54 protein-coding genes and 2 pseudogenes (2 of these 56 running past the window's edge) are annotated in these 56352 nt (G+C 57.8%); 25 read left to right on the top strand and 31 right to left on the bottom strand.

Going from position 1 to position 56352, the window contains the following annotated elements:
• The 3 genes in view from ACNAZS_RS09880 to ACNAZS_RS09870 are tightly spaced (at most 18 nt apart) and all read left to right on the top strand, a layout consistent with a single transcriptional unit that may run on beyond the window.
• On the top strand, window positions 1-480 hold the 3' portion of the coding sequence (locus ACNAZS_RS09880; protein WP_415788697.1) for a branched-chain amino acid ABC transporter permease. 501 nt of this gene lie to the left of the window's left edge; 480 of the gene's 981 nt are visible here — the last part of the coding sequence; its start codon lies beyond the left edge, outside the window; it ends in the stop codon at window positions 478-480.
• Entirely contained in the window at window positions 470-1213 is a 744-nt protein-coding gene (locus tag ACNAZS_RS09875) for an ABC transporter ATP-binding protein (RefSeq protein WP_415788695.1), read from the top strand. The genes ACNAZS_RS09880 and ACNAZS_RS09875 overlap by 11 nt, the downstream gene beginning before the upstream one ends.
• Window positions 1214-1231: 18 nt before the next feature.
• A complete protein-coding gene (locus ACNAZS_RS09870; protein ID WP_415788693.1) occupies window positions 1232-1936 on the top strand; it encodes an ABC transporter ATP-binding protein in 705 nt (234 codons plus the stop codon).
• Between the two features lie 89 nt (window positions 1937-2025).
• Here the strand turns inward: ACNAZS_RS09870 and ACNAZS_RS09865 are convergent, their stop codons facing one another.
• From ACNAZS_RS09865 to ACNAZS_RS09850, 4 genes are all read right to left on the bottom strand, one after another.
• Window positions 2026-4332 (bottom strand): xanthine dehydrogenase family protein molybdopterin-binding subunit, encoded by a 2307-nt coding sequence (locus ACNAZS_RS09865; protein ID WP_415788691.1) that lies wholly within the window; start codon window positions 4330-4332, stop codon window positions 2026-2028.
• 112 nt (window positions 4333-4444) lie between these two features.
• Window positions 4445-4933, bottom strand: a complete 489-nt coding sequence (locus ACNAZS_RS09860; RefSeq protein WP_415788689.1) for a (2Fe-2S)-binding protein — start codon at window positions 4931-4933, stop codon at window positions 4445-4447.
• Window positions 4934-4961: 28 nt separating this feature from the next.
• Entirely contained in the window at window positions 4962-5816 is an 855-nt protein-coding gene (locus tag ACNAZS_RS09855; protein ID WP_415788687.1) for an FAD binding domain-containing protein, read from the bottom strand.
• Between the two features lie 35 nt (window positions 5817-5851).
• Window positions 5852-6595, bottom strand: a complete 744-nt coding sequence (locus tag ACNAZS_RS09850) for an SRPBCC family protein (protein WP_415788685.1) — start codon at window positions 6593-6595, stop codon at window positions 5852-5854.
• Between the two features lie 106 nt (window positions 6596-6701).
• Here ACNAZS_RS09850 and ACNAZS_RS09845 point away from each other — a divergent pair, with 106 nt between their 5' ends.
• Window positions 6702-7373 (top strand): TetR/AcrR family transcriptional regulator, encoded by a 672-nt coding sequence (locus ACNAZS_RS09845; protein WP_415788683.1) that lies wholly within the window; start codon window positions 6702-6704, stop codon window positions 7371-7373.
• Window positions 7374-7395: 22 nt separating this feature from the next.
• On the opposite strand, the gene ACNAZS_RS09840 is transcribed toward ACNAZS_RS09845, so the two are convergent.
• On the bottom strand, window positions 7396-8358 hold the full coding sequence (locus ACNAZS_RS09840; protein ID WP_415788681.1) for a LysR family transcriptional regulator: 963 nt from the start codon (window positions 8356-8358) through the stop codon (window positions 7396-7398).
• Window positions 8359-8488: 130 nt separating this feature from the next.
• On the opposite strand from ACNAZS_RS09840, the gene chvE reads away from it, so the two are divergent.
• The 8 genes from chvE (at window position 8489) to ACNAZS_RS09800 (ending at window position 18071) form a co-directional block, all read left to right on the top strand.
• A complete protein-coding gene (gene chvE / locus ACNAZS_RS09835) occupies window positions 8489-9541 on the top strand; it encodes a multiple monosaccharide ABC transporter substrate-binding protein (protein ID WP_415788679.1) in 1053 nt (350 codons plus the stop codon).
• Window positions 9542-9580: 39 nt separating this feature from the next.
• Complete coding sequence (gene mmsA, locus ACNAZS_RS09830) at window positions 9581-11101, top strand: multiple monosaccharide ABC transporter ATP-binding protein (RefSeq protein WP_415788677.1); 1521 nt, start codon at window positions 9581-9583, stop codon at window positions 11099-11101.
• 7 nt (window positions 11102-11108) lie between these two features.
• Window positions 11109-12299 carry a multiple monosaccharide ABC transporter permease gene (gene mmsB, locus ACNAZS_RS09825; protein ID WP_415788675.1) on the top strand — a complete coding sequence of 397 codons (1191 nt, stop codon included), beginning with the start codon at window positions 11109-11111 and terminating at the stop codon, window positions 12297-12299.
• A gap of 3 nt (window positions 12300-12302) precedes the next feature.
• The gene (gene araD1, locus ACNAZS_RS09820; RefSeq protein ID WP_415788673.1) at window positions 12303-13292 is read left to right on the top strand and encodes an AraD1 family protein; all 990 of its coding nucleotides are present in this window, start codon (window positions 12303-12305) and stop codon (window positions 13290-13292) included.
• A 13-nt stretch (window positions 13293-13305) separates the two neighbouring features.
• Window positions 13306-15048 (top strand): L-arabinonate dehydratase, encoded by a 1743-nt coding sequence (gene araD, locus ACNAZS_RS09815; RefSeq protein WP_415788671.1) that lies wholly within the window; start codon window positions 13306-13308, stop codon window positions 15046-15048.
• Entirely contained in the window at window positions 15048-15968 is a 921-nt protein-coding gene (locus ACNAZS_RS09810) for a Gfo/Idh/MocA family protein (RefSeq protein WP_415788669.1), read from the top strand. Before araD ends, ACNAZS_RS09810 begins: the two co-directional genes overlap by 1 nt.
• A 5-nt stretch (window positions 15969-15973) precedes the next feature.
• The gene (locus ACNAZS_RS09805; protein WP_415788667.1) at window positions 15974-16822 is read left to right on the top strand and encodes an SMP-30/gluconolactonase/LRE family protein; all 849 of its coding nucleotides are present in this window, start codon (window positions 15974-15976) and stop codon (window positions 16820-16822) included.
• Between the two features lie 289 nt (window positions 16823-17111).
• Window positions 17112-18071 carry a hypothetical protein gene (locus ACNAZS_RS09800; protein ID WP_415788665.1) on the top strand — a complete coding sequence of 320 codons (960 nt, stop codon included), beginning with the start codon at window positions 17112-17114 and terminating at the stop codon, window positions 18069-18071.
• A gap of 94 nt (window positions 18072-18165) precedes the next feature.
• Here the strand turns inward: ACNAZS_RS09800 and ACNAZS_RS09795 are convergent, their stop codons facing one another.
• Window positions 18166-19077: a LysR family transcriptional regulator gene (locus tag ACNAZS_RS09795; protein ID WP_415788664.1), complete on the bottom strand. Its 912-nt coding sequence runs from the start codon at window positions 19075-19077 to the stop codon at window positions 18166-18168.
• A gap of 180 nt (window positions 19078-19257) precedes the next feature.
• Between ACNAZS_RS09795 and ACNAZS_RS09790 the strand changes: the two genes are divergently transcribed.
• Both ACNAZS_RS09790 and ACNAZS_RS09785 read left to right on the top strand, forming a co-directional pair.
• A complete protein-coding gene (locus ACNAZS_RS09790; RefSeq protein WP_415788662.1) occupies window positions 19258-20547 on the top strand; it encodes an MFS transporter in 1290 nt (429 codons plus the stop codon).
• Window positions 20548-20560: 13 nt separating this feature from the next.
• The gene (locus ACNAZS_RS09785; RefSeq protein WP_415788660.1) at window positions 20561-21487 is read left to right on the top strand and encodes an SMP-30/gluconolactonase/LRE family protein; all 927 of its coding nucleotides are present in this window, start codon (window positions 20561-20563) and stop codon (window positions 21485-21487) included.
• Window positions 21488-21527: 40 nt separating this feature from the next.
• On the opposite strand, the gene ACNAZS_RS09780 is transcribed toward ACNAZS_RS09785, so the two are convergent.
• From ACNAZS_RS09780 to ACNAZS_RS09760, 5 genes are all read right to left on the bottom strand, one after another.
• The gene (locus tag ACNAZS_RS09780; RefSeq protein WP_415788658.1) at window positions 21528-23117 is read right to left on the bottom strand and encodes an N-acyl-D-amino-acid deacylase family protein; all 1590 of its coding nucleotides are present in this window, start codon (window positions 23115-23117) and stop codon (window positions 21528-21530) included.
• 42 nt (window positions 23118-23159) lie between these two features.
• A complete protein-coding gene (locus tag ACNAZS_RS09775) occupies window positions 23160-24137 on the bottom strand; it encodes a Bug family tripartite tricarboxylate transporter substrate binding protein (protein WP_415788656.1) in 978 nt (325 codons plus the stop codon).
• Between the two features lie 27 nt (window positions 24138-24164).
• Window positions 24165-25154, bottom strand: a complete 990-nt coding sequence (locus tag ACNAZS_RS09770) for a D-cysteine desulfhydrase family protein (RefSeq protein WP_415788654.1) — start codon at window positions 25152-25154, stop codon at window positions 24165-24167.
• A gap of 13 nt (window positions 25155-25167) precedes the next feature.
• Window positions 25168-26067, bottom strand: a complete 900-nt coding sequence (locus ACNAZS_RS09765; protein ID WP_415788652.1) for an amino acid ABC transporter substrate-binding protein — start codon at window positions 26065-26067, stop codon at window positions 25168-25170.
• Window positions 26068-26192: 125 nt separating this feature from the next.
• Window positions 26193-27605, bottom strand: a complete 1413-nt coding sequence (locus ACNAZS_RS09760) for an aminotransferase-like domain-containing protein (RefSeq protein WP_415788650.1) — start codon at window positions 27603-27605, stop codon at window positions 26193-26195.
• A gap of 129 nt (window positions 27606-27734) precedes the next feature.
• On the opposite strand from ACNAZS_RS09760, the gene ACNAZS_RS09755 reads away from it, so the two are divergent.
• From ACNAZS_RS09755 to ACNAZS_RS09735, 5 genes are read left to right on the top strand one after another with little or no spacing between them, the layout of a single operon-like run.
• Window positions 27735-28136 (top strand): RidA family protein, encoded by a 402-nt coding sequence (locus tag ACNAZS_RS09755; RefSeq protein ID WP_415788894.1) that lies wholly within the window; start codon window positions 27735-27737, stop codon window positions 28134-28136.
• Window positions 28133-29023: a dihydrodipicolinate synthase family protein gene (locus ACNAZS_RS09750; protein WP_415788648.1), complete on the top strand. Its 891-nt coding sequence runs from the start codon at window positions 28133-28135 to the stop codon at window positions 29021-29023. Before ACNAZS_RS09755 ends, ACNAZS_RS09750 begins: the two co-directional genes overlap by 4 nt.
• 50 nt (window positions 29024-29073) lie before the next feature.
• Window positions 29074-29838 carry an amino acid ABC transporter permease gene (locus ACNAZS_RS09745; protein WP_415788646.1) on the top strand — a complete coding sequence of 255 codons (765 nt, stop codon included), beginning with the start codon at window positions 29074-29076 and terminating at the stop codon, window positions 29836-29838.
• On the top strand, window positions 29831-30517 hold the full coding sequence (locus ACNAZS_RS09740; protein WP_415788644.1) for an amino acid ABC transporter permease: 687 nt from the start codon (window positions 29831-29833) through the stop codon (window positions 30515-30517). The genes ACNAZS_RS09745 and ACNAZS_RS09740 overlap by 8 nt, the downstream gene beginning before the upstream one ends.
• 3 nt (window positions 30518-30520) lie before the next feature.
• Window positions 30521-31246, top strand: a complete 726-nt coding sequence (locus tag ACNAZS_RS09735; RefSeq protein ID WP_415788642.1) for an amino acid ABC transporter ATP-binding protein — start codon at window positions 30521-30523, stop codon at window positions 31244-31246.
• A 91-nt stretch (window positions 31247-31337) separates the two neighbouring features.
• On the opposite strand, the gene ACNAZS_RS09730 is transcribed toward ACNAZS_RS09735, so the two are convergent.
• From ACNAZS_RS09730 to pdxR, 13 genes and pseudogenes are all read right to left on the bottom strand, one after another.
• Window positions 31338-32006, bottom strand: coding sequence for a GntR family transcriptional regulator (locus ACNAZS_RS09730; RefSeq protein ID WP_415788892.1), 669 nt, complete (start codon window positions 32004-32006; stop codon window positions 31338-31340).
• A gap of 3 nt (window positions 32007-32009) precedes the next feature.
• Window positions 32010-32861, bottom strand: coding sequence for an urea carboxylase-associated family protein (locus tag ACNAZS_RS09725; RefSeq protein ID WP_415788640.1), 852 nt, complete (start codon window positions 32859-32861; stop codon window positions 32010-32012).
• A 21-nt stretch (window positions 32862-32882) separates the two neighbouring features.
• Window positions 32883-33266, bottom strand: coding sequence for an ectoine synthase (locus ACNAZS_RS09720; RefSeq protein ID WP_415788638.1), 384 nt, complete (start codon window positions 33264-33266; stop codon window positions 32883-32885).
• Window positions 33253-34336, bottom strand: a pseudogene (locus ACNAZS_RS09715) (amidase); the annotation flags it as partial. The pseudogene ACNAZS_RS09715 and the gene ACNAZS_RS09720, both read right to left, overlap by 14 nt.
• Before the next feature lies 1 nt (window position 34337).
• Window positions 34338-34608, bottom strand: a 271-nt coding sequence (locus tag ACNAZS_RS09710) for an amidase family protein (RefSeq protein ID WP_415788636.1), incomplete at its 3' end; no start/stop codon positions are given.
• A 9-nt stretch (window positions 34609-34617) separates the two neighbouring features.
• The gene (locus ACNAZS_RS09705) at window positions 34618-36141 is read right to left on the bottom strand and encodes an amino acid ABC transporter permease/ATP-binding protein (RefSeq protein ID WP_415788634.1); all 1524 of its coding nucleotides are present in this window, start codon (window positions 36139-36141) and stop codon (window positions 34618-34620) included.
• A 32-nt stretch (window positions 36142-36173) separates the two neighbouring features.
• Window positions 36174-37055, bottom strand: a complete 882-nt coding sequence (locus ACNAZS_RS09700; protein ID WP_415788632.1) for an ABC transporter substrate-binding protein — start codon at window positions 37053-37055, stop codon at window positions 36174-36176.
• Window positions 37056-37216: 161 nt separating this feature from the next.
• Complete coding sequence (locus ACNAZS_RS09695; RefSeq protein ID WP_415788630.1) at window positions 37217-38131, bottom strand: LysR family transcriptional regulator; 915 nt, start codon at window positions 38129-38131, stop codon at window positions 37217-37219.
• A gap of 51 nt (window positions 38132-38182) precedes the next feature.
• Window positions 38183-39661 (bottom strand): FAD-dependent oxidoreductase, encoded by a 1479-nt coding sequence (locus tag ACNAZS_RS09690; RefSeq protein ID WP_415788628.1) that lies wholly within the window; start codon window positions 39659-39661, stop codon window positions 38183-38185.
• Window positions 39662-39712: 51 nt separating this feature from the next.
• Window positions 39713-40507, bottom strand: a complete 795-nt coding sequence (locus tag ACNAZS_RS09685; RefSeq protein ID WP_415788626.1) for an SDR family NAD(P)-dependent oxidoreductase — start codon at window positions 40505-40507, stop codon at window positions 39713-39715.
• Window positions 40504-41091, bottom strand: coding sequence for a cysteine hydrolase family protein (locus tag ACNAZS_RS09680; RefSeq protein ID WP_415788624.1), 588 nt, complete (start codon window positions 41089-41091; stop codon window positions 40504-40506). Before ACNAZS_RS09680 ends, ACNAZS_RS09685 begins: the two co-directional genes overlap by 4 nt.
• Before the next feature lie 134 nt (window positions 41092-41225).
• Window positions 41226-42245, bottom strand: coding sequence for a Bug family tripartite tricarboxylate transporter substrate binding protein (locus ACNAZS_RS09675; RefSeq protein ID WP_415788622.1), 1020 nt, complete (start codon window positions 42243-42245; stop codon window positions 41226-41228).
• Window positions 42246-42559: 314 nt separating this feature from the next.
• Window positions 42560-44044 (bottom strand): MocR-like pyridoxine biosynthesis transcription factor PdxR, encoded by a 1485-nt coding sequence (gene pdxR, locus ACNAZS_RS09670; RefSeq protein WP_415788620.1) that lies wholly within the window; start codon window positions 44042-44044, stop codon window positions 42560-42562.
• Between the two features lie 96 nt (window positions 44045-44140).
• On the opposite strand from pdxR, the gene ACNAZS_RS09665 reads away from it, so the two are divergent.
• Genes ACNAZS_RS09665 through ACNAZS_RS09655 form a run of 3 tightly spaced genes read left to right on the top strand, consistent with a single transcriptional unit; the run spans window position 44141 to window position 45778 of the window.
• On the top strand, window positions 44141-44764 hold the full coding sequence (locus tag ACNAZS_RS09665; protein ID WP_415788618.1) for an FMN-binding negative transcriptional regulator: 624 nt from the start codon (window positions 44141-44143) through the stop codon (window positions 44762-44764).
• A 45-nt stretch (window positions 44765-44809) separates the two neighbouring features.
• On the top strand, window positions 44810-45145 hold the full coding sequence (locus ACNAZS_RS09660; protein WP_415788616.1) for an antibiotic biosynthesis monooxygenase family protein: 336 nt from the start codon (window positions 44810-44812) through the stop codon (window positions 45143-45145).
• A 12-nt stretch (window positions 45146-45157) separates the two neighbouring features.
• Window positions 45158-45778, top strand: coding sequence for a LysE family translocator (locus tag ACNAZS_RS09655; protein WP_415788614.1), 621 nt, complete (start codon window positions 45158-45160; stop codon window positions 45776-45778).
• Between the two features lie 97 nt (window positions 45779-45875).
• Here ACNAZS_RS09655 and ACNAZS_RS09650 read toward each other — a convergent pair whose 3' ends face one another.
• Entirely contained in the window at window positions 45876-46751 is an 876-nt protein-coding gene (locus tag ACNAZS_RS09650) for an AraC family transcriptional regulator (RefSeq protein ID WP_415788612.1), read from the bottom strand.
• 264 nt (window positions 46752-47015) lie between these two features.
• Between ACNAZS_RS09650 and ACNAZS_RS09645 the strand changes: the two genes are divergently transcribed.
• Together ACNAZS_RS09645 and ACNAZS_RS09640 are read left to right on the top strand one after the other, a co-directional pair.
• On the top strand, window positions 47016-47489 hold the full coding sequence (locus ACNAZS_RS09645) for a (2Fe-2S)-binding protein (RefSeq protein ID WP_415788610.1): 474 nt from the start codon (window positions 47016-47018) through the stop codon (window positions 47487-47489).
• A 10-nt stretch (window positions 47490-47499) separates the two neighbouring features.
• Complete coding sequence (locus tag ACNAZS_RS09640; protein ID WP_415788608.1) at window positions 47500-49731, top strand: xanthine dehydrogenase family protein molybdopterin-binding subunit; 2232 nt, start codon at window positions 47500-47502, stop codon at window positions 49729-49731.
• Between the two features lie 144 nt (window positions 49732-49875).
• Here ACNAZS_RS09640 and ACNAZS_RS09635 read toward each other — a convergent pair whose 3' ends face one another.
• Complete coding sequence (locus tag ACNAZS_RS09635) at window positions 49876-51024, bottom strand: Fic family protein (protein ID WP_415788606.1); 1149 nt, start codon at window positions 51022-51024, stop codon at window positions 49876-49878.
• Between the two features lie 194 nt (window positions 51025-51218).
• Between ACNAZS_RS09635 and ACNAZS_RS09630 the strand changes: the two are divergent.
• Window positions 51219-51431: pseudogene (locus ACNAZS_RS09630) on the top strand (DUF4172 domain-containing protein); the annotation flags it as partial.
• 20 nt (window positions 51432-51451) lie between these two features.
• Here the strand turns inward: ACNAZS_RS09630 and ACNAZS_RS09625 are convergent.
• The 5 genes from ACNAZS_RS09625 to ACNAZS_RS09605 all read right to left on the bottom strand — a co-directional run.
• Window positions 51452-52768, bottom strand: a complete 1317-nt coding sequence (locus ACNAZS_RS09625) for a TRAP transporter large permease (protein ID WP_415788604.1) — start codon at window positions 52766-52768, stop codon at window positions 51452-51454.
• Window positions 52769-52840: 72 nt separating this feature from the next.
• Complete coding sequence (locus tag ACNAZS_RS09620; RefSeq protein WP_415788602.1) at window positions 52841-53371, bottom strand: TRAP transporter small permease subunit; 531 nt, start codon at window positions 53369-53371, stop codon at window positions 52841-52843.
• Window positions 53372-53440: 69 nt separating this feature from the next.
• Entirely contained in the window at window positions 53441-54532 is a 1092-nt protein-coding gene (locus ACNAZS_RS09615) for a C4-dicarboxylate TRAP transporter substrate-binding protein (protein ID WP_415788599.1), read from the bottom strand.
• A 61-nt stretch (window positions 54533-54593) separates the two neighbouring features.
• Window positions 54594-56120 (bottom strand): class I adenylate-forming enzyme family protein, encoded by a 1527-nt coding sequence (locus ACNAZS_RS09610; protein WP_415788597.1) that lies wholly within the window; start codon window positions 56118-56120, stop codon window positions 54594-54596.
• A gap of 6 nt (window positions 56121-56126) precedes the next feature.
• Window positions 56127-56352, bottom strand: partial view of an acetyl-CoA acetyltransferase gene (locus ACNAZS_RS09605; protein ID WP_415788595.1) — the 3' end only. The gene runs 953 nt beyond the window's last position; only the last 226 of its 1179 coding nucleotides appear in the window; its start codon lies beyond the right edge, outside the window; it ends in the stop codon at window positions 56127-56129.

The raw sequence follows: 56352 nt of genomic DNA, 5'->3' as shown, positions 1-56352 counted from the left end.
ATGTTGAACCCGTTGACCAAATACTATTTTTTTCTGGGTTTTGTCGCGCTGGCACTTTGGTTTATTTCTCGTCTTTTGGCCTCGCCTTTTGGGGCGGTCATCCAGGCCATACGGGAAAACGAATCGCGCACACGCGCATGCGGATTCAACGTCGAACGAACCAAGCTCATTACCTTTATCCTATCAGGCGCCTTTTGCGGATTGGCGGGTGCGCTTTACGCCATCCATCTCTCCAGCGTTGCAATTGAAACGCTGCACTACGAAACCTCTGGCCTGGTCGTCATGATTGCCCTACTGGGCGGCATGGGCACTTTTTTTGGACCCCTGGTGGGTGCAGGGCTATTCTTGTTCATACAAGACATGTTTTCAATCTGGACGGAACACTGGCAGCTGTACGTTGGCATCATTTTCATGTTCTTTGTGCTGTTCTTTCCGAAAGGCATCTGGGGCACGATTCTGGAGAAGCTGCATGTCGACTGACACCATCATAAAGACCGAAGCAGTCACCCGTCGTTTCGGGGGATTTACCGCACTAAAGAATGTCTCCATCGCGTTTCAGTCAAACAAGCTGACCTCCATCATTGGCCCTAACGGCGCCGGAAAAAGCACTTACTTCAATATTCTGTCCGGTGCAATGTCTCCATCGGAAGGCCGGGTCATATTCGACGGACAAGATCTAAGCGGTGTTAAACCGCATCAGTTCTCGCATATCGGCATAGCCAAGTCATTCCAAATTACAAATGTATTTCCCAACTTCACTGCCCTGGGCAATGTCCGCATGGCATTACAAGCCCATGTCTCGCGCTACAACCTATGGAAGAAGCAAAGTGCGTTGAACTTGGATGATCGGGCATATGCCGCCCTGAAAACAGTAGGCATTGAAACCCATGCTTATCGTCCCGCTCGCGAACTAGCCCACGGCCAGCAACGCTCGCTGGAAATCGCCATTGCACTGGCCTCCAACCCTAAGCTGCTGTTATTAGACGAGCCAACGGCGGGCATGAGCCCTGAAGAAACAAAATCCATGATGGACCTGATCGTGCAATTAGCTGATACACGCACCGTTATTCTGGTCGAACATAAAATGAAAATGATAATGGGTATCAGCGACCACATTGTAGTTTTGCATCATGGAGAACTCCTTGCATCTGGTACACCCGCCGACATTCGCAGCAACGACGAAGTCAAGCGAGTGTATTTAGGCCACCATTAACAAGATATAAGGCATCTTATGCTAGAAATTTCGAACTTGAATGCCTGGTATGGAACGAGCCATGTTTTGCAAAAAATAAACATAACCATTTCCAAAGGAGAAGTCATTGCGCTGCTAGGACGCAACGGAGCCGGAAAAACCACCGTCGTCAAAAGCACCATGGGGCTTCTTGCGAAAACCAGCGGTTCGGTGCGGTTCAAAGACAACGAGCTGATAGGCCAGTCGGCGCATGCACGTTTTGGATTAGGCCTGGCTTACGTGCCGGAGGACAGACGGATTGTGCCAGGTCTAACCGTGCTGGAGAATATTCGCCTAGGCATTGTCGCCTCACCGAAAAAATCTCAGGAAAAGAATATTATTGAGCAGATCGCTGAAACGTTTCCGCGGTTGAAAGAACGCTTGCATCAGAACGCGATAACCATGTCTGGCGGCGAACAACAAATGCTGGCGATTGCACGCGCACTGGCTGCCGATCCAGACATGATCCTGCTGGATGAGCCGTCTGAAGGAATTATGCCCATCCTTGTCGACGAAATGTTTGAGCTTTTTACCTCTCTTAAACGTGCTGGAAAAACGATACTGCTTGTTGAACAAAACGTAGAACTTGCACTGAGCATATGTGACCGGGTTTATATTCTGGACCAGGGCGAAGTGGTACTGACTGAATCTGCACAAGCGTTATTGAACGATCCGCAAATGCAAGAGCGTTACTGCGCGGTCTAAGACCGCCTGAGTATTCGGTCGCTGTATACGTTTCGTCGCCATGCCCCTCCTTCACCAGAGCATGAAAATCAGAAGGGAGTGTGCCGTCGTCAAACGCTTCCAATCGCCTTAAGCACTTTTTCCGGGGTAATCGGCTGCGACGTTACTCGCGCGTTAAAGGGTGCCAATGCATCGTTGATCGCGTTCATGATTGCCCCCGGAGGCCCGGCGGTACCCGCCTCTCCGGCCCCCTTGGCGCCCAACTGGGATGTCGCAGTAGGCGTTTCCACGTGCGCGACCTCAATATCTGGCATTTCCGCAGCCATCGGCACCAAGTAATCAGCCATGCTGCCATTGCGCAATAGCGCATTCTCGTCGTAGAGGCATTCCTCAAAGAGCGCGCCACCTATGCCCTGCACAATAGCGCCACGCACCTGTTCGTTAACCAGCATGGGATTCAGGATACGGCCGCAGTCCTCGACCGCCCAGTGCTTAAGCAATTTCACAAAACCCGTCTCTACGTCCACCTCAACATACGATGCCTGCACGCCGTTGGTAAACGTAAATGGGAAACCGCGCTGGGCAAAGTGCCGCGTGACAGCAAGCTCTGGCCGCGCGTCGGCGGGTAGGATGTCAGGGCGAAAATAAGCCAGACGCGCTAGCTCGGACAAGGCCATGAGCCGCTCCTGGCTCGTAAAATCGACTATCCAGTCCTCAAGCACATCAAGCTGAGCCTCATCTTTCTTCAGCGCCACAGCAGCGAACTTGCGAATATTTTCCCGCAAAGCCAAGCCGGCCTGCAGCACCGCTTCACCCCCAATTCCTGCACCGCGCGACGCCCAAGTCCCCCCACCATAGGGTGTCGCCTGCGTATCGCCCGTTACGACGTTGACATGCTTCATATCGACACCGATTGCATCAGCAGCAATCTGAGCGAATATCGTTTCCGTACCCTGTCCCTGCTCGCCCACACCCACATGACAGGTAACGACTCCGCTGGGTTCCAGGCGCACCGAAGCCCCGTCCAATGCCGAAATTCTTGCTCCACCCACGCCATAAAACGCTGCGCTGGGATTGGTCAATTCGACGAGCACGGCGAAACCAATGCCCCGATAAATGTTTCGACTGCGTAGTTCGGCTTGCTCGCGACGCAGCGCCTGGTAGTCCATCATTTCTTCGATTTTCTTCAGGGATTGCTGATGCGACAATCTCTCAATCTGGATACCCGAAGCGCCCTTGCACGGATAGCCATCATCGGGCATGACATTTTTATGGCGCATTTGCAAGGTGTCGATCCCCAGCCGATGTGCTGCTAACTCCACAATACCCTCTGTGACGCCGCAGGCAATCGGATGACCTACGCCACGGTACTGACTGGTCGGCACCTTATTCTGGTACACCACCTTTAGGTGGCCACGATACTGTTTGTGCTTATACGGTCCACCTGCCACGCTTAGCACCTGATTGCCTTCTATGGCACTGGTACGAGGGTAGACCGAGTAGGGCCCGACACCGGTCAAGTCATCTATTTCGAACGCGACGATTTCGCCGTCGGACTTAACCCCTAAGCGCGCGTGCACCACATGCTCGCGGGCATGAATATCGCTGACAAAAGACTCCAGCCTGTCGGCGACAAACTTCACCGGACGCTTGAGAATAATAGACAAGGCAACCGTCGCAAAGTCATCAGAGTACGAATGCACTTTGATGCCGAATGCGCCTCCGACGTCCTTACAAATGACGCGTACGGCATTTTCGGGTAAATCGAAGTGTCGGGCATACAGGTCTTGCATCATATGCGGAGCCTGATGCGACTGATACACCGTTAGCTTGCGTTCAGAAGGGTCGAAATCGGCCAGCACGGAACGGCCTTCCATGGTGACGCCAGTGACACGACCAAAACGATAGGTTTCTTCGACCACCAGATCGGCCTGCGCAAAGGCTTCATCGACACCTCCCGTGTCGATGGTTTTGGTAAAACACAAGTTATCGCCCAGCTCAGGATGAATGATCGTCGTACTAGGTAAAAGAGCGGTTTCCATATCGTGAACCACCGGCAACTCGTCCCAATCGACCTCAATGGCCTGTATGGCGTCCTCGGCTTGTTGGCGCGTTTCTGCGACAACGGCCAGGATGGGCTCACCTTGCCAGCACGCCCGGTCTAGCGCCAACGGATATTGTGGAGCGGACTTCATGCCCTGCAAATGTGCCAAGGTTGCAACCCAGGGAGTGCACAGTTCAGCGATAGCGTTGCCGTCAACGACCGCAATAACACCAGGCATGCCGAGCGCAACGTCCGTTTCGGTAATGGTAAAGCGTGCGTGCGCAAATGGACTGCGCAAGTAAACGACATGAGCCAGGCGGGGCAATGCAATGTCATCGACGTAGGTTCCCCTCCCTTCCAGATGACGTTTCATATTCGGCCGCATTACGGAAGCACCAACGTATTCGCGTTTAACTGCCGTGTCGCTCAGGAGTGCGCCAACATCTTCTTTAGTTATTGAGTTCACATTTATCTCCCGAACTTTCTTAATCGAGCCTGGCGTCCCGCTGCGCTTGCAGCACATCGCAAATGGCATCGACAATGGCGTGGTATCCCGTACACCGGCAGTAGTTCCCCGATATGTATTCCCTAACCTGCTCGCGGTCAGCCAGCGGTTTCTCGCGCAAAAGCGCCGACGCGGTCAATAACATGCCGGGCGTGCAAAAACCACATTGCGCCGCGTTACGTGCATGAAATGCCTCTTGCAGCGCCGTCAAGTCGCCTCGATCGCTGGCGCCGTCTATGGTTTCAATATGCTGGCCATCGGTCTGCACCGCCAGCATCAAACAACCCCGTACTATTTCGCCGTCCACACGAACAGTACAAGCGCCACAGACGCCGTGTTCGCAGCTGACCCGTGCGGTCTTGATTTGCAGGGTATCTCTTAGAAAATCAATCAGGTGAATGCGCGGCTCTACCTGCTTTTGCAGGCTCACGCCATTGACAACAACATTGATCAGTATTGATTGGTCCATATAGGCCTCCGCGTTGCTTTGTCCCATGTCATGCCGCCAACTGCCGCAACGCCCGACCCATTAAGACGCCGGCTAAATGAAGTTTGGTTTGCGCACTGTTGTACAGATCAGCGAACGGAAATAGCTCACCGGCAAGTGCTGCCTGGGCTTGCGCCAGTGTCTGAGCGTCTACTACCTTTCCAACGACCGCCTCCTCAACCGCCCTGGCACGAATAGGCGTGTTCCCGGTGCCTAAAAACACCAGGCGCAACGCTGTTAGGCGTCCGGAATCAATACGCGCGGCAGCTGCCAAGCCCACAATGGCGTAGTCACCATGGCGACGGGCAAGCTCTAGAAAAACAAACCGTGAACTCGACGACGCCAATGCAAACTCACAGGCTTTGATAAGCTCGTCAGGCTCCATCACCGTGGTATACAGATCCAGAAAAAAATCGGCAGCTTTTACCCGGCGTTCGCCATTTGGCCCAACCAGCACCACCGTGGCATCCAGCGCGACGACACATGCCGGCCACTCGGCGGCGGGATCGGCAAACGCAAGCGAGCCGCCCAAGGTACCCTGGTTACGTATTGCACGGTGAGCAACATGCGGTGCGGCCATCGCCAACAGCGGAAGGTGGGATGCCACTAAGCCGGAGTCTTCAATCTCGCTATGGCGCGTCATCGCGCCAATAGAAATACAGTCCTCCATGACCGTAATACCGCGCAAGCCCTCAATGGCCTTTATGTCTATCAACAAACGCGGCTCGGAAAGGCGCATGTTCAATGTTGCCAGCAGCGTCTGACCACCCGCGAGAATACGGGCATCATCGCCGTATTCTCGCAATAACGGAAAAATTTCATCCAGAGAAGTTGGACGTATATAGGCGAATGGTGGGGCCTTCATGGTTGCTCCTGGTATTCTGAATTCTGCAGGGCTTACTAGGGCAATAACCAGCTAATCAATAGGGTCGAACCCACCCCAAGGGCAAACCAGAACGCCCTGTACAGCTCGTATTGAAATCCTTGAAACTGCGCAGGTTTGCTATCAGAACTGCTTATTGGCGTATGTTTGGAGGGCGGAACGGGTGACGGCGCTTGCGCAGCGGCAGCTGCGTGCGGGACGATGGGTACGGATGCCGGCGTGCTTTCGGCCAATTTAGTATTGCCGTCGTGACCTGACAGGGCAACTTGAAATGCGGCAAAGAATTCATCCGCCATTTTTTTTGCTGAAGACTCTATTAAGCGCCCACCAACCTGCCCCAACTTGCCGCCTACCGACGCTTGCGACGAATAACTCAATAAGGTCTGACCGTCATGTTCTGTAAGCGTAATGTCGGACTTGCCCCTGGCAAACCCCGCCGCCCCGCCAGCGCCTTCAAAACTCAACGTGCATTTGCTGGGCTCCTCGATATCAAGCAGGAAAATCTTGCCGGAAAAACGGGCGCGGACCGGCCCAATTTTCAGCAAGACACGGGTATGCAGTTCGGCCTCGGACACCTTCGTGACCTCTTCACATCCCGGTATGCATCGCAACAGCACGGCCGGCTCGTTGATCGCGTCCCATACTTGCTGCCTGGATGCACTGATAAGTTGTTCGCCCTTCAGATCCATAGCCGTCCTATCTTTGTTTACGCTATGTTGAATATTGTTTACCGTTTGGTAAATTAAGTCAAGAGCATTCAAAGCTCGTGGCCAATTCATCGGAAGCTGTCGGGATTTCTGGGGTGTATTACTATGCTCGTACTTCGCTGCAAAAGCGCTAATCTTTAAAGTTTATGCTGTCACGCTTATGTCTCCGAAAACAAAAAGCAAGGTTGGCTTAACGCCGCCGAAGCCACCCAAAACCAGACAACGGCTAAGTCCTGCAGAGCGCGAACAGCAAATATTGTCAGGCGCAATTTCATTCTTCTCCAGGCACGGCCTGGACGGACAGACGCGTGAATTAGCTAAGGAAATCGGGATTACGCACCCGTTGCTTTATCATTATTTTCCGACAAAAAAAGCCTTGATTGAACGCGTGTACCAAGAGGTATACCTTGGCCGCTGGAACAAACATTGGGAAGACTGGCTTGATGCGCCGACCGAACTGGAAGAGAAGCTGAATAGCTTTTATCAAGCCTATGCCAAGGCTATTCTGACACCGGAATGGGTGCGAATCCTGATATTCTCCGGCCTGAGTGATGGATATATTCCAAACAAATACATCTCTCTTTTACAGTCCAAACTGCTTCCACGCATAGCACGCGAAACCCGTAATTATTTGGGGTTGCAGCACGTCCAGGAAGAAGACGAAAGAATTACTCAGTTAATCTGGGGGCTGCATAGTGGCATCTTCTACTTGGGTATCCAACAATGGATATATGGCCTGCCCGCCCCCCAAAACATTGAGCAGATAATCAAGGATAGAGTAAGAGCGTATATTGTCTCGGCACGTGACCTATTCGGCCATACGGATGGGTGATGGCGCAATCCGCACAAGCTTCCTACTCATCACTCACATAATACCGAGCAACATCCGGCCTATTCGATTGGGTCAACAGCCGGTCGCGCAACGACAGGGCCAGTGGCGTCAGGGGGCGGCGGCGCAGGCGCAGCAGGTAATAAGGCGACACGCGGATGTCGTGCGGCAGGTTCAGCACGGCAAAGCCCGCTCCGATCGGGGGTTGGGTCAATAGCGACGCCACCTCTGTCACCATGGGCGTGACCGCATCGCCTTGGGCCAGGTAAGCCATACTCAACAGTATCGAGGGGCTGCTGACGACGTTGCGCGGCTCGGACAGCCCCACTTGGCCGAACGCGTTGACGATGGCCTCTCGAATCGGCGCGCCGCGTTGCTGCATGACCCACTCGTAGCTCGACAACTCGGTCAGTGTTACGACGTGCGCACGCGCCAGCGGATGGCTGGCGCGGGCCACGATCACGATCTTTTCATCGCTCATCGGCGTGATTTCAAAGTCATGCGCGTCGGCTTCGGGCAGGATGCGGGCCAGAACAAAATCCATCTCTCCCGCCATCAGATGGCGCAGCAGGTCACGCGAAGGCATAACGTCGACCGAGATCTCGGCGGCAGGGGCTATGGATTTGACCTCGCGGATCGCAGGCATCAGGAGGCTCACTGCAGGGCCGGTCACGGCCCCAACGCTGACCGAACCGGCCAGGCCCTGGCGCAATGAATCCACGTCGGCCACCATACTGCGCATCTCGCGCAGGACGACCTCGACCCGGCGCAGCACAGCACGCCCTTCTGACGTGGGCTCCATCCCCTTGGGCCGGCGCACGAACAAGGCTGCCCCCAGTTGCCGTTCGACTTCGGCCAGCATGCGCGAGGCAGCAGGCTGCGTGACAGCGATGGCATCGGCCGCCAATTGCAGTTGGCCATGGCTCGCGATTTCCGACAGCAAACGCAGCTGTGATGGCTTGAGCCAGCGGGCAGGATTATTCGACATATAAATTTAGGTATGTTGAATGCGCCAGATATTATTTTACCGTCATGTTTCGCGTTGCTACCATGCCCGCAAGATCCAACTAGAGATCAATTCAGCCGCATTCACCTGCCCTGACAACCTGGAGACAAAAATGCTTATCAAAAAGCTAGCGCTAGCACTGCTGGCAGCGCCCGTGATCGCGTCGGTCGCCCACGCGCAAACGGTCGGCATCGCCATGCCGACCAAGTCCTCGGCGCGCTGGATTGCAGACGGCCAGTCCATGGTCAAGCAATTCCAGAAGGCCGGCTACAAGACCGATCTGCAGTATGCCGAGGACAACATCCCGAATCAGTTGTCCCAGATTGAAAACATGATCACCAAGGGTGCAGACGTCCTGGTCATTGCCGCCATCGATGGCACCACACTGTCCAATGCGCTTGAAAATGCCGCTGCCTCCGGCATCCCGGTGATTGCCTACGATCGCCTGATCCGCGAAAGCCCGAATGTGGATTACTACGCGACCTTCGACAACTTCAAGGTGGGCGTGCTCCAGGCCACTAGTCTGGTTAATGGCCTGAAAGCGCGCTTCGGTGACGTGCGGCCGTGGCATGTGGAATTGTTCGGCGGCAGCCCGGATGACAACAATGCCTATTTCTTCTACGACGGTGCGATGTCGGTGTTGCAACCGTTGATTGATGCCGGCGACATCGTCATTCCTTCAGGCCAGACCGGCATTGACCGCGTCGGCACACTGCGCTGGGATGGGTCGGTTGCCCAGGCTCGCATGGATAATCTGCTGTCGGCCAACTACACCAAGCAGGCCGTGCATGGTGTCCTGTCTCCGTACGACGGTCTGTCCATCGGGATTTTGTCGTCGCTCAAAGGCGTGGGTTACGGCTCGGGCGACCTTAAGATGCCGATCGTGACCGGGCAAGATGCCGAGGTGCCTTCGATCAAGTCCATACTGGCAGATCAGCAATACTCCACCGTCTTCAAAGACACTCGCAAGCTGGCGCAGGTGACGGTCGGCATGGTCAATGCATTGCTCAAGGACGGCAAACCCGAAATCAACGATACGACCACTTATAACAACGGCGTGAAGGTCGTGCCCGCCTACCTGCTGGAACCCGTGACCGTGGATGCATCCAACTGGAAGAGCGTGCTCGTCGACTCGGGCTATTACAGCCAGGATCAGATTCAGTGAGCTGAGCGTGTCTCCCTAACCCATGCATCGGAGGACTCGATGACGCCGCTTCTGGAAATGCGTGCCATTACTAAGGCCTTCCCGGGGGTCAAGGCACTCGACCAAGTTAACCTGCAGGTTAAAGAGGGCGAGATTCATGCCATCTGTGGTGAGAACGGCGCCGGAAAGTCCACGCTGATGAAGGTGCTGTCCGGCGTCTATGCGGCGGGCAGCTACGAAGGCGACATCATCTACAAAGGTGAGGTGGCGCAGTTCAAGTCGATTCGCGACAGCGAGGCCCGCGGGATCATCATCATCCACCAAGAGCTGGCTCTGATACCGCTGTTGTCCATTGCAGAAAACATCCATTTGGGCAACGAGCGAAGCCAGTACGGCTGCATCAACTGGGCCGAATCCTTTCAGGCTGCGCAGGAGCTGCTCAAAAAGGTCGGGCTGAACGAAGCGCCCGGCACCCGCGTCGAAACACTGGGTGTCGGCAAGCAGCAATTGGTTGAAATCGCCAAGGCACTTTCTCGCAATGTCCGTTTGCTCATTTTGGACGAGCCCACCGCTGCGTTGTCGGAAACCGACAGCCAGGCCCTGCTGGATTTGCTGCTGGAGCTCAAGACTCAGGGTGTGACGTCAATCATCATCACCCACAAGCTCAATGAGGTGCGTCGCGTGGCAGATCGCGTCACCGTGATTCGTGACGGCGCCAGCATCTCCACACTGGACGCCGAACGCGAGCCGGTCACCGAAGACCGGATCGTGCGCGATATGGTGGGGCGCGACATGACGCACCGCTATCCGGCGCGCGAGCGACGGTGCGGATCAGTCGCCATGGAAGTTAGTCATTGGAATGTCTGGCATCCCGAGCAGCGCGACCGGCAGATCATCCATGACTTGTCGCTGCGAGTCCATGCGGGCGAGGTCGTCGGCATTGCGGGATTAATGGGGGCGGGACGCACCGAACTGGCCATGAGTGTGTTCGGTCATTCCTGGGGCGGTCGCATCACTGGCGAGGTTTCCATGCACGGCAAGCCCGTCGACACGTCGACCGTGTCGCGCGCCATTGCGGCCGGCCTGGCCTATGTCACGGAAGACCGCAAGAGCCTGGGGCTGATCCTGGAGGAATCCATCCAGCGCAATACAACGATGGCCCGCTTGGACGCCGTGTCCTCGTGGGGCGTCATCAATGGCGCAGAGGAAACCGCCGTGGCCGAGCGGTACCGCCAGAACATGCGCATCCGCACCCCTTCGGTTTTCCAGAAGGTCGCGCATCTGTCCGGCGGCAATCAGCAAAAGGTCGTGCTGTCGAAATGGCTGTTCACCTCGCCTGAGGTGCTGATCCTGGATGAACCCACGCGCGGGATCGATGTGGGGGCGAAATACGAAATCTACGGAATCATCAACGAGTTGAGCAAGGCCGGAAAAGGCGTGGTGATGATCTCTTCCGAATTGCCCGAACTGCTGGGCATGTGCGACCGCATCTATGTGATGAGCGAAGGCTCTTTCGTCGGTGAAATGTCTGCGGATGATGCGTCGCAAGAACGCATCATGTCATTGATCGTCAGGAAATAGGAGCATCATGAACCGTTCGGAAACACACAATCCGCCTGGCCGGATTGGGGCCTATCTTGCGCGCCACATGCGCGATTACGGCCTGATATTCGCCCTGATTGCCATCATGGCCTTTTTCCAGGTGGCCACAGACGGCACGCTGTTGCGGCCGGTCAACATCACGAATCTCTTTCTGCAGAACAGCTACATCATCATCATGGCGCTGGGGATGCTGCTGGTCATCGTCTCGGGCCAGATCGACCTGTCGGTGGGTTCGATCATGGGCTTCATCGGCGCACTGGCCGCCACGATGATCGTGCCCTACGACATGCCAGTCGGGCTGACTATCGTCACCTGCCTGCTGTGCGGCATGCTCATTGGTGCCGCCCAGGGGTATTTCATCGCCTATTGGAAGATCCCTTCTTTTATCGTCACGCTGGCGGGCATGCTGATCTTTCGCGGTCTGGCGCTTTGGCTGCTGGAGGGTCAGTCGGTCGGGCCTTTCCCTCGCAACTTCCAGGCTTTGTCCACGGGTTTCATCCCCGACTTCATCGGCCCGGGTCGCCCAAACATGACGGCATTCATCGCCGGCCTGGCCGCCGTGCTGTTGATCTTGTGGCAAGGCCTGCGTGCCCGTGGGCGCAACGCCCGCTATGGCATTGAGGACGAACCCATCGGGCTGTTCATCCTGCGCAATGCCCTGACTGCCGCCGCCATCCTCTTCATCGGCTGGAAACTGGCCTCGTTTCGTGGTCTGCCCAATGTACTGGTGTCGATGGTGGCGCTGACAGCCGTCTATTTCTTCGTCACCGAGCGCACGGTCATCGGCCGGCGCATCTATGCGGTGGGCGGCAATGAAAAAGCGGCCAAGCTTTCGGGTATCCGGACCGAACGTCTTACGTTCCTCACCTTCGTCAATATGGGGATGCTCGCGGCACTGGCCGGGCTCATCTTTGCCGCCCGCCTGAATACGGCCACACCCAAAGCCGGATTCGGTGTCGAGTTGGATGTCATTGCTGCCGTGTTCATTGGCGGGGCCTCGATGTCCGGCGGCTCCGGGCGCATCATGGGGGCAGTCATCGGCGCGCTCATCATGGGCGTCATGAACAACGGCATGTCCATCATCGGCATCGGTATCGACTACCAACAGGTGATCAAAGGGTTGGTGCTGCTGGCGGCCGTATTTTTCGACGTCTACAACAAGAACAAGGGAGTGTAAGTCATGCTGCTTTCTCAAGTTAACCAAGTGAATGGACAACGGGTCGTGGTGGCTCGCGAAGGGCAAATGGCCTGGATCGTCCCCGACGCAGTCTCGGTCTATGCGCTAGCCCAGGCAGCTTTGTCCGCCGGCCGCCGGCTGGAGGACGAGATCGCGGTGCGCGGCAAAGGCGAGTCCGTCGATCTGGCACAGGCACTGGCCCAAGGGCGGGTCTTGCTGCCCATCGATCATCCCGATCGGGCTCACCTGCATCTGACCGGAACCGGGCTGACGCACCTGGGCAGCGCCTCCACACGCAATGCCATGCACGCCAAAAGCGATCCGGAGACGCTGACCGACAGCATGAAAATGTTCCGCATGGGGATGGAGGATGGCAAACCGGCGCCCGGCAAGATTGGTGTGCAGCCCGAGTGGTTCTACAAAGGCAACGGGCATGCGGCCATTGCTCCGGAATCGCCCCTGCCTTCACCGGGTTTCGCGCTGGACGGAGGCGAAGAGCCCGAAGTCGCCGGGATTTACTTGATTGGCCCCAATGGCACGCCGTGGCGCTTGGGTTTCGTGCTGGCCAACGAATTTTCCGATCATGTGACTGAGCGCGGCAACTACCTGTGGCTGGCCCATTCCAAACTGCGGCCCGCCAGTTTCGGACCAGAATTGTTGCTGGGTGATTTGCCCGCGCATGTTGCCGGCACCAGCCGCATCATGCGCGACGGCCAAGTGCGCTGGGAGAAGCCGTTCGTTTCGGGCGAAGACAACATGTCGCACAGCCTCGGCAACCTGGAGCATCACCATTTCAAATACGACGTCTTCCGCCAACCGGGCGATGTGCATGTGCACTTCCTCGGCACGGCCACGCTGTCCTTTGCCGACGGGATCCGTGTGGATCACGGCGATGTCTTTGAAATCGCCTCGCCAATCTTCGGCCTGCCACTGCGCAACCCTCTGGAGCAGAGTCCCGCCGCCAATAGTCCCGTCCAGATTGCCCGACTTTGATAAGGTTCACCCCATGTCTTTCAAACCTGCCCCTTGGCCCCGGAAGCTGCGTTCCCAGCACTGGTATGGCGGCAATACCCGCGACACCATTTATCATCGCGGCTGGATGAAGAACCAGGGTTATCCGCCGGACCTGTTCGACGGGCGTCCCATCATCGGCATTCTCAATACCTGGTCCGAGCTGACACCTTGCAACGGCCATCTGCGCGAGCTGGCAGAGAAAGTGAAGGCGGGTGTCTGGGAAGCCGGCGGGTTTCCCGTCGAGGTGCCGGTGTTTTCAGCATCCGAGAATACCTTCCGGCCAACCGCCATGATGTTTCGCAATCTGGCGGCCCTGGCGATCGAAGAAACCATGCGCGCCCAGCCCATCGACGGCGCGGTCCTGATGGTCGGTTGTGACAAGACCACGCCAAGCCTGCTGATGGCGGCGGCGTCGACCAACATTCCCTCCATCGTCATCTCGGGCGGCCCTATGCTCAACGGCTGGTTCCGTGGCGAGCGGGTCGGTTCCGGTACCCATCTGTGGAAGTTTTCCGAAGAGGTGCGTGCCGGCAAGCTCCGCCAGGACGAATTCCTGGAAGCCGAGCAGGCCATGAGCCGTTCTTCCGGCAGCTGCAACACCATGGGAACGGCCTCGACCATGGCGAGCATGGCCGAAACGCTGGGCATGGCGCTGTCGGGCAATGCCGCCATCCCGGCGGTCGATTCGCGGCGCCGCGTCATGGCTCAGATGACGGGCCGGCGCATCGTGCAGATGGTCAAGGATGACCTCAAGCCGTCTGACATCCTGACCCGGCAGGCCTTTGAGAATGCGATCCGGACCAACGGCGCCATCGGCGGTTCGACCAACGCCGTCGTCCACCTGTTGGCACTGGCCGGACGGGTCGAGGTCGACCTGACGTTGGACGATTGGGACCGGGGTGGGCGCGACGTCGCGACCATCGTCAACCTCATGCCGTCGGGCAAATACCTGATGGAAGAGTTTTTCTATGCAGGCGGCCTGCCCGTGGTGCTCAAGCGTCTGGGCGAAGGCGGCTTGCTGCACAAGGATGCGCTGACCGTCTCGGGCCGCAGCATCTGGGACGAAGTGAAAGACGTCATCAACCATAATCCTGACGTGATTTTGCCGCTGGAAAAAGCTTTGACCTCGCAAGGCGGCATTGCCGTCCTGAAAGGCAATTTGGCCCCCAAAGGCGCCGTGCTGAAGCCGTCTGCGGCCAGCCCGGAATTGATGTGCCATCGCGGCCGCGCCGTGGTGTTTGAAGACATCGACGACTACAAGGCCCGGATCAATGACGAGTCCCTGGACATTGACGAGCACTGCGTGATGGTGTTGAAGAACTGCGGCCCCAAAGGCTATCCGGGCATGGCCGAAGTAGGCAATATGGGGTTGCCGCCCAAGGTCTTGCGCAAGGGCATCACCGACATGGTGCGGATCTCCGATGCCCGCATGTCAGGGACAGCCTACGGCACGGTCGTTCTGCACGTGTCGCCAGAGGCCGCCGCCGGCGGGCCGCTGGCGGTGGTACGTGAGGGCGACATGATCGAGCTGGATGTGCCCAACCGACGGCTGCATCTGGATATCTCGGACGAGGAAATGACCACGCGGCTGGCACAATGGAAACCCTCGCATGTGCAATCCGTCAGCGGCTACGCCTGGATGCATCAGCAGCACGTCGAAGGCGCCGACCAAGGAGCCGATCTCGATTTCTTAAAAGGTTGCCGAGGCAACCCTGTGCCCAAGGAAAGCCACTGATGTTGAAACTCGCACTGATCGGGATGGGCAAGATTGCCCATGACCAGCATTTGCCGGCGTTGGCGACCAGTCCGGATTGGACGGTGGCCGCCACGGTAGACCGTGAGAGCCAGAGCGACGGGCAGACCACCTTTATCGAGATTGAAGAGATGCTCCGCGCCCGACCCGACATCGAGGCAGTGTCGCTCTGTCTGCCGCCCGTGCCGCGTTTTCTCGTGGCGCAGGCGGCCCTGGCGGCCGGCCGCCATGTCATGCTGGAAAAACCGCCCGGTGCCACGTTGTCTGAGGTCCATAGTCTGTCGGTGCAGGCCCGGGCACAAGGCCTGACGCTGTATACCACCTGGCATTCCCGCGCGGCAGCGGCCGTGGCGCCTGCCAAGGCCTGGCTCGCCGGCAAAAAGGTGCGCAGTGGCCAGATTACTTGGCGCGAAGATGTACGCAAATGGCATCCGGGTCAGGACTGGATTCTCGATGCCGGAGGGATGGGGGTCTTCGATACGGGGATCAATGCTCTGTCGATCCTCACAGAGATCCTGCCAGAGCCGGTGCACCTGACGCGTGCCGAGCTGGAGTTTCCGGCCAACCGACAGGCGCCGATTGCCGCCCGGTTGACGCTGACGCATGGCATCGAAGCGGATTTCGATTTCCGTCAGGAAGGCTGGGAAACCTGGGACATGACCTTGTTCACCGATGAAGGACACCTGACCTTACGCCTGGGGGGCAATCTGCTGGAAATCGACGGCGAAGCCGCCGGGGGCAAAGCCATGATCATGGGCGAGTATCCCGTCCTGTACGCTCGGATGGCCGAGCTGGTCCGCCAGCGCGAATCCGACGTCGACCTGTCGCCCTTGCGGCTCGTGGCTGATGCCTTCATGCTGGGCCGGCGCACGACGGTGGCACCCTTTGAATTCACTGTCTGATGGCGATGTCCCAGATCTTCGACACCCGTGCCTGCGAACTGGGTGAAGGAGCTTTGTGGCATCCACTACGCCAGCAGTTTTTCTGGTTTGATATTCTGGGTTGCAAGCTGCTGTCCCGCCACGGGGATGCCTCGCCTGCTTGGCCCCTGGGGAAGATGGCCTCGGCCGCCGGTTGGCTCAATGCCGCGCACCTGCTGCTAGCCACCGAGACGGGACTGGCCGTGCTGGATCTGGATTCCGGGCAGCTGACACCCCACTGGCGCCTGCCGGCATCGGCCACGGCACTGCGCTCGAACGATGGGCGCGCAGATCGCCACCATGGGTTCTGGTTCAGCACGATGGGCAAGCAGGCCGAGCCCGGGGTCGGTGCGATCTACCGCTATTTACGGGGCGAAGTACGCCAGTTGTTCGACGGTCTAACCATCCCCAATTCCATCTGTTTCAGTCCGGATGGCCGCCAGGCCTATTTTTCCGATACGGCCCGGCAAATCGTGTGGCGGCAAGCGCTCGACGCGCAGGGTTGGCCCGCCGGCGAGCGCGAGGTCTTTCTCGATCTGGTGCCCGAGGGCCTGAATCCCGACGGTGCCGTCGTCGACGCGGAGGGCGGACTGTGGTGCGCCCACTGGGGGGCAGGCGCCGTGATGCGCTACAGCCCTGAGGCGCAACGGACGCACACGTTTTCGGTGAGAGGAGCGCTTCATGTGTCTTGCCCCGTCTTCGGTGGGCCAGATCTGCGCGGCCTGCTGCTCACCACTGCTCGCGAAGGCTTGACGGACCCTGATCCCGCACAGGGGATGACCTATCTACTGGACGTCCCGATCCAGGGCTTACCAGAGCCTCGGGTCATCCTGTAGGCCGGTCCGACACCGCCGCCATCCTCCGGGCGTCGGGCGTAACCGTCGGCTGACTGCCGTGGCGGCCGACATTGAAAATGTCGATTCGTCGAACAAATCGGCAGTTTCGTCGAATAAATCACTCAGCGATCAACCCCTCATGCTAGGCTCGGCGACATTCGTGCTGTCACGAAGCAGCCGATCGGATCGCTCAGTGTGTCGGTCGATCGCATTACACCGGTAGCGGTGACAAACAGAACGACGTGTCTTGAGCTGACTTTTCAACGAAGACAGAAGAGGAGATCGTAAAGTGTTGTCATATAACCAAGCCGTTAAACAGGACATAAGTATCACGCCGCTTTCGCCATATCGAAATCGTCTGGTCCTGGCGCTCTGCGCAATCGCTGTCGGCGTTCTGGTCGCCGGTTTCTGGAATTATCATTTGGTAGACGGATTCGGCCGGGAGTTCGTCGCGGGCCAAACAATCGGAGACCCGGAAAGCCTGGCCGGCTCCTATAGTGAACGGGGGGCAGGTTTCGGTTTTGTCTTTGCCATCATTGCGGGTTTGGCTGCGACCTTCACGGCGTGCAATTGCGTTGCGTTCGCCATGCTTCCAGGCCTTGCCTGTGCGGCGGAGAATGCAGGATCACCTCGGCGACTCGCGATCAAGGCGATCGGCATTTTCTCGTTTTTCGTCCTTCTGGTTTGCTTCGCTTACGGAATGTATGTCGGCTCGCTCGGACCGGAGCGCGTGGACGCCTTCAATGTCCGAGAAACCCGCCTGTTTCAGGCACAAGTGACATTCACGCTGCTCGGCGTCGTCCTGCTCGCCTGGGGTGCGATTTCGTTTGGATTCCTCGATGGCATGCTCCGCCGCCTGCCGCCCAAGATGCTGCACTTCGCCGCCTCGCCGCTGGCCAAGGCCGGCGTCATGGGAATCCTGGTCGGATTGTTCGCCATTGGACGGCCATTTCCGGTGTTCAGAAATTTTCTCACCTATGCCGCCGCCGCGGAAAGCCCGCTGTATGGAGGCGCAGTGATGGCCTTGCAAGGGGTCGGACAGATTCTGGTGATGGTCCTGCTATTCCTGTTGCTGATCGTGCCGTTCACCAAGCGGCTGACGAACTGGTCGGCGCGGCACCCCGGCAGACTGGAACAATTCAGCGCGGCCATGTTAGTTGCCGGCGGGGCCTACTTCGTCTTCTATTGGGGCATCGCCTTTGCCTATAACGTCGGTAATTGGGGCTTCAAGCTGAACTGGTACAGCTAGTTTGAAAACATCGCTCTCATGCGCCCACGCGGTATGGGCGCTTGAGCGGCATCCGGGACGTTGCCGCTTGATCTCTTCACCAACCTACGGCCGGCTATAGCCCCTGGGCCTCCTGATCGTCGCGTGCAGCCTTGCGCAGTACCCGGGAAAAGCGCTCGGCCGCGGCTGACAGCGGCCGTCCCTTGGGCACAATCTGCACGATTTCGCGCTGGATCACGGGATTGCGGATGGCGATGGTGCATACCGCCGCATCGGCCTCATAGGCGGCAATCATCTCCGTCAGCACCGCCACGCCCAAACCCTCGCGCGCCAAGCCCAGCACCGTAGAGTTATAGACCGCCTCGTAGGCTGGCTTGATGACGATGCCCTCGCGGTGCGCCGCCACCTCAAATCGCGCGCGCACGCTGCTGTCGCGCGCGGGCAGGATCAGGGGATGCTCGGCCAGTTCTCGCAGAGACAGGACTTTGCGAACGGCCAGCGGATGACGAGGCGACACGAACGCGCAGAACCGGTCCACACGCAGGAGGTGGCAGACCACGTCACGGTCGCCGCGGGTCATGCTACCCACCGCAAAATCGACCTCGCCGCATTTCGCGAGATCGACCACGCGGGCCGCCACGGCATCCACGATGCGCACAGTAATGCCGGGCAACTGTGCGGTCAGTGTCGCCACGGCGCGCGGCAACAGGCCGCCGGCCAGCGAAGGCAGCGTAGCCACAGTGACGGTGCCACGCACCACGCCGCTGGCGTCGTGCGCGTCCGCAACGACGGACTCGATGTCATGGACGATGCGCTCCAGGCGAGGCAGCAGATCCTGGGCGGCGGGCGTGACACTGACACGCCGGCGATTGCGGTCGAACAGCACGGTGCCCAGCTGGTCTTCGAGCTGGCGTATCTGCACGCTAAGCGCGGACTGTGACACATTCAACTCGATGGCGGCACGCGTAAAGTTCTGCAGTCTGGCCACGGCCAGGAACGCCCTGATGCGGCGCAACTCGGTCAACATGAAAACATCTCCCCCAAAGTCTTACGGCACAGAGTGGGCCGCAGGTCATTCAGTTATCTGATTTTCGGGACAGTGTATCCAGGTTATTTCATTTCCTTCGGTAAACGTCCGTCAGTAGAATTTTTGAGATCCACGAGGGACGGTCATTTGCGGCCACCCAATCCATAACGGAGAGAGACAATGAAAACATCCGCCGGCAACCGGCGCATGGTGATCTACGTATTGCTGTTCACCATGGCGATGATCAACTATATGGACCGTGTCGCGCTGTCGGTGGCTGCCAAGCCGATCGCCGAAGAGTTCGGTATCTCGCCGGTACAGATGGGCTACCTGTTCTCCTGCTTTCTCTGGACTTACATCTTGTGCCTGATTCCCGCCGGTATGATGAGTGACAAAGCCGGCTCGCGCACCACGGCCTTGGGTGGCCTGGGCCTGTGGTCGCTGGCCACTGTGGTCACCAGCATGGCGGGCAGCTTCGCCACGCTAGTCATGACCCGCCTGGTCATGGGCGCCGGCGAATCCACCAGCTATCCGGCCGCGGCCCGCACCATCCGAGAATGGGCACCCGCACACGAGCGTGGCTTCGCCACCGCGGTGTTCAACAGCGGCGCCTATGCGGGCCCGGCGCTGGGCGCGATCTTCATGGGCGTGCTGGTGGGCACCTTCGGCTGGCGCGTCGCCTTCGCCGTCGCGGGCGCCACCGGCGCACTCTGGCTGGTGTTCGCCATTCCTTATTACCGCCGCCCCGAAGAGGCGCGCTTCCTCGGGCAAGACGAGCAGGACATGATCCTGCGCACGCGCGATTCCGAGTCCACCGGTGCGCCCGTGGCACGCACACCGCTGCTGCAACTGCTGAAATCCACCAGCATGTGGGGCGTTGCGTTGACGCAGGGTTGCGGCGTCTACACCCAGTATCTGTTCCTGACCTGGCTGCCTGGCTACCTGGCTACCACCAAGAACCTGGACATCCTGCACACGGGTGCCTACACGGCACTGCCCTACCTGGGCGCGGTAGTACTGGGCATAATGCTGGGCCGCGTCAGCGACCGCCTGCTCGGCGGTGCCCAGGCCAGCGAGGGCAAACGCCGCGGTATGATCATCGCCATGCTGCTGCTGTCTTCGGTCATCCTGCTTACGCCGCTCATCGAGCAGACTTGGCTGATCCTGTTGCTCTTCACCGTGTCGCTGACCGGGATCTCCACGGCCATCTCGCTCAATCTGGCGCTGACCAACGACCTGCTGCGGTCGTCCGCCGATGCGGGAACAGCCACTAGCGTGACCGTCGTGGGCGGCAACTTGTTCGGCGTGCTGGCACCCATTGTCACCGGCTACGTGATCGCCGCCAGCGGCTCGTATTCCTGGGCATTCATCATCGCCGGCATACTCCTGCTATGCGGCGCCGTCATCTCCTTCACGCTGACCCGCCGCCCGATTGAGGCACAGCCGTCGGCCCAACCCGTTCACGTCTGACTTCGGAAACGCCATGTTCTATGCCCCTCCCGAGAAACACATAGCCAAAGTCCACGCCCGTCTGCCCGAGCACTTGAAATGGCAGAAAGGCAGCCTCAACGACTGGGTAGCGGGCCAGCCGCTAGGTAATCCCGACCGGTCGCTGCTAGAGGGTCCTTCGTTCGGGCCGGATGGCCAACTGTATTGCGTGGACATCATCAACGGCCGGATCCTGCGCATCGATGCGAACGGCGGCTTCGATACGGTGGCCCAGTATGACGGCTGGCCCAATGGTTTGAAGTTCCATCGCGACGGCCGCGCCTTCATCGCCGACTACAAGCACGGCATCATGCAGCTCGACCTGGACACCGGGCGGGTCACGCCTGTGCTGGAACGCTATCGCGCCGAACGCTTTAAAGGCGTGAACGATCTGTTCTTTTCCGCTAACGGCGACCTCTACTTCACCGATCAAGGTCTGACGGGCTGGCAGGATCCCACTGGGCGCCTCTTCAGGCTCAACGCGCAGGGCGATCTGCAATGCCTGCTGGACAACATCCCCAGCCCGAACGGCCTAGTGATGGACCTCGAGGAAACCGCGGTCTACCTGGCCGTCACACGCGCGAATGCGGTATGGAGGGTTCCGTTGATGCGCGACGGCAGCGTCGGTAAAGTGGGAACGTTCGTCCAGCTGTCGGGCGGCGGCGGGCCCGACGGGCTGGCCATGGATGAAAAGGGCGGGCTATACATTGCCCACGTAGGCATGGGCTCCGTGTGGGGCGTGGACAAATACGGGGAGCCCACCGTGCGCATCGTATCGCCAGAACATCGACACACGACCAATATGGCCTTTGGCGGCCCGCAGGGCAAAACACTCTACATCACAGAGTCCAGTTCGGCGACCATCCTGGCCGCCGAACTGGATGTGGCCGGCAAGCCGATGTTCCTGCCGCAGCCCGTCTGAATTCCGCCCCCAGCACCATCCGCTCTAATAGCACCATAGTTCAGCATCGGCGAATCGCTCGACCGGCAAGCTCGCCGGTCGCTGTTCCGTCTGCTAATGTCGGCCAACCATTAACGAATACCCATTTGATTCCGCTCGCGTACTGTCGCGGCTGCTGATAAGTGGCATTGGCTTGTATGCCGGCGGGATCAAACACGGTGACGTCGGCTCTATACCCTCGTTTGATCAGCCCCACGTCGCCGAGCTTGAATGCGCTTGCAGTGGCTCCTGTCATCTTGAATATGCCTTCTTCAAGCGTCATCCAGCCCTTGTCGCGTACGAGTTCGCCAAGGACTTTGGGAAATGTTCCGTATTGCCGTGGGTGAGGATGGTCCCCTACGTCCAAGCCGTCGCTACCGATCATGCTGTGCGCATGAGTGAGGACCGACTGGAGATCCTCTTCACACGAGTTCTGCATGATCTGACCCACCTCTCCTTGTTCCGAGAGCATCAGATCGAAGACAAAATCATTGACGTCCTGGCCTGCATGCCGAGCAGCTTCAAGCACGGTCAAGCCGACCCAGTGTTGACGTTCGACATGTTTGAGATAGGAAATGGAAATGTTTTGCCAGCCCAGCGCTGCTATACGGTTTTCCCAGCCCGGGATTCCGTGCGCCCAGTCATGCCTGATACGTGCACGGCATTCGTCCGATGCCAGGCGCTGCATCATGGCGTCTCGGCCCCCTTCCATCACCCAGGGTGGAAATAGCATGGACAGCGTCGTGCTGCCGGCCAAGTACGGGTACATATCGGAATAGGTTGCGATGCCGTGCTGCCGCGCCTCATCCAGCATGGCCAACGACAAGCGAGCCTTTCCGAAGTTTCTGTGGCCGCAGGTCTTATGATGGGAAATCAGCAATGGCACGTCAGCGCGATGAGCGACATCCAGTGATTCTTCGACGGATTGGAGAAGGCCGTCGACTTGATCTCGCATGTGTGTGGCATACAGACCGCCATAGGTGCTGGCGATACTCGCTAGTTCTACTAGTTCGGTCGGCTCTGCGTAGACCCCTGGCACATAACAGAGCCCCGAGGACAAACCGAGAGCACCTTGTTGCATCGCACGATGCAGTAGAGCCTTCATCGATGCGAGTTCAGCTGCGGTGGGCGCTCTGGCGTCAAGCCCCATGACTGCGGCGCGTAATGCGCCGTGGCCTGCCAGGGTAGCGACGTTGACAGCGGTTCCGTGATCGAACAGCCGCGTGAAATAGCCATCAAGGTCGTTCCAATCCCATTCAATACCAGCATGACCGAAGATAGGCGTAGCCTGTTCACGAAACGTCGCGGCATTGGCACCATTCAGCGGAAAGGTGGACCATCCGCAGTTACCCAGTATCTCCGTCGTCACGCCTTGGCGTACTTTGCTTTCTGCGCCAGGGTTGGCGATCAGGGATAGCTCGGAGTGGCAGTGGCAGTCGATGAATCCGGGCGCGACGACCAGTCCGCTGCAGTCGATTCGCCTCACGGCTGCCTCGTCTGCCAAATCACCGATCGCGGAAATGTGACCGCCCTTCAAGGCGACATCGGCGGCGAAACGCGGGCTGCCGCTGCCGTCGATGACCGAACCGTTGCTAAAAATGAAGTCGTGCATAGCGTAGGGATCCGATGAGGTCGTTGGAGGAGCTATCCCAGCTTACTGTTTCTCGAGTCCGGAGCTGTCGATTATCTGTGCCCATTTCCGCTGCTCCTCTCCGATATAGGAGCTGAACTCTTGTTGGGTACCAGGAGTGGCGGTGGCGAAAGACTGCTCAAGCGTTGCTTGAAGGGCCGGCGAACGCATCGCGGTGTTCAGCACTTCACTCATTTTCATGACGAGAGCCTTGGGTGTGCCGGCCGGCGCGATGAGTCCACCCCAGGCGCCACTTTCATAACCAGGGAGACCGCTTTCGGCCAGGGTGGGTATCGAGGGTGCCATCGCGGCGCGCTGGCTGGTGGTAATGGCCAATGCACGGAGTTTGCCGCCCTCGACCATCGGGTATGCCACCGTAGCATTGGTAAACGTATAGGTAAGCCGTCCGCCGACGAGGTCCGTGAGCGTTTGCGGATCACCCTTGTACGGAATGAACTGAGTTTCAATGTTGCTGAGTTTTTTGAAAAGCTCGCCGCCCATATGGCCGCTGCTTCCGAGATTGGAGGCCGCCCATGTCATTTCGCCCGGTGCCTTTTTGGCGGCGGCGATCAGGTCGGCGACTGTTTTGTACGGGGAATCCGCGCGCACCACCAACAGGTTGGGTACGGTGAACATCGGGCCGATCGGGACGAAGTCTCGATTCGCGTCGTAGGCGAGTTGCTTGAACAGCGCCGGATTAACCGCCAGGTTGTTGATGTTTCCGTAGCTTAGCGTGTAGCCGTCGGGGGCGGACTGCTTCAAGTTAGAAAGCGCGATGGCGCCGGCCGCACCGGGCTTATTGTCGATAATGAAGGATTGGCCAGTGATCTTCGCGAGCTCAGCGGCCACTGCGCGCGTCAATACGTCGGATGCTGCGCCAGGAGTCGACGGCAGCACAATCGTGACCGTTTTCGTCGGCCAGGCAAGATCGGCGGCATAGCTACACGATATGCCGAGCGCCAGATTCAGGAAGCCGAAAAGTATGCGGACCTTGAGAGTCATAGTTCTTCCAATATAAAAGCGAACGAGTTAGAGCACGGAGGCGTAAGCGGACAGAGCTACCGAGCCGCCGGTATGAAGAAAAACAACGTTGTGGTGAGGCGAAAACCTACCGGACCTGATGTCGGCGATCAGGCCCGCCATGGCCTTGCCGGTGTATACCGGATCCAGCAGAATGCCCTCCAACCGTCCCACAAGCTTGATCGCATCAATCGCCTCGACTGTCGCAATTCCGTATCCCTCACCAATATGAGAGTCATCGACCTCGATCCGATCGACGGGCACGGGCGCCATGTCCATGAGACTTGCCGCTCCGCCCGCGATGCTTTGAACGATTTTGACCATGCTCCGCGAGTCGAACCGCACGCTGTAGCCTCGTACACACGTCCGCTTGTCGCGGCAAAGCGCGGCAACCAGGCCTGCTTGCGTGCCTCCGCTTCCGGCTGCGTGCACGATGTAGTCGACCTCAATGCCCAGTTCGCAAGCTTGGGTGGTGATTTCCTTGGCGCAGTCCACGTATCCCATCGCGCCCAGTGGATTCGATCCGCCCCCGGCAACGACATAGGGCTTAAGCCCTTCCCGGATCAATTGCGTTTCCAGCGAGGCGACCGCGGTGGCTATGTCGGCGCCCGCGGGAAGCTCTTCGCAGAGCCGCGCTCCCAGGACACGATTCAACAGCGCATTGCCTGAGCGGTAGTATTCGCTGGGTTGGTTTTCCAGACGGCGTTCGAGCAGCAATACGCAGCCCAATCCCATCTGCGCCGCCGCCGCTGCGGTTTGCCGGGCATGGTTCGACTGGGTCGCACCCGTACCGATCAGCGTATCGGCGCCCTTGGCCATAGCGTCGGCGACCAGATACTCCAGTTTGCGCGCCTTGTTGCCACCGCCAGCCAGGCCAGTCAGGTCATCCCGTTTGATTAAGATTGTGGGGCCGCCCAGATGGGCGGAAAGGCGCGCGAGTGGCTCAAGGGCCGTGGCGTGGTTGGTGAAGCGGATTGTGGGAAGTGTATTCCGTTCCATCGGGCACCTCTCTTTACTGGTACGCAGCCGGCTGGGCGCTATCGGTGGGGTGAGCAATGACACGCTGTAGCGCCGGACTCATGGGTACATGCAGATTGACGCCTTTGGGTGGAATCGCCGACTCGAACCATTTGGCGTAAATGTCCTTGATCGTGCCGTCAGCAAAGATGGTCCGGAGCGCGTCGTCCACCTGCGCCTTGAAGGCGGGGTCATCCTTTCGCATCATCAAGGCATAGGGCTCAACCGACAACGGCTCCTTGGAAATCACAAACGCATCAGGTGTCTTTGAGTTGGCCACCAGGCCGGACAGCGTAATGTCATCGAGGAAGAACGCGGCGGCTCGGTCGGTTTCCATCATCAGGAAGCCTTCCGCAAAATCGCGTACTGGCGCGATGCGCATCGCGTACTGGCGCGTGGCGTTCAGTGCAGTGATTTGGCGTATGTTTGACGAGCCCGCAGTCGCAACGACCGCCTTGTTGGCCAATGCACTCAGGTCATTCAGGCCTGCGCTCTTCTTCGACACAAATCGGGTGCTGGACACAAAGATGGTCGAGGAAAACGCCACCTGTTTCTGGCGCTCGATGGTGTTCGATGTCGTGCCGCATTCAAGATCGATAGTGCCGTTGGCCATCAAGGGAATACGGTTGGACGACGCCACCTGCACCATCTTCACCTTGAGGTTGGGCAAGCCTAGGGTCGTCTTCAGGCTTTCCACGACCTTGAGACAGACATCCACCGAGTAACCGGCCACTTGATGCGAATCGATGAGATACGAGAACGGCAGAGCCGTCTCCTTCACGCCTAGCGCGATCTCGTTTTTTTCTTTGATCTTGGTGAGCGTATTGGACGGTTGAGCGGCGGCGCAAGCACACGCGAACAACGTGAGGGCTGCAACTAGGATAGGTGTTTTCAAGATGCTCTCCATATGTGCCGCAGCCTAGGAGTGGCGTTACGGACAATTTTGTACCGAAACAAAATTTGTTATTCAAATTATTGATCGATACATTAAGAGAGTCAATAGGGGAATGTGATCCCGATCTAGGGGAACATCTCGTCGCTGGAAATTTGCGGCTCTTGCGCAAGAGTGCGCGCGGCAAGCAATCCAAATTCTTGCAGTTCGACGACATCCTGCGCCGCGCTTACGCTGATGCGCACGGCTTTGTCAGAGTCGGCTCGGTGTGTGGCGAATGCTTCCGAGGGCGAAACTTGATAGCCGACGGTTTCCGCCCATCGACAGAAATTACTGGCGGTCCAGGGCTCGGGAAGCCTCAGCCAAGCGTGCGGGCTGAAGGCACTCGTGCGCAGGTCGAACCCGGCGAGAGCTTGTCGAAGCGCCTCGTTTCGGGCCTGGAGTTCGACCCGGCTTTCCTCCAGTACGCGCTCTGCGTGCCCCGAGGTGATCAATTGGGCCGCCACCTCGGCTGAAACCGGCGAAGCCATCCAGGTGGTGGCACGTACCGCCGCGGTCACGGCCGCGGTCAGTTGAGACGGAGTCTCCATGAAACCGACACGCAGGCCAGGCCCAAGGGTTTTAGAGAAGCTGGTGATCCGGATGACTCGTTCTGGTACCAGGGATGCCAAGGTAGGTAATGGCGTTTCAGAGAGGCAGCCGTACACATCGTCTTCCAACAGATGGACATCCGCCTGTTTTGCAAGGCTGGCGATTTCCCGGCGCCGATCCAGTGGCATGGTCGCAGTCGTAGGATTGTGGATACTCGGCACGCAAACAATGGCCTGGACAGAATGCCTGGAGATCGCTTCCTGCAGCGAGGCAGGCAGCATGCCGTGCTCGTCGATATCGACCGGCACCAGCTTCAATCCGAGTAGCGGAGCCACCGTTTTCAGGCCGGTATAGGTGAATCGCTCCGTCGCGATGCTATCGCCCGCCTTGGTACACGCCATCAACCCGCAGAGTAGGGCATGCTGCGCGCCATCTGTAACGATTACACGCGAAGGGTCTACCGAGGTGTCGGCGTTACGGCTGAGCCACAGCGCGCCCGCTTGCCGATGGGGCGCGCGTCCGGCGGGGTCGTCGTAGCGCAACAGTTCACTAAAAGACGGGGATTGGTGCAGCAACGCGAGGGTTTGCCCGATCTCCAGGCCCCAGTTTTTCGATACCGCTTGATGACCGCGCAAATCCGTCATCCGATGCCGCGCCTGCGGCGTGATTGGCATCGCGTCGGTGGAATCTGCTTCGTCGGGATCCTTCACGCGTGTTCCCCGGCGTGCACCGGTTTCGATGAGCCTTGCTCGCACGACTTCTCCAAAGGCGCGGGACACCGTGCCGACGGTCACGCCGAGCAGGGCCGAGAGTTCTCGGTTTGGAGGCAACTGGTCGCCGGGCTTGAGTTTGCCGCTCTGGATGTCGCGGGTCAGGGCTTGAGCGATTCGCTGGTACATCGGCCCCTTCGTTGTCGACAGATCCGGAACCCAGCCAGTTGAAATTTGCATGTATCGCCTTCTTTGGTGTTAAAGCATTCAGCGCAACGCTTGACAGACACGAATGTACCTGTCGATAATCGACACAATCAATTTTGTATCGCTACAAAACGGATTCAATCTATTTTACAGGGAAACAACATGCCGGAGATGATACACAGGGAGCGAGACAAGGGGCGGGGCGGTCATTATTCGCACGCCGTCCGCGCGGGCGACTTTGTTTTTGTATCAGGCCAGACGCCACGCGACGCCGATCGAGTAATCGTCGGCAAAACCATTGAAGAACAAACGTCAGTCACATTGGAAAACGTACGCTTGACTCTAGAAGCTGCGGGCGGAGGCTTGGAGCACGTGGTCAAGGTCGGCGTTTTCCTGTCCGATCTGGCTGACGCCCGCCGCTTCAACAAGATTTACTCGGAACACTTCCCGGCGTTCATGCCGGCACGCACAACCGTGGGCAGCGAGCTGAACGGCGTGCTGGTCGAGATCGATGTCGTGGCCTATATCCCAGAGTTGGCCGACGCGCGCGAGGTGGTCGTATGAGTCCGATCCTTCATGGCGTGATCCCTGCGGTCCCTACCCCCCTGAGTGCCGATGGCCAGCCGGATACAGCAAAGCTGGTGGCATTCATTGGCGATTTGTTCGACGCCGGTTGCCACGGCGTGAACCTGCTCGGCACGACCGGCGAGGCGACCTCTTTCGACCGCGCCACACGTTTGCAGGTGATGGAGGCAGTGGCCGTCGCGGGTTTCGCGCCGCGGATGATGGTAGGAACGGGTGCCACCGCCCTGGCTGACGCAGTGGCGTTGACCGGTGCCGCCGACGTCATGGGCTATGCAGGTGCCCTGCTGTTACCGCCCTTCTACTACACCAACATCGGCGACCAGGCGCTGGCGCAATACGTCGAGAAATTGGCCGATCTGGCGAGCATCAAAGACACCAGGCTTTATCTGTACAACATTCCGCAACTCACCGGGCTGCAGTACTCGCTTGATGTTGTCGAACGGTTAACGCGCAACCTTGGTGGGCTGCTGGCGGGTATCAAGGACAGCTCGGGAGACTTGCCGTATGCCGAGGCGATTGCCGCCAACTTCAGCGCGCTTGCCGTCTTCCCAAGTGACGAAGCGACGCTGCGGGATGCGTCGCAGAAAAAGTTCGCCGGCTGTATATCGGCGTCCGTCAACGTGTTTCCGCATTTGGCCTGCTCAACCTATCAATCTGGAGCACGCACCCCTGCAGACGTCTATGGGGTAATGGTCAACGTACGCAAGGTCTTGACCAATGCCCCGCTGGTACCGGCGGTCAAAGCTGCGTTGGCCTGGAGGCGCGGCGACGAGAGCTGGGCAACGATGAAACAGCCATTACTCCCCTTGAACTTGGAGCAACGTGCCCAATTGCATAGCGGACTGGCGAACGTGCAGATCGACTGATCCCTTCCCAGCGGCAAAGACCAACCGGCGTAATAAAAAAGAGACAAACTATGAACTACCACTGGAACTGGAAAATCTTTGCCGATCCAGCACCCGATGGAACCGGCACCTACATGGATAGCCTTCTGTCGGGACTGGGCTGGACCCTCACTACCGCACTACTGGCATGGTCAATCGCGGTGGTCCTCGGTGTAGTCGTTGGCGTACTGAAAACGACGGAATCAAAAGTGGCCCGCCGGATGGCGTTCGCCTATATAGAACTATTCCGCAATATTCCGCTGTTGGTCCAGATGTTCATCTGGTATTTCGTGGTGCCTGAGCTTCTACCTGGCTCGACAGGCCACTGGCTGAAGACCTTGTCGAACGGACCGTTGGTCGCGGCGGTCATCTGCCTTGGTTTCTTCACTTCGGCCCGGATTGCAGTCCAAGTGTCCGCAGGTATCGACTCGCTGCCCCGGGGCCAGCGCGCCGCGGCCAAAGCCCTGGGGTTGCGTGGGAGGCAGATTTACCGCTATGTACTCTTGCCGGTCGCCGGGCGGCGAATGCTACTGCCGCTGACAAACGAATTCTTGAACAACATGAAAAACACATCGGTGGCATTGACTATTGGCTTGGTCGAACTCACCGCCAGCGCGCGATCCATGCAGGAATTCTCTTATCAGGTGTTCGAGGCCTTTACCGCCGCGACGCTAATCTACCTGGTAGTGAATCTGTCGGCGGTAGGAGCCATCCGGCTGATTGAGTCGGCCGTCATGCCTGATCGGTCTTTCAGAGGCCGGTTGCAACGTAAACGGCAGGCGGCACATCATGCTTGAGTCCTTCGATTTTGGCGTGATCGGCCAAGCCCTGCCGTTCTTGTTCGGCGTGGGCATGGTCTTCACGATCAAACTAACGCTTCTGGCAATGGTTGGTGGATTGATCGTGGGAACGATGTTAGCGCTCATGCGACTATCGCACTCAGCCGTCTTGCGCCTGGTTGCTGGCGCTTATGTCAACTTCATCCGCTCTATCCCGTTGGTACTTGTCATTTTCTGGTTCTTCTTCCTGGTGCCATACATCGGAGGCTGGATCATGCGATCGGACACGCCTATCGAAGTCGGAGCATTCGGTTCGGCGCTCGTCACTTTCATTATGTTTGAGGCTGCGTATTACTGTGAAATCATGCGCGCCGGCATCCTGAGCGTGCCCCGAGGGCAGATACATGCCGCCCAGGCTCTGGGCATGAACTATCGCATGTCCATGGCGTACGTCATATTGCCGCAGGCGGTAAAAAATATGCTGCCCTTGTTGCTGACGCAGTCCATCATTCTTTTTCAGGAAGTCTCTCTTGTGTACGTCGTCTCGATCACCGATTTCGTCGGTGCCGCTGCCGTGATCGCTCAACGCGACGGGCGGCTCCTGGAGATGTACCTTTTCGTGGCCGTCGTCTATTTCGGCATCTGCTTCACCCTTTCATCCCTTGTCAGACGCATGCGTCGATTCCAGAGCGCCTAGAACATGATTGAGATCAATAATATTTCCAAGTGGTACGGTAATTTCCAGGTACTGAGCCAATGCAGCGCCACGGTCCAGAAAGGCGAAGTGGTGGTCGTGTGTGGGCCTTCGGGGTCGGGCAAGTCGACATTGATCAAGACGGTCAATGGGCTGGAACCTATTGATCAGGGCAGCATCGTGATCGATGGCGTTTCGGTTACGGCAAAAGGCACCAACCTTCCGAGCCTGCGCGCCCGCATCGGAATGGTGTTCCAGGGTTTCGAGCTGTTTCCTCACCTGAGCGTCCTTGAGAATATGCTTCTCGGCCAGATGAAAGTGCTCAAACGCGACCGCGAATCTGCCACCAAGAAAGCCACTACGTATCTGGATCGCGTGGGCTTAGCCGGTCACGCCGCGAAGTTTCCGAACCAGCTTTCGGGCGGACAGCAACAACGAATCGCGATCGCACGGGCTCTGGCGATGGACCCCATTGCGATGCTGTTCGACGAGCCGACGTCTGCTCTCGATCCGGAGATGATCAACGAGGTGCTTGACGTCATGGTCGGGTTGGCACGGGATGGCATGACCATGATGGTGGTGACGCACGAAATGAGTTTTGCAAAAAAAGTGGCCGATCGAGTTATTTTCATGGATGCCGGCGCAATCGTCGAGGACCGCGACAAGATCGCATTTTTTAATGAGCCGCGCTCATTACGAGCGCAGGAATTTCTTGGCAAGATTATTCATTAGCTTCAGCAATCGATCGCCCCACCTCTTCACATTGCGCAGATACAGACGTAGTGACAGGGAACGCCAGGCATCTAAGTGAAGTGTATTGGGGCTAAGGCGCTTCCTCATACCGCCGCACGATTCTGCTCAGCGCCAGTTGCGACTCGGCCAGGTATGCGGTCAGCTCCGACTCTGCCTCGGCGTAGTTGCCTTTGAGCAGGCATGCATATATGCGCGCCTCCCACTCGACCCACATGGGCTTCTGCACAATGCGCTCATCGGGGCCCGTCGTGAATATCAGCCGCAGCTGGGCGCAGATGTTCAGGAAAAACTCGTCAATCAAGCAACTGCCCAATACCGACACAAGCGCCTGATGGAAGGCCAGGCTAAGCGTGCCAACGTCCTGCCACCTACCCTGCTCGATGGCCTGCCGCGCCTGCGCGATGATGCCGCCCAGCTTATCCAGCAAGACGGGTCCGTATGCCGGGCCGCTGCGTATGGCGGAAAGCTGTACGATGCGTCGCGCCGTATAGATATCCTGCAGATCCCCCTCGCAGAAGGTCCGCACGAAAACGCCACGATGCCGGATCGCCGTGGCCAGACCGTCTCGTACCAGCAGGTGCAACACTTCCCGGATGCTGTTGCGTGATGCTGAGTATGCGTCGGCGATATCGACTTCAATCAACTGCTCGCCAGATGCCAGCCGGCCGCTGATGATGTCTTCTCGCAACCGGTTCCCGATTAGATCCACAACCGACAGATTAGCCGCATCAGCCTTCATCAATTACTGTGCCTCCCACTTCACGCGCCCCGGGTGCATGCCATGATGCCCCTTGTATCCAGAAACCTGGGGCGACTCCCATCCCCCCAGCACAGAGGCGTCCAACTCGTACACCTCCACGCCGAGCGGCCTACAGACATCGATGGGGTCCCGAGCATCCGGGCCCCATAAGGGTACCGACAAATCGCCTCCTGGGCAGGTGGACAGCGCGCACAGCAGGTCGATTTCAGCGAAGAACTCCAGATAATCACCCTTCTGGGCCGGGCAGGCTTTCATGAAATACTGATCATTGTCGTTCAGGCCGGTGCACTGGAAGACATTGAGCACGTCGTGCACGTCGAATTCCGTCAGTCCGTAGGGAATCACGGCACGTGTCAGATTCGAATGACAATGAAAATGAAAGTCCTCCCCTGTCAGCAATTTATTGACATAGGGGTCACAACGCGTACCCAACAGGTCATGAACGCGGCCACCGTCGCTGTCAGTACCATAATCGGCCAGCGAGTCGTCGGTGATCGTGACCAGCGGCCGCAGGAACGGCAGGTTGGACCAGAGCCGATCGTGGGTACTAACGTGCGCGCTTTGCAACTGGCGCGTGCGCGAGGCCCACATGCGCTCGCGCGGGTCGTGTCGGTTCCAGATATTCAGGTCAGCCACTTGCGGGCCCTCGATGGTGACGATGCGAAACAAATGGCCCTTCGGGACTTCCCATGCCCTGCCGCTGCGTATGGGTACCGTGAACGAGTCAACCAATTTGCGCGCGCTTTTGTCGCGCACGACACGATTGTAAAACGCCCTGTCCACGTCCAGCGTGGAACCTTCGCCAGCCTGATAAGCGGCAGGATAATTACCCATTTCCAGTCCTTTGTAGAAAACTCAGCCCAATTCGTAACTGCCGTCGGCATCGTGCGTCTCGCTTCCGACCAATGGCGGATTAAAGACGCAGACCAGACGCAAGTCACCCTTTGTGGCGCGCAGCACGTGCTTGTCGTGAAGATTCAGGGCGTACACGGTACCGGGCCTGATGAGATGGACTTCGCCTGTGGCCACGTCCTCGACCTCGCCTTCGCCAGCAAAGCAATAGTTGGTCTCGAAATGCTGCTTGTATTCCAAATGCAGCTCAGCGCCCTCTGCAACGGTGGTCTCGTGCACGGAATAACCCATGCCGTCGCCCTTGACGATCAGCCTGGCGCTATGCCAGCCGGGGCCACTGGCCTCTCTCGGCGTGCCGCGCAAACCGTCCGCATTAATGACTATCATTGATGACACCTTCTGTGTGATGTGGACTCAGGGTCCGCTCTAATAAACTCGCCACCCCGAGCAAGGACGCATCTTGGCCGGCCTTACCGGTTAGCAACAAGGCTGCCGGCCTATCGGACAGATCACCCAGCGGTATGCTGATGCTGGGCTTGCCCAAACGGTTGGCAATTTCTGTGAATGCAAAGGATTTTTTGTTAAGCGCAAGATATTGGCCTTCATCCTGCAAGGTCGATAACCGCGGCGGAAATATCGGGCTTGTCGGCGTCAGCATGGCATCAAACTCCTGCAACGCTGCTTCGTACTGCATGGCGCGCAGCGCCAGCACGCGCTGCGCCTCACCGTATTTCCATGCGGGCACCTGCGCACCGGCCTCGATGCGCCGTCTCACGAGCGGCTCGTAATGATCCCCGTACAGGACAAGCAAGTCCCGATGCAAAGCGTAAGCGTCGGCTGCAATCAGACCTCCCTCGGCAGAGATTGCACCGACGTCGGCAATGGCTGCAACTTCGCGGCGCGACACCTTGATGCCTTGCGCCCGCAAACGCTCGATAGCGCAATGAAAGAGCTCGAGCACGTCCGAATCGACGTCGGCGTGGAACACCCACTCTGGTACGCATAATGAAAGAAGCTCGGCGCGTTCTGGAATCGGATCCACGCCAGCGGTACATTCGTGCGGCTTGTTGCGCAGTGCTTCGTACGCGCGGGTGCAGACAGAAACCGACCTTGCGATGACCCCCGGCACGTCGAAGGACGGTGACAGGCCTAACATACCTTGCGTATCAAAATGGCCGGCGGTAGGCATCATGCCGACAACACCACAAAAGGCGGCGGGTATCCGTGCCGACCCGCTGGTGTCCGAGCACAACGCAAGATCAGCAAAGCCCAGCGCAACCGACACCGCGGCCCCCGAGCTAGACCCGCCCGCCACGTGCTCGTCATCCACGCACAGCGGTGTGCGGGGCGTGCCAAAGTGCGTGTTCACGCCCAGTGCGCCATAGGCGAACTCGGTCATGTTCGTTTGCGCAAAAATCAGCGCGCCGCTCTGGCGCAACCGCGACACCAGGGTCGCGNCCTCTTGTGCAGGCGGCGCAGCCAGCAAGGCGGCGGAGCCAGCGTGTGTCGTCCAACCCTTGACGTCAAAACACGCCTTGATAGTGCAGGTTAATCCGGCCAGGGGGCCTGGCTTTTCACCCGCGCTCAGTCGCTCGGCCAGCGTCGCGGCTTGAGCCCAGGCACCAGCCATATCCACATGGGTCAATGCCAGCGCAGCGGCTTCCCGATGCTGCCGAGTACGCGCGACGCATTGCGCCAAGTATGAATCCGAACAAGCAAGCTGTGTCATGTCGCGCACTCAATGCATCACCTGATGGAGAAAGTCCTTTACCCGTGGATCCTCCGTATTGCGCAAGGCTTCGGGTGTGGAATCGTACGCAATTGCACCGTCTTTCATGAAGATGACGCGATTCGATACAGAGAAAGCGAATTGCATTTCGTGAGTCACAATCAGCATGGTCATGCCTTCGGAGGCCAGTTGCTCCAGCACCTTCAGCACTTCACTGACCAGCTCCGGATCAAGCGCAGACGTGGGCTCGTCGAACAACATGATGGAGGGCTTCATCGCCAGCGCGCGGGCAATGGCCACCCTTTGCTGCTGACCACCGGACAACTGATGCGGATACTTGTTGGCATGCTCTATCAGGCCCACCTTGTACAACTGGGACAGTGCCAGAATGCGACGCGATCTTGTGCTTCCGCGCCTATGATAGGTGGGTGCCAGCATCACGTTCTCCAGCGCGGTCTTGTGCGGGAACAGATTAAAGCTTTGGAACACCATCCCAATGTCCAGAATCTGGTCGGCGGCGGATTTCTCACACTCTTCGCTGTGTTCGCCCAGAAAGTGCCGCCCATTGACCAGCACACTGCCCGTATCTATGGTCTCCAGCCCGTTCAGAGCGCGTATCAGCGAGGTCTTGCCAGAGCCCGATGGGCCGATAATAGATATGACGTCGCCTTGCCGTACCGTCAGGTCGATATTCTGTAGGGCATGATGGCTTGCGTAGTGCTTGTTGATGCCCCGCACCTGCAATACCGGCGTGTCGCTGACTTGCTGGCGTCGCTGTTCGCGGGCCTCAATCGCACTTTCCCGCAGCGCTTGGACCTCCTTGCGATCCGCATCGCTCAGGACAAAGGGTCGTGCTTTACGCTGGGTGACATCCAGAAAGGACTCCAGGCGGATCAATGCCTTATCAAACAAGGTCACAACAAGGACGTAATAGAAAGCCACGGCCAGCATGGTTTCGAATATCAGAAAGTTTTGCGTATACAGCCGCTGGCCGACCAACAAAATCTCCGTCAACGAAATCACCGACACCAACGATGTCAGCTTGACGATGGTGACGAACTCATTGCTCAGGGTAGGCAGTGCGATGCGTATGGCCTGTGGAATGACGATCAGCCGCTGTATGCCGCTATAACGGATCCCCAACGCCTTGCCCGCCTCATATTGCCCTTTCGGTACAGACAATATCCCGCCTCGGTGGATTTCGGCCATGTAGGCAGTTTCGCTTAACACCAGGGCAATCAGCCCAGCGTAGAACGGGCTGGCCAAGACGATGCTGGACGCTGGAAATACCTGTGGCAGGTTATAGACAAATACCAGGAGCACCAACAGCGGCAAGCTGCGGAAGAACCAGATATAGATGCGAGCCGGCCAGTTAAGCGGCGCTATCCGTGATTGTTTGGCCAAGGCCAGCACGAACCCTACCGCCCCGGCAATCAACCAGGCGCTGATGCTAAGCTGGGCAACTGTCCAGCAAGCGCGCCAGAAATCGGAATCCCACAGTAGGCTGTAGGTATAAGTCCAATCGAAATCCATGAGTTCCCTTTAACGCGACTTCGTGTGGCAACCTACTTCTTGGGTGTCAGGGAATCCTTGATTTCCTGCTCGGTCGGCGCGTCAAGACCATATTTTTTCAGCAAGGCCTCGTACTCGCCGCTATCGCGAGCATCCGCCAGAGCCTTGCTGAGCGCGTCGCGCAGCTCGGGCTTATCCTTGTTGACGCCCAGGCCGATGACGATAGGGTAAATAAGCCCTTTGGAAGTGACCTTGATATCGTCCTTCATGTTGGTGACCATCTGATGCGCTACCGCCGCGTCCTCCATCATGACGTCCGCCGCGCCCGACTTCAGTGCCAGCAAGGCTTCAGGCGATGTGGGGAATTCCATGATCCGTATGGGCTGTTTGCCAGCTTCCTTACAAGTGGATTCCGATACGGCGGTCAGCTTGGGCGTCCAGGATGCAGCCTTGATCGTACTGACCTTCATGCCGCACAAATCCGCGGGAACGGCGGGGCTGTTCTTGCTGGTGTTCAAAACGATTAATGACGAGCCCGTTTTCAAGTACGGCACATAGTCGATCTGTTTAGCCCGCTCAGGGGTGACATACAGGGCCGACGCGACCATATCAAAGCGGTTGGCTCGCAAACCCAGGACAAGATCAGCAAATCGGGTATCGAGGATATTGGCCTTCAGCCCGAGCTTCTTGGCCATCAGGCGGCTGAAATCAGGGTCAAAGCCCGCCGGCACTTTGTCTTCGAAATAGGCATAAGGGGGATAAGTAAGGTCCGTACCCACCGTCAGGACGCCCTCTTTTACCGTGGTCTGCGCTTGTAGCGATTGCATGCTGACCATCGCCACCATGGACAAAGCCAATCTCAAGAATATTTTTGCCGTCGTGCGCGTACCAGCGCTACGCCCGAAACACTTAGCTGCTTGTGCAGTCGATGTCATTACTGTCTCCTCTTAAAATTGTTGAACAATTATTGTTGAACAATCCTAAGGTCGGCAATTCGGGTTTTACCTTAGTACGAGCGGGACCCGTAGCGATATACATTGCGCCACGGCTTGCTTCAAGTTTGACGTTTAAGAGTCCAAAGCCTTCACCTGCAGTATCAACGCCCTAGATCGCCCACGCCTCGCCCAAAGCGATCACAGAGAAAATCGACAAACACCCGCACTTTTGCGGGCAGATGGCGGCGGCTCGGGAAAACTGCCAATAAATCCGGATCGACGGATTCGACGTGCGGCAGAATCCTCTGTAGTCGACCAGCGGCCAGATCTTTCTCTACGACGAACAGCGGCGATCGGATAATGCCGATACCGGCCATACCAGCCAGCCGTAGCGTGTTGGCATCGGTGGAGCGCAAACGTCCCGACACCCGTACGCTGCGCTCGCCCTCGGCGGTACGGAAACGCCATTCCACCAACTCATCTCGACTGGCGTACAGCAGACATTCGCGACTGGCCAACTCGTCTATTGTTTGCGGCACACCCTGCACGCGCAGATATTCTGGCGAGGCGCAAACCACGCGATGCAAGGTCGTGATTTTTCGTCCGATGACGGACTGACTGACGGGGGGATGAAACTGCAGCGCGACGTCGTAGTTTTCCTCGACCAAATCGACCAGCCGCTCGCTCAAATTGACTTGTACATCCAGCTTGGGATGTTTGCGCATGAAATCGGGCAGCACGTGCGCGACGCGCCATGTCCAGAAATGCATGGTCGATGCCACACGCAGGACACCTTTTGCCTCGGTCGTACCGGCAGTCGCCAACTGCGCCGTTTGCTCGAGCTCGGCCAGAATACGTGAGAACCGCTCGAAACACATTTCTCCAATCTCGGTCAGTCGATGACGACGAGTGGTGCGATCCAGCAGTCGCGCCTCGAGATGATTTTCGAGCAACGCCAAATGGCGACTGACGGCGGCGGCCGATATCTGCAATCGCTCCGCCGCCGGGGCCAGTCCCCCGGCCTCCACTATGGTGACAAAGGTACGAATCGCGCCGAAGAGGTCCATGCCGGGCATGATAACGCCACTATTCAGTGAAAACACCTAAACCGAACACAGCCGCTCGACTCAGACCTGCACTGGCGAACTGACCCGTTTCGCGGCGTGCGCGCCTGCAATGCGGCCAAACGTCGCCCCCCGCAACACCGAGGTCGCCGCCGGGTAACGCCGATAATAGACACCTGTCATCGCGCCCGCAGCGTACAAGTTCGGAATGACATCACCATCGCTATTAAGCACCTGCGCACTAGCGTTGGTCTTGACGCCACCAAAGGTAATGATGCCCGAGGGAATCAACGGATACGCGATGAACGGCGGGGTATCAATGGGGCGGGCCCAGTTACTCTTGGCTGGCATGACACCCACCGTCGATAACCCATCCGCTTTGGACGGCACGAATGACGCAAGCTGCCCTACCGGGCATCCCTTATTAAACGCCTGCACCGTCTGTTCCAACACGCCGACGGGCACATCGAGCTTACGCGCCAAGTCATGCAGACTGTCCGCCTGTATGGGCGGCACATCGCTCAGCACCGCCCGGACATAGTTCGGCACATCGTTGATCTTTGCATCCAGAATGGCATAGCCGACGCTATTGGGCTGCTTCTGTATCGCCCAGCAGATCCGATCATAATTGTTGTAGTCCGCCCCGCTGCCTTCGTCGCAAAAGCGCGTCCCCAGTCGATTCACCACAATACCAAACGGAAAAATCAACACCTTGGCCTCCGCGCGCGCGGATCGCTCGTCTACGGGAGTCGAGTGATACGCGCCGAAATCACCAGCAGGCGACGCCCCCACCTCAAATGCCATGCGTATGCCTTCGCCACGGTTGTAATGCGCCCCGCGGGCGACAGGACGGATACCCGCAGCCCCTGGGCCGACATAGCGGGCCAGCATCTCCGGCGACCCCTCGAACCCCCCGCTGGCCAGTACCACGGCCTTGGCCAGAAAATCGATGGGACTGTTGCCCCGACCGACCGCATGCAGACCGGAGATCACACCCGCCGTTTCGATCAAGCGACGTCCCGTTGTTTCGTAAAAGAACGCGACACCGCCGTCACGCGCCACATTACCCAACGCCTCGAGCATTGCGGCCCCACCACCGCTGGGCGTGATCATCGGCATGGACGCAAGCGTGATTTGCGGCAGCATCGTCGGGATGAAGCGCACGCCGTGTCCCTTTATCCACTGAATCGTCGGAACGGCCTCGCGCGACAGGGTCGCCAAGTAATCCGTATCGGTCACGGACATCGATCGCACCACATTGCCCCAGGTATCCGATGCGCTATCCATCTCGGCGATCAACCCTGGATCGGGATTAGCACTGGCGACTTCAGCCATCGCCTCATCGAAATCGTCCGACAACTCCGTTTCACTTTTGAGTCGCAGAAAGGCTTCCGTATACCGTGTGCAGCCGCCACTTTCTGCCTCGCTAGCGCGCTCGAGTACCGCCACTCTCGCCCCCGCCTCCATGGCGGCGACAGCGGCCGAGAGCCCGGCAATGCCATGCCCTAGAACGACCACATCAAAATCATGAGTTTCAATCATTTGTCTTTCCCCTGGTACTGACCGAAAGGTCATCACGCCAAACCAAAAATCTCAATCACGCGTGCGACCGACCGCCGCCAGATCCACGCCAGGCACCATGCCGGCGATACTGAACCCGCCGTCAATCGGTAACACCACCCCGGTCATAAAAGCCGCCGCTGGGGAGGCCAGAAACAAGGCCGCAGCGGACACGTCGTCCTGCGTGCCGATACGACCCAGTGCGGTGCGGCGGCGCCGCTCTTCCCATCCGGCGTCATCGAGATTGGCATTCGACATGGCAGACGGGATAGCCGACGGCGCCAAGGAATTCACCCGGATACCCATCGGTCCGAGCTCCACCGCCAGCGCTCGCGTCATCGCATCTAGCCCACCTTTTAGCGAGGCATAGGCACTGCTATAAGCGACGCCGGTCAGCGCCACGACCGACGAAATATTGATAATGACGCCCCGCCCTGCCCGCCGCATCGGCTCTGCCACGCTCTGACTCAACAGCAGCGGCCCTTTTAGACCCACAGAAAGCATGCGATCAATGACCGCGGACTCAATCTCATCCAACGGGCCGTATTTCGCAAAGACCGCGCAATTCACCAGCACACTGAGCGAATTGAATTGCTGCAGCGTGGCTTGCACCGCCGCCTGGCCACTATAGGCATCCACCACATCCAGCAATGTCGCCTCTGCCTCGCCACCACCCGCCTGAATTTCAGCGGCGACCTCTCGTGCACCGGCCTCGTTGATATCCGCGACCATGACTCGACACCCTGCCTGCGCATAGGCCAGTGCGATGGCGCGCCCTAGTCCCTGTGCCGCACCAGTGACCAATGCAACTTCCCCCGCCAGGATCATGCTGTCGCTCCAAAAACGTCATCTCTGGAATTCACGACACGACAAAACCTGCTCAATGACTGGATGGAGTTTGCGTGCTCCTCTGCCGAATGCGCGGCGCAACAGTCTTCGAGCAAGACAACATCAAAATCACGATCATGTGCATCGCGCACGGTGGCTTGCACCACAGCCTGGGTAGACACGCCCGAACAATAGATGCGCTCGATACGCATCGCCCGAATTTGCGCCATCAGCGTCGTCGCATAAAACGGGCTGACACGATGCTTGATGACGTGCACATCCGTATCGCGCGCCCCCAGGTCCGGATGCAGTTCTGCCCCTCGTGCTCCCAATCGGAATAAGCCAGCAGCCGGCGCTCCGGAGAATATCGGTGAGTCTTTCGGGCACTCATGGTAGTCGCTGGAAAACCCGACCCGCACAAACCCGATGGCGATACCTGCCCCGCGTGCCGCGCCTATGGCGTCAGCAGTCCGAGCGACGATGTCTCGGCTACGAGCCTGCTGCGCAAGGGGGCTCAGCGGGACTCCCGCTGCGGGATTGATGAGATCATTCTGCATGTCCAGGACGAGATAAATAGCATTCAAAACGAATCCTCTTTGGGTTTGATGTTGTGACAGTGAATCGAAATCGCGAGCGGCTCTGCACGGCTACGCCTGACGTGCCCGACACATCGAACACGCCCAGCTCGCAACAACAACCTGAATGATTGGGACGACGCTCAGCCGTCCAGTTTGATATTGGCGTTCGAGATCACATCCCCCCAACGTACCGTATCTGACTCAATAAACTGCTGCAGTTCGCCAGGGCTCATCGGCGGATGCACATCCACCCCCAACGCCCGGAAATTCGCGACCGCATCCGGCGATTGAGTAATGGCATTGATAGCAGCCGCCACACGCTGTACGACAGATTGCGGCGTCTTGGCCGGTGCCACGACGGCGAACCAGTTCACAACGTTGATGCCCTGGATACCCAAGTCATTCATCCCTGGTGTATCTGGCAACACGAAAAACCGGTCACGAGTCATCATGGAATAAACCTTGATCTTTCCATCGGCGCTCAGTGCCTTGGCGCGCGCAGCAGGCAACACCATCAAGTCCACCTGACCCGCCATCAGGGCATTCACGGCGGGTGCCTCGCCCTGAAACGGCACATGCAGCATCTGCAACTGGTATTGCCCCTTTAGCATTTCCATACCGATCTGCGACGTGCTGCCGACGCCCCACGATGCAAAGGTCAACTCACCCGGCCGAGCCTTCGCCAGCGCGATCACGTCTTGCAGCGTACCGGCCCGTAAATCAGCACGAGAAACCAAGGCAAACGGATTCACGGCAAACGGGGCCACTGCCGTAAACGCCTTTATCGGGTCGTAAGACAAATCCGAATAGACGTGAGGATTAATAGCGTGGGTTTCCGCACTGGCAACGAACAGCGTGTAGCCATCTGCAGTCGCGGACGCAGCGTAGTCTGTGCCAATCCGGCCATTCGCACCGCTCCGGTTTTCCACGATGATCGTCGTGTCTAGTTGCTTGCTCAACCGCGTGGCCAGAATGCGGCTGGCCGCATCAGTGACACCGCCCACTGGCCAAGGCACCACCAACTTGATAGGGCGTCCGGCTGGATAATCCTGGGCCAGGCTAGGCGCTGTCATCCCCAGGCCGATGGCCAGCATACCCACGCAGCGCACAAAGGCGCGAGTGGCATGAGATAGCACACATAAAGCAGCATTCCCCATCATTTGTCTCCGTCATTCTCATTGTGCGGAGAAGTGTCTCATTCGGGAATGCGCAACGAAAGACCAATTTCCGAGATGGATTCCTACGCAAAGCGTAAGAATCCACGAATTGAACGCTGGATGCCTCGTATGCGTAAGCTCCCCCTTCGAGTAGACATAGGGTTGTAGAATTTCGACCCTATTAGTTTTTCGCTATAGCTCACTTTCACAGTCACGCTTTACGACGACGTTGGACGGCTGCTTTTTCACTTTGACTTGTGGGTTTGCGATGCACATTCGGCGAAAACCTGCGCGGACACTAGGCTCGGCAAGCTCGTCTAGCTATGCCACCGGCCCACAACCGCCGCAAGAATACGGATACCTCGCTCGATCTCCTGCTGTGTCAGCCCGGCGTATCCCATGATCATTCCCGCTGGCCGGGTACCTGGCCCCGACGACGGTTTGGCAAACAACGGCGACACAGGATAGACCCCCACATCTTCGCCACGGCAAGCCGCCACCAACGCAGGCTCATCTTCCGAACGCAAGCCAAGCAACCACAACACCGCATGCAAGCCCGCGGCCGTGCCCGTGATGCAGGCATTGGCGCCCAGATGCCGCGCGACAGCGTCGAGCAGCACCGCGCGGCGTTGCTCGTTTTCACGCCGCACGCGCCGCACATGGCGCTCGTAGACACCGCTATCGATCAGCGATGCCAGCACGCGCTGATCCAGCACGGGCGCATGGCGGTCGGCCAATTGCTTGGTCTGCCGGAAAACCGACACCAGATCGGCAGGCAAAACCAAATAGCCAAGCCGAAGCTGCGGCGACAGCGTTTTCGAGAAAGTCCCAATGTAGATGACCCGGTCATCCACATCGATAGACCGCAGCGCGTCGATCGGGCGTTGGCCGTATCGGAATTCGCCGTCGTAATCGTCTTCGACGATCCAAGCCTGGCGCCTTTGCGCCCACTGCAGCAACTCCATCCGCCGGCCCACGGGCAACACCCCACCCAGCGGGAACTGGTGCGACGGTGTCACATAGGCCAGCCGGACCCGGCTATCCGTGGGCAAGTGCGCAGTGTTCAGGCCATGTTCGTCCACCGGTGTGGCCAGCAGCCGGGCACCCGTTGCCTCGAAGCAGCGCCTGGCCATCAGATAACCAGGGTCCTCGAAAACGAAGGTGTCCTCGGGGCCCAGCAGCAGCCGCGCGCACAAGTCGATGGCCTGTTGCGAACCGTGCACCACCACGACCTGTCCCGCGTCGCAAGACAGCCCGCGGGCCCGCGCCAGATAGCCCTGGACGGCACGCCGCAGCGCATCGTCGCCTTCCGGTGCGATATAGCAGATGCTGCGCGGCTGGTGCAGCATCTCGGCCTGGTACGCGCGCCGCCAGGCTAGGGAGGGAAAGTCGCGTGACGCTACCGCACCGTAGCGAAAATCAATTGCAACGGGCTCCACGGGCGGGAGCCCTGGCAGGGTCAGCCCCGCAACGCAGCGGCCGAATTCCGATAAAAGCGGCGGCGGCCGGTTGCGCGACGTGTTGTGTGAAGTCGGCGGAGCCGATGCCGCAAGGGGGGCCGCTACCCGCGCAGCACGCCCCATGGACGTCACCAGAAACCCCTCGGCAACCAGTTGTTCGTAGGCAGCAGTGATGGTAGTGCGCGAAACACCGAGTTCGATGGCCAGCGCCCGTGTGGAAGGCATTCGACCTCCTTGGGAAAGCGTGCCATCGGCAATTTGTGCGCGCAGCAGATCATAGATGCGGCGTCCCGCCCCGGTCGGGCCCGGACTGCGGCCGGATTGCGATCGAATCTGGTTCATATTAAATGATCAAAACTGGATCTTTTAATTGTGCCTGTTTTGCGCGATAGTCATCATGTCTGGCGCTTGCGCCTTTGCCCTCTATTGTCATTAGCCATGTACATTCCCGAGCACTTTGCCGAAACTCGGCCCGACGTCATGCATCGCGTCATCCGCGAACACCCCTTGGGCGTGCTGGTTACGCACGGGCCTGATGGACTGGACGCCAATCACCTTCCGTTCGAAATCGATCCTGACCAGGGGCCGCACGGCTTACTCTCGGCCCACGTGGCCCGCGCGAATCCCGTATGGCAGCGTTGTCCCACCGGGACACCAGTAATGGTCGTTTTTCGCGGAGCCCAGGCGTACATCTCACCCAATTGGTACCCCAGCAAGCATGAGGCGCACCGCCAGGTGCCCACCTGGAACTATGAAGTTGTGCATGCGCACGGCCTCCTGACCATACGCGACGATGAGCGTTTCGTGCGCGGCATCGTTGCTCGCCTGACACGCCGGCATGAAGCGGCCGAACCTCAGCCCTGGAAGATGACCGACTCGCCGCCTGATTTCATCGACAGCATGTTGCGCAATATTGTAGGTATCGAAATTTCCATCACGTCGTTGGTGGGCAAAATCAAACTCAGCCAGAACAAAGAAGCCCGCGATCGCCTGGGCGCGGCAGAGGCGCTCGATGTGCGGGGAAGCCGTGAGCTGGCGGCATCCATGCGCGCCGCCGAGTAAGTCGTCATCGACACACCCCGGCACTGAGATCACGTTGAGAAAAATATGTACACATCCACATTTACTTTTGCCAAGCGCGATTACGACGAAGAGTTCCATGCTTTGGATAGTGTGATCGCCCAGACCGCGAAATCCATTTCCGGCTACCTGGGTGAAGAAAATTGGGAGGACCCCACGACGGGGCTCATCTCGAACGTGTACTACTGGGAAACACGGGAAGCGCTTGAACAGTTGATCAATCATCCCGCCCATCTCGCAGCCAAGCGGAAACAAGCCCGTTGGCTCGATGGCTATCAGATTGTCATAGCTCAAGTTCTCGAGACTTATGGCGATGGTGGCATTGCACATCCGCTGGCTCGCACAAAGCCCGCAAACAACTGAGGCACGCAAACCATGCTGCTGATTCCGTTCTTGCTTGCGGCCATCATCCTAGCCATCACACCGGGTCCTGGCATTGCATATGTCGTAGCTCGAACGGTTGCCGGCGGCCGATCAGAAGGTTTGGCGTCGTGCTTGGGCACGGGCCTTGGCGGATTGGTCCACGTATTCGCCGCAGCGGTCGGCCTATCGGTGGTAATCGCACAATCCGCGATGGCATTCAACGTGGTCAAGTATGTTGGCGCCGCCTATCTGGCCTACCTAGGCATTCGCCTGCTGATGCGCAGCAGCCAGCCATCGTTTACCTCAGTGTCGCTCACAACCCAAGGAACACGTCGTGCGCTACTTGAAGGAATTGTTGTTGAGGCCCTGAACGTTAAAACAGCTCTATTCTTCCTGGCTTTTCTTCCACAATTCGCGGCTCCAAATGAACCAATCATTCCGCAATTAGTGCTGTTGGGAACCATCTGCGTTGTACTTAACACTCTGGTCGACGTCGCGGCAGTCTTCGCCGCAGACCAATTGCTTCAGTCAAATTCCGCCCGTGCGACACGTTCCAGGTTGTTAACGCGGATATCTGGCCTGACCATGCTTGGGCTCAGTTTCTACCTTGCGATTGCGCGGCGACAAGCCTAGTAGCACGGCATCGTCCACGCACGTTTCCAATCTACGCCGAGTTGAACTCGATACAACGTGTAGTGCGTGAAGCGAATGTTGATAAAGGCTGCTGCGTTTATAAAGAAGCCAATCGTACGCGTTTAATATCTCTTAGAGGCGGGGCGCCAAACAAACGAGTGTATTCACGGCTGAACTGAGATGCACTCTCGTACCCTACTCGCAATGCTGCGCTACCCGCATCAATATCTTCGTTAAGCATCAGTTGTCGGGCATCCTGCAAGCGCAAGTTTTTTAAGTACTGCAAGGGACTCATACCTGTCACCACCCGAAAATGTTGACGGAAGGTGGAAGGACTCATATGCGCTTTGATGGCCAAATCATCCATCGCAATATTTTCCGTATAGTGCTGCTTCAGCCAGGCGATAACTTTGGCAACCTGCTGGCTTGGGGAACCCACTGCAACCAGATGTCTGAGCGATGGACCGTGTTCCCCACCTAACAGGCGAACAATGATCTCTTGTTGAATCAGCGGCGCAACCAGAGGAATAAGCTGCGGCTCTTCCAATAAGCGAACCAGACGGATCAGCGCATCCAACAGGCCTTCTTCCAAAGTCACGATGGATAAAGCCCGCGATGGCACGGTTTGAAGCGGTGAAGAAAAATCCATCTCGGCAGCCAATTGTGCAATAGCGCGAGCATCCAGCTCCAGACGTAGCCCCAGATAAGGTTCCGCAGAACTGGCAGACGTGACATATGACACCACAGGCAGATCCAGTGACGTAACGAGTGACTGCCCTGGCCCATAGCTAAAAATCTCATCACTCAATGTGACGCGCTTGCATCCTTGCACCGTCATTGCGAGCCCCAAACCGTAATAAATACAAGGCATGGGATCGGTAACAGCACTGCACCGGTACATCATCAGCGCAGGAATCTGCACGCTATGCTCGCCATCGGTTCGGGCAATATCGCCGACCAATCTGGCAAGCATATCGCTATCCGTTGTCTGCATTTTGTCCCTCGATCTCAAGTCATTGCACAAGAATTAATTCTAAAACGTAGCCTAGCACCAGCGGTGCGGGTTGTTTAGCAGTTTCGATGACGACTCATCAAATTGGGCAATAAGCACATCGGATCAGGCAAGCGTTAATGACAGCATAGCGGTCACAATGCATCCATCGAATAAAGCAAAAATAGTATCGGCGACATAGACCTAAGAGGATCAACATTTTCCTGTTCACCATCGGAGGCTTTCATGGTCACACTTAATCTCAACGGCAAAAACGTTCAAGTGGATGTCGCTGACGACACGCCACTGCTATGGGTCTTGCGCGACACCCTGCAACTTACCGGCACCAAATTCGGTTGCGGGGCTGCTTTATGTGGCGCCTGCACCGTTCACATGGATGGCGCAGCGATTCGATCATGTATTACGCCGGTATCTTCCGTAGCAGGTACCAAGATCACCACAATCGAGTCCGCTACCAATGGCAGCGACCGAGTTGGTGCGGCGGTGCATGAATCCTGGGTCAAGCATGATGTAGCCCAGTGTGGTTACTGTCAGAGCGGCCAAATCATGAGTGCGACCGCCTTTCTCAAGTCACTGCCGCGCGGCAAACAACCTAGCATCGCCGAGATCGATTCCGCTATGGCTGGCAATATTTGCCGCTGTGGTACCTACGTTCGCATACGCGCTGCAGTAGCTGATGCTGCCAAAGCTATCGCCTGAAGGAAACGCCATGTTGCCCAATATCGATTACAGCGAAATGCCGCGTGCGCTGCAGCATTTGATGAACCGCGATCAACCTGAAAAAGCCGGCACATTTTCACGGCGCCAATTTTTTAAGCTGACGGGCACTGTCGGCCTGGCTCTCGGCGCCTTTCCTCACCTTGCGATGAGTCAAACTGCAGATACTGCGCTGAAACCGACTCAACAGCCTTCAGCGTTTTTACATATTGCGCCTAATGGTGAAGTTACGGTCGCCGTCAATCGGTTAGAGTTTGGTCAAGGTGTGCAGACCGCACTGCCTATGATTTTGGCGGAAGAGCTGGACGCGGATTGGAATCTGGTTCGCAGCAAGCACGGCTCGAATGATCCCGCTTATGTAGATCCGCTTTTTGGCATACACCTGACCGGTGGCTCCACTGCTGTAAAAAACAGTTTTACGCAATATCGCGAACTGGGCGCCCGTGCCCGCGCAATGTTAATGAGTGCCGCTGCGGCACGTTGGAATGTAGATGTGTCGACGCTGCGTACGCAAGCGGGTTTCGTAGTAGAACCAGGAGGACGAGAACTCAGTTACGGTCAGTTGACGGAAGCGGCAATGCGTGTTCCAGTCCCTGAAAAAATCACGCTGAAAAATCCAAAAGATTTTCGCATCATCGGTCGTCCTACCACGCGCCTGGATGCGTATGCCAAAAGCAGTGGCAAACAACAGTTCGGCATTGATGTCCATCTACCTAATCAACTGACAGCCGTCGTAGCACGTCCACCAGTATTCGGCTCCCGTCTGGCGTCGCTAGATGATAGTGCTGCACGCTCCGTGAAAGGCGTGAAGGCGGTATTCCGTATACCGCTGGATCATGACGGCGAAGGCGTGGCCGTGATCGCAGATGGTTACTGGCCTGCCAAGCAGGGACGCGATGCGTTGAAGGTAGAATGGAACACGGCCACCGTCGAAAAAGTGGATAGCGAAAAGCAACTCGCTCAGTATCGCGCATTAGTCACTCAGCCCGGCCCGAAAAAATTCGACGCCGAGATGACGTCGTTGGAGAGCGCCCCTAAAAAAATTGAAGCCGAGTACATATTTCCCTATCTCGCACATGCAGCGATGGAGCCGCTTAATTGCACAGTCAAACTTTCGGATGGACGCGCTGAAGTGTGGACCGGCTCGCAATGCCCAGGTTTGGACGGGGCGGCAGCCGCACGCGCATTGGGCCTCAAGCCGGAACAAGTTGATGTGCATGTACAAATGGCAGGCGGTGGTTTCGGCCGACGCTTTTCCAGCGGTAGCGACTTCGTAGTCGAGGCGTGCGAAATCGCTAAGGCCGCGCGGTCTGCCGGTTTGGATGTGCCGGTGCGTACGCTCTGGAGTCGCGAGGATGATATGCACGGCGGCTACTACCGTCCTATGCACTTGCACCACGCACGCATAGGGTTTGACGAGCGCGGTAAAGTGCTGGCCTGGGACCATGTCTTAGTAGGTCAGTCCATCACTGCCGGCTCGGTGTTCGAGCAGTTTCAGGTCAAGGACGGGATCGATGGCACAGCCACGGAAGGCATGCGCGATCCTTACGATGTACCGATGCGCCTGACGGTGCATCATCCACAGCTCAACGTACCGGTATTGTGGTGGCGCAGCGTAGGTTCCACACACACCGCATTTGTGATGGAGACCTTGATCGACGAAATCGCACGCAGTACCGAACAAGATCCGGTAGCTTACCGAATGCAACTCTTTGGCGATAAGAACACACGCCACAAAGCAGCGTTGCAATTGGCGGTAGACAAGAGTGGTTATGGCAAACAGAAACTCGCTGAAGGACGTGCCTGGGGCGTCGCCGTACATGAATCATTCAGCTCGGTTGTTGCATATGTCGTGGAAGCGTCGGTACAAGATGGCCGACCCGTACTGCATACGGTCACAGCCGGCGTACATTGCAACCTCGCAGTCAATCCACGTACTCTGGAAGCGCAAGTGCAAGGCGCGGCGATCATGGGCATGTCCATGTGTCTGCCAGGCTCGGCCATTACGCTCAAGGATGGCGTGGTCGAACAAAACAATTTTGGCGACTTCACCGTGGCACGCATCACCGACGTACCGACATTCGCCATCCACGTCGTGCCTAGCGCAGAACCACCGACGGGTATCGGCGAGCCGGGTTTGCCGCCATTGGCACCAGCCTTTGCCAATGCCATAACCAGTCTGACCGGCAAGCCTCTACGCCAGTTGCCATTTAGTTTGACTTAGGCTAACTGCATGGAAGACCTCGACACCGTAAGCTCCCCCTTCGAGTAGACATAGGGTTGTAGAATTTCGAGGGTGAGGTCATCCGTTCAAAATGAGACTGCGGCTTTTTTGTTTTAGGATTAGGACACGGAAAGCCGCTCATTATCACTGTGCCAGAAAATCCACGTAGGCTTGATAGCTATAGCTGCGGTTTTTCTTCTGACCAGTCACTTCAACCACAATGCCCAAGTGCTCCAATACCCGCACCGCTGAGTTCGCCGTTGGAAACGTAGTGTCGAGTTGCTGACGGGCACGCTCCACGGAAAAACGCGGCATCATAGGCAGTTGTTCGAATAGCCGGTAGCTGGCGGGACTGGACTTGGGCGATTGGAGCAGCTTGCGCCGGTCGGCAGCGACCAGGCTAGCAATCGCGATGATACTTTGCTCAGCTTCCGCCGCCGCCACTGCAACGCCTTCGAGAAAGAACGACACCCATGCTTCCCAGTCACCCTCGGTACGAATGACCGACAGACGTCGGTAGTACTCGATTTGGTAGCGCTTCAGGTAACCACTAAGATACATCAACGGTTCAGGGAGCAGCTTCCAGTGCTCCAACAACGCCGCGATCAGCAGGCGGCCGATGCGCCCATTGCCGTCCAGAAATGGATGGATAGTCTCGAACTGCGCGTGAACCAGTGCAACCTTGACCAAGGGAGGAAGGTCACTCAATTCGTCATGGATAAACCGCTCGAGATTTGACAACAATTCTGGCACACGCTCCGGCGGCGGAGGCACAAAGACAGCATTACCGGGCCGAGTGCCACCAATCCAATTCTGCGATTGTCTCAGCTCTCCGGGCTGCTTACCCGCGCCGCGTACACCACCAAGCAGCAATCGATGCGCATCGCACAGGAGGCGCACACTGATGGGGAGCCCCTTCGGATCACGCAGTTGCCCCTGTACCAACCGAAAGGCCTGCAAATAGTTGGTGACCTCAGCTACGTCATCAGTGTTGCTGACGTTGAAGCCCGCTTCCTCATCAAACAGATCCATCAGGGTGGCCTGCGTACCTTCCAGTTGTGATGTCAGCAAGGCCTCCTTTCGTACAGCACTATAAAGCAGCCAATCCACTGACGGCACGAGCCCAGACACGCCAGACAACCTAGCCAGCGCCAATTCCGCTTGTCGATTCAACTCGGTAAAGGATGGCGTTCTCAAAGGAGGATCGACGGGCGGTAGCGGATGCGGCACGAAGGCGCGCACCGTTTCGCCTAGCGTGGTGGAAGTCGCGTATGTACCTGTGATCCGATTCATTCTAAAGTTCGCTTTCATGTCGGATCATCATATTAAAGCATTGTTTAATATGAATCAAAAGTGTGAAAGAAAGCTTTAATGCGGGCTGTCGTGGAGAAGCTTCACCAGCAGGGCGTTTTCTTTCGCCTAGGTAATTGAAACAGCGCCCTTGTATCAAAACTTGACAACAAGACAAAACACCACACGATCACCGCATGAAACGCGGCGAATATCTCTGGCAATCGCCGCATCGATCTGACTGGCAATACAACCTCGTCGCCTGGGCAGAACCCTTGATCGCGGTTAGCCGCGCTCAAGGCCTGCTACTCAGCCGTCTGGCAGACGTGGGTATAGCACTGCGCGACGAAGCCAGCCTAGCCGCATTAACCGAAGATATCGTCCAAACCAGCGCGATCGAAGGCGAAACGCCATCACCGCCAAAGACTAATTATTTCCCCAGCATATTCTCAGGCAGCCACGTCACCAGCACGGGTATGAAAAATAGCAGCAGCGTCGTGATGATTTCCATGATGACAAACCACCACGCGCCACGAAATATCTGGGTTAGCGGTGTCTGGCGATCTATGCCTGCGATCACATAGACGTTCAGGCCCACCGGCGGTGTGATCAGGCCGATCTCGCACATTTTCACGGCAAGAATACCGAACCAGATCGGATCGTATCCTAGCGAGACGACGGTCGGAAACATGATGGGCAGCGTAATGACCAGCATGGAGAACGCGTCCAGGAACATGCCCAGCGGAAAATAAATGAGCAGCAGCAGACCAATGATCAACATCGGCGGAAAGCTGGAGTCGACCACACTGCTGGCGATCATTTGCGGGATCTGCGCGAGGCTAAGAAAATAGCTGAAAATGCCCGCGCCTATCATCGTCATCAGGATCATGACGGTCGTGGTGATCGAAGAGCGGCAGCTCTCGTAAAGATTGCGCTTCAGGTTGGGCCGCCCCTGCTTCGAAAAGCACAGCATCAAGAAGGCGACGAAAGCCCCGACTGCGCCCGCCTCGGTAGGCGTCATAAAACCCAGGTAAATACCGCCAAGCACGACGAGGAACAACACGATGACCTGCCAGGCATCGCTGAGCGATGCAAAGCGCTCTCGCCAGTTGGCGATGGGTGTGGCGTCCTGAGGCGACTTCAGCCTGACGCTAATGACCCATATGCCCAACATGAAAACCAGGGTGGTCAAAATGCCCGGAATGATCCCGGCCACCAGCATCTTGCCCGCCGATACTTCGGTGAGCGCAGCATAGAAAATGAGTAATACGCTGGGTGGGATCAGCACCCCTAGTACACCCCCGGCGGCCACAGCGCCAGCAGACAGACGCGGATCATAGCCGGCTTTTTTCATTTCTGGGATGGCGACAGAACCTACGGTTGCTGCGGTGGCAACGCTGGACCCCGAGGTCGCTGCAAACCCGGCGCTGGTCAGTACGCTAGCCATGGCAAGGCCACCCGGCCAGTGCCCCACCCACTTGCGCGCCACGCCGAAAAGCCTTTGGCCAATGCCGGCATGGTGTGCGAAAGCACCCATCAGTATGAAGAGCGGGATAACCGTCAACAAATAAGAGGCTGACTGGTGGTACGAGAATGATTTAAGCCGGTTCAACACAAAATCGAGATTCTCGATCATGACGATGCCGGCCACGCCGGCGATGCCTAGCGCCGCAAACACCGGTGTGCCTATCAACATCAGCCCGAATATCAGGCAGATCGCCAGAGTGGTGGCGGAAATCAAGTCCATGGCGTGTCTCGCTGCCCCGATGCTCGCCGAGGCTCGTTATCTATTATGTTGGTGGAGATGATGAGCGCATGCTTAGTGCAAGGCTTTACCTGGTGAAACACCATCGTCGATGTCTGGTAGCTCGCCGGTGACGGCGGTCTGCAAGCACTGGAGCGCCATTTGTAGAAAGGCAAACCACAAGCCTAGGGCAAGTGCAATTTTGGCCCACCAGATGGGGAATTCGATATAACCCCAGCGAAACTCACGGATTGCAAACGAATGCACGGCATCCATGCTGGACGGAATGGCAAGCAGCAAGAGCAGCAGCGCGGCTGTACCCCATGCGACGCTCTCGAAAACACGGCGTAGTTTGTGGGGCATTTTCTCAAGCAAAATCGTCACACGGATGTGCGCGTTGTCGCGTTTGGTCCAGCCTAGCCCCATGAAAACAAGCAGCACCATGCTGAGCTCTGCCATTTCGAAGACACCCGATATGGGACGGCCTGTCAGGCCACGCACGACAACATCCAGCGTCGTGCCAAACATGAGAAACAGCAGACATGCCAAAGCAACGATCCCGAACCAATTGGACAGGGTATTGAACAGACTTTCGAGGCGCTTCATGATGACTCCGGTATCGGAGGATTGCGCCCTGGCGGACGCAATCGTTGTGTCACGTTGGGAATACCGCTGTTAAACGCCCAGCGCCAGTTCAGACGGCCGTTTCAAGGTTCCAGAGGGATCGTATTTGGCTATGGCCGCGTCCACCAGTTTTTGCATTTGCGCGCCGTCTATCCCCGCGGGCTTGGCGACTTCTGTTTCCCACTTCTTGACCTGCGCCGGCTGCACGATTTGGGTTGCGGCCTTTTTCTGTTCGTCAGAAAGTCGGCTGAACTTGACACCTTCTTTTTGAGCCTTGTCTACATACTTCTGGTTCAGGCCACTCATGATTTCGGTGTATTTTCCGGCGTAGATTTCTGCCACGATGTCGTTGCACAATGCCTGGATTTCCGGCGGGAAACCGTTCCATACCTCCGTGTTGATCACGGTGGCCGAAGGCCCATGCGGACCATCGCCGATGTCGGTAAAGTGCGGCGCGATTTCGTGCAGCTTGTAAGCCACGGCAGTAATGAAATCAAAGCCGTAAACACCGTCCAACACACCGCGTTCAAGCGCGGTATAGACCTCTGGGGCGGCCATGGGCACTGCGGTTCCGCCCAGGCGTTCAATGACGTCCGTGGCAACACCGTAACCGCGTATACGCAGGCCCTTGATGTCGTCTAGCGAATTAATGGGCTTGCGGGTAATAAAGGGCGCGTAATTCCAGTTGGTCCAATACATGACCTTGGCGCGATGGCGCTTTTCCCACTCGTCGCGCAACGGTTGAAATTGCTCGTAGACATCGCGGCACACCAACTGCAAGGCATCGGCACGCTGCATCTTGTAATACCATTCCAGCCCGCGCGTGACCGGCAGATCGGCTTGATAATATCCCGGAGAAATCAGTGACATCTCGGATGTTTTATCGCGCACGGCGGACAGGTGTTCGCCTACTTTGTTCAGCGATGCCGCCCAGTAACGACGTACGTTCACGACCCCGTTCGACCGTTTTTCAAGCTCGGTCAAAAACCATTGATCTAGGCCTGAAGGCCCTGCCGTTTCGGAAATATAACTATCGAACTTGAATGAAATTTTGTCTTTTGCGGACGCGATAAAAGGAAAACCTCCGATCGCTGCCGCGCCTGTGATGATGCCCGCAGATCTTATAAATTCACGTCGTTTCATGTTTGCTCCTCCGTTCTTCTCATAAACCTACAAACCAGAACACGCGCAAGACTGCGCACGTTCATACAGACTGGTTGGCCGCCTCTCGCAATGCGGTCTTCAATATTTTTCCGTAGCTGTTCTTGGGCAGGTCTTGGCAGAACACGTAGCGTTTTGGCTTTTTGAACGAAGCGATTTCGGCCCGACACCAGGCCTCAAGGGTGGCAGCGTCTACAGAGACACCCTTTCGGCTAACCACAAATGCCACGACTTCCTCGCCCCATTCAGGATGCGGGCTGCCCACCACCGCCACCTCGAAGACGTCAGGGTGGCGGGAAAGCACTTCTTCGACTTCACGCGGGTAGATATTGGTGCCGCCGGAAATAATCACATCTTTGGAGCGGTCGGTCAGCGTGAGAAAGCCAGCTTCATTGAGGTAACCGATATCACCCGTACGCAGCCAGCCATCGACCAGCGTTTCTTGCGTTGCTTGGCTGTTGCGCCAGTATCCTTGCATCACGGTGCGCCCTCGCACCAGCACTTCACCATGGGTGCCCAGCGGAGCATCGCGCAGGTCTTCATCAACAATACGCAGCTCGATGCACGATTGCGCCGTGCCCACAGACGCGATACGCGCACCCCATTGCGGATGCTCTCGATCGCCGATCAGTTCGCCGCGCATGGCGGAAATCGTCATGGGGCTTTCGCCCTGCCCGTAGATTTGTGCGAACTTCGGGCCCAGGGCATCGAGCGCCTGGATGAAATCGGCCGCATACATGGGCGCGCCGCCGCATATGATGGATTTAATGCCGGCACCGTCCGACCCACTGGCTTTGACGGCCGCGACCAGACGCTTGACCATGGTGGGTGCGGCAAACATCGACACCTCACCCAGTTGCTTGGCCAGATCGAGGATCTCGGCACAGTCAAAGCCACGTGTTGCAGGCACCACATGTCGCGCGCCCACGCGTACGAAAATAAAGTTGTACAGGCCAGCGCCATGCGACATGGGCGCCGCATAAAAGACGGCGTCATGTTGGCTGGCCTCGGCCACATCGACCGCATAGCACAGCGACATGGCGATCAGATTGTCGTGCGTCAGCATGACGCCTTTCGGGCGCCCCGTCGTGCCCGACGTATAGAACAGCCAGGCCAGCGTGTCGGTGGCTAATGGGATGGGCGCGGCCACGGCATGGCTGCCGTCAAGCATGGCCGTGTAGTCGGGCGTATCGACACCGAACTCGCGACAGCCTTGCGGTAAGCTGACCTCACGCAGCGACTGGCCATCGTCGCTGAACACCAGCGAGGCCTCTGCGTTATCGGCGATCCATGCGGCCTCTTTGGCATGCAACTTGTAATTGATGGGCACAACGACCGCCCCGACCCACCATGCGGCGTACATCAGCACCAACTGCTCGATACGATTTGGCATGTAAAGCGCAATGCGGTCACCGGGTTCGATGCCATGATCGTGCCGCAAGCTTTGCCCCACGGAACAGGCCTGGGCAGCAAACTGGCCGTAATCTGCCATCAAGGTGTTGCCCTGAAGCAAGGCCGGCGCATCGGGCGTGAGCTGCGCCCGCGCGTACAACCACTGTGCGATATTCATGCCCGACTACGCCCTTTTTGCCTGAAGAACGCTGGCATAGTTAGCCACGCCGGTGCCGCCCATGTTAAAGACCAGACCCAACTCGGGTGCGTCGATCTGCATCTCGCCAGCCTGGCCGGTTAACTGACGGAACGATATGGCATGCATCGAAACGCCGGTGGCACCCACCGGGTGGCCCTTGGCCTTGAGCCCGCCAGAAAGATTGACCGGCAAGGCGCCGCCGCGCATGACC

This window comes from Bordetella tumulicola, assembly GCF_965138755.1.
Lineage (GTDB): Bacteria > Pseudomonadota > Gammaproteobacteria > Burkholderiales > Burkholderiaceae_B > Bordetella_A > Bordetella_A tumulicola.
The sequence above is the reverse complement of the archived record's forward strand: the minus strand, read 5'-3'. Positions and strand labels throughout refer to the sequence as shown.

What these genes read in the sequence shown, in the direction of transcription:
- ACNAZS_RS09720 (WP_415788638.1), bottom strand. Translation starts at nt 33,266, where the DNA reads ATGATAGTCATTAATGCGGACGGTTTGCGCGGCACGCCGAGAGAGGCC.
- araD1 (WP_415788673.1), top strand. Translation starts at nt 12,303, where the DNA reads ATGCTGCTTTCTCAAGTTAACCAAGTGAATGGACAACGGGTCGTGGTG.
- ACNAZS_RS09780 (WP_415788658.1), bottom strand. Translation starts at nt 23,117, where the DNA reads ATGCACGACTTCATTTTTAGCAACGGTTCGGTCATCGACGGCAGCGGC.
- ACNAZS_RS09870 (WP_415788693.1), top strand. Translation starts at nt 1,232, where the DNA reads ATGCTAGAAATTTCGAACTTGAATGCCTGGTATGGAACGAGCCATGTT.
- ACNAZS_RS09620 (WP_415788602.1), bottom strand. Translation starts at nt 53,371, where the DNA reads ATGAAGCGCCTCGAAAGTCTGTTCAATACCCTGTCCAATTGGTTCGGG.
- ACNAZS_RS09705 (WP_415788634.1), bottom strand. Translation starts at nt 36,141, where the DNA reads ATGGATTTCGATTGGACTTATACCTACAGCCTACTGTGGGATTCCGAT.
- ACNAZS_RS09795 (WP_415788664.1), bottom strand. Translation starts at nt 19,077, where the DNA reads ATGTTGACCGAGTTGCGCCGCATCAGGGCGTTCCTGGCCGTGGCCAGA.
- ACNAZS_RS09875 (WP_415788695.1), top strand. Translation starts at nt 470, where the DNA reads ATGTCGACTGACACCATCATAAAGACCGAAGCAGTCACCCGTCGTTTC.
- chvE (WP_415788679.1), top strand. Translation starts at nt 8,489, where the DNA reads ATGCTTATCAAAAAGCTAGCGCTAGCACTGCTGGCAGCGCCCGTGATC.
- ACNAZS_RS09685 (WP_415788626.1), bottom strand. Translation starts at nt 40,507, where the DNA reads ATGATCCTGGCGGGGGAAGTTGCATTGGTCACTGGTGCGGCACAGGGA.
- ACNAZS_RS09775 (WP_415788656.1), bottom strand. Translation starts at nt 24,137, where the DNA reads ATGACTCTCAAGGTCCGCATACTTTTCGGCTTCCTGAATCTGGCGCTC.
- ACNAZS_RS09615 (WP_415788599.1), bottom strand. Translation starts at nt 54,532, where the DNA reads ATGAAACGACGTGAATTTATAAGATCTGCGGGCATCATCACAGGCGCG.
- ACNAZS_RS09665 (WP_415788618.1), top strand. Translation starts at nt 44,141, where the DNA reads ATGTACATTCCCGAGCACTTTGCCGAAACTCGGCCCGACGTCATGCAT.
- ACNAZS_RS09725 (WP_415788640.1), bottom strand. Translation starts at nt 32,861, where the DNA reads ATGGGTAATTATCCTGCCGCTTATCAGGCTGGCGAAGGTTCCACGCTG.
- mmsB (WP_415788675.1), top strand. Translation starts at nt 11,109, where the DNA reads ATGAACCGTTCGGAAACACACAATCCGCCTGGCCGGATTGGGGCCTAT.
- ACNAZS_RS09655 (WP_415788614.1), top strand. Translation starts at nt 45,158, where the DNA reads ATGCTGCTGATTCCGTTCTTGCTTGCGGCCATCATCCTAGCCATCACA.
- ACNAZS_RS09610 (WP_415788597.1), bottom strand. Translation starts at nt 56,120, where the DNA reads ATGAATATCGCACAGTGGTTGTACGCGCGGGCGCAGCTCACGCCCGAT.
- mmsA (WP_415788677.1), top strand. Translation starts at nt 9,581, where the DNA reads ATGACGCCGCTTCTGGAAATGCGTGCCATTACTAAGGCCTTCCCGGGG.
- ACNAZS_RS09755 (WP_415788894.1), top strand. Translation starts at nt 27,735, where the DNA reads ATGCCGGAGATGATACACAGGGAGCGAGACAAGGGGCGGGGCGGTCAT.
- ACNAZS_RS09660 (WP_415788616.1), top strand. Translation starts at nt 44,810, where the DNA reads ATGTACACATCCACATTTACTTTTGCCAAGCGCGATTACGACGAAGAG.
- ACNAZS_RS09845 (WP_415788683.1), top strand. Translation starts at nt 6,702, where the DNA reads ATGTCTCCGAAAACAAAAAGCAAGGTTGGCTTAACGCCGCCGAAGCCA.
- ACNAZS_RS09785 (WP_415788660.1), top strand. Translation starts at nt 20,561, where the DNA reads ATGTTCTATGCCCCTCCCGAGAAACACATAGCCAAAGTCCACGCCCGT.
- ACNAZS_RS09640 (WP_415788608.1), top strand. Translation starts at nt 47,500, where the DNA reads ATGTTGCCCAATATCGATTACAGCGAAATGCCGCGTGCGCTGCAGCAT.
- ACNAZS_RS09805 (WP_415788667.1), top strand. Translation starts at nt 15,974, where the DNA reads ATGTCCCAGATCTTCGACACCCGTGCCTGCGAACTGGGTGAAGGAGCT.
- ACNAZS_RS09750 (WP_415788648.1), top strand. Translation starts at nt 28,133, where the DNA reads ATGAGTCCGATCCTTCATGGCGTGATCCCTGCGGTCCCTACCCCCCTG.
- ACNAZS_RS09650 (WP_415788612.1), bottom strand. Translation starts at nt 46,751, where the DNA reads ATGCTTGCCAGATTGGTCGGCGATATTGCCCGAACCGATGGCGAGCAT.
- pdxR (WP_415788620.1), bottom strand. Translation starts at nt 44,044, where the DNA reads ATGAACCAGATTCGATCGCAATCCGGCCGCAGTCCGGGCCCGACCGGG.
- ACNAZS_RS09770 (WP_415788654.1), bottom strand. Translation starts at nt 25,154, where the DNA reads ATGGAACGGAATACACTTCCCACAATCCGCTTCACCAACCACGCCACG.
- ACNAZS_RS09840 (WP_415788681.1), bottom strand. Translation starts at nt 8,358, where the DNA reads ATGTCGAATAATCCTGCCCGCTGGCTCAAGCCATCACAGCTGCGTTTG.
- ACNAZS_RS09790 (WP_415788662.1), top strand. Translation starts at nt 19,258, where the DNA reads ATGAAAACATCCGCCGGCAACCGGCGCATGGTGATCTACGTATTGCTG.
- ACNAZS_RS09675 (WP_415788622.1), bottom strand. Translation starts at nt 42,245, where the DNA reads ATGATGGGGAATGCTGCTTTATGTGTGCTATCTCATGCCACTCGCGCC.
- ACNAZS_RS09810 (WP_415788669.1), top strand. Translation starts at nt 15,048, where the DNA reads ATGTTGAAACTCGCACTGATCGGGATGGGCAAGATTGCCCATGACCAG.
- ACNAZS_RS09690 (WP_415788628.1), bottom strand. Translation starts at nt 39,661, where the DNA reads ATGATTGAAACTCATGATTTTGATGTGGTCGTTCTAGGGCATGGCATT.
- ACNAZS_RS09745 (WP_415788646.1), top strand. Translation starts at nt 29,074, where the DNA reads ATGAACTACCACTGGAACTGGAAAATCTTTGCCGATCCAGCACCCGAT.
- ACNAZS_RS09730 (WP_415788892.1), bottom strand. Translation starts at nt 32,006, where the DNA reads ATGAAGGCTGATGCGGCTAATCTGTCGGTTGTGGATCTAATCGGGAAC.
- ACNAZS_RS09855 (WP_415788687.1), bottom strand. Translation starts at nt 5,816, where the DNA reads ATGAAGGCCCCACCATTCGCCTATATACGTCCAACTTCTCTGGATGAA.
- ACNAZS_RS09700 (WP_415788632.1), bottom strand. Translation starts at nt 37,055, where the DNA reads ATGACATCGACTGCACAAGCAGCTAAGTGTTTCGGGCGTAGCGCTGGT.
- araD (WP_415788671.1), top strand. Translation starts at nt 13,306, where the DNA reads ATGTCTTTCAAACCTGCCCCTTGGCCCCGGAAGCTGCGTTCCCAGCAC.
- ACNAZS_RS09760 (WP_415788650.1), bottom strand. Translation starts at nt 27,605, where the DNA reads ATGCAAATTTCAACTGGCTGGGTTCCGGATCTGTCGACAACGAAGGGG.
- ACNAZS_RS09865 (WP_415788691.1), bottom strand. Translation starts at nt 4,332, where the DNA reads ATGAAACGTCATCTGGAAGGGAGGGGAACCTACGTCGATGACATTGCA.
- ACNAZS_RS09860 (WP_415788689.1), bottom strand. Translation starts at nt 4,933, where the DNA reads ATGGACCAATCAATACTGATCAATGTTGTTGTCAATGGCGTGAGCCTG.
- ACNAZS_RS09740 (WP_415788644.1), top strand. Translation starts at nt 29,831, where the DNA reads ATGCTTGAGTCCTTCGATTTTGGCGTGATCGGCCAAGCCCTGCCGTTC.
- ACNAZS_RS09735 (WP_415788642.1), top strand. Translation starts at nt 30,521, where the DNA reads ATGATTGAGATCAATAATATTTCCAAGTGGTACGGTAATTTCCAGGTA.
- ACNAZS_RS09635 (WP_415788606.1), bottom strand. Translation starts at nt 51,024, where the DNA reads ATGAATCGGATCACAGGTACATACGCGACTTCCACCACGCTAGGCGAA.
- ACNAZS_RS09645 (WP_415788610.1), top strand. Translation starts at nt 47,016, where the DNA reads ATGGTCACACTTAATCTCAACGGCAAAAACGTTCAAGTGGATGTCGCT.
- ACNAZS_RS09625 (WP_415788604.1), bottom strand. Translation starts at nt 52,768, where the DNA reads ATGGACTTGATTTCCGCCACCACTCTGGCGATCTGCCTGATATTCGGG.
- ACNAZS_RS09695 (WP_415788630.1), bottom strand. Translation starts at nt 38,131, where the DNA reads ATGCCCGGCATGGACCTCTTCGGCGCGATTCGTACCTTTGTCACCATA.